Origin of the sequence: Enterobacter sp. CCUG 70166 (assembly GCF_020224095.1) — a bacterium.
GTDB lineage: Bacteria > Pseudomonadota > Gammaproteobacteria > Enterobacterales > Enterobacteriaceae > Enterobacter > Enterobacter intestinihominis.
Genome location: NZ_NRIQ01000011.1, coordinates 1 through 56409, shown reverse-complemented (window position 1 = coordinate 56409; position 56409 = coordinate 1). Strand labels below are relative to the sequence as shown.

Below are 56409 nucleotides of genomic sequence, written 5' to 3'. Positions count from 1 at the left end.
CCCGATCGCACTAGCGGCTTAATCATTGCGGGCACACATGGCGATGAAAACTCGTCCATCGTGACGCTTTCGTGCGCGCTACGTACGCTGGCCCCCGATTTACGACGACATCATGTGATTTTGACCGTCAACCCGGACGGATGCCAGCTTGGATTACGGGCGAACGCACGAGGCGTTGACCTTAACAGGAACTTTCCGGCAGCAAACTGGCGTGCCGGTGAAACGGTGTATCGCTGGAACAGTTCGGCGCAGGAACGAGATGTGGTCCTGCTTACGGGAGAAAAACCGGGTTCCGAGCCCGAAACCCAGGCGCTGTGTCAGCTTATTCATAAGATCCACCCGGCCTGGGTTGTCTCTTTCCACGATCCCCTCGCCTGTATTGAAGATCCTCGTCATACAGCGCTCGGGCAGTGGCTGGCGGATGCGTTTGCTCTACCTCTGGTAACCAGCGTCGGGTATGAAACGCCCGGGTCGTTTGGCAGCTGGTGCGCGGACCTCAGTCTTCACTGTATCACCGCAGAGTTTCCGCCTATTTCCTCGGATGAAGCGAGTGAAAAATACCTCAGAGCGATGACAGATCTTCTGCGCTGGCAGCCTCAAAGATGAAGTACGCCGGAGGTAAAACTCAGGGCGGGTGAAACGTCAACCGCCAGCCAGGTTGGGCCATCCAGATCGGCAAAACGCACGCTGTTCACCAGCGGGAGTGCAGCACCGATCGCTCTGGACGTGCACAACATACAGCCCAGCATCAGGGAAAAGCCTTGCGCCTGGGCATCTTGTGCCAGTGCCAGGGCCTCGGTTAACCCACCCGTTTTATCCAGCTTGATGTTCACCATCTCGTAGCGGCCCTTGAGGGCTGACAGGTTCTCACGGGTATGACAGCTTTCGTCTGCACAGACGGGAAGCGGATGAATAAAATTCGCCAGCGCGGCATCGTCTTCTGCCGGGAGAGGCTGCTCCAGCATGGCAACGCCCAGATCGGCAAGCAGCTGACAACGGGCTGCCAGCCCTTCGCTGTGCCATGATTCGTTCGCATCGACGATAAGGGTGGCATCAGGTACCGCCGCACGAATGGCGACCATGCGTTCGCTAATCAGACGATCGTCGAGCTTCACCTTTAATAAGGTTGCACCGGTTGCATATAGCGCCTGGGCGCTGGCCGCCATTTGCTCTGGTTCACCGATGACGACCGTTTGCGCGGTGACGATCGATTGCGGCAGCGTAACGTCCAGCAGCGAAGGTAGCGGTTTTTGTTGTTTCGCCGCTTCCAGACTCCAGAGTGCGCAGTCAATCGCGTTACGTGCCGCTCCGGCCGGCAACCTCTGCTGAAGAGCCTCACGCGTCAGGCCCGCCTGCAACTCGGGCACCACCGTCATAATTTGCGCCATGACTGACGCCAGGCTTTCTCCGTAGCGAGGATAAGGGGTACATTCCCCGACGCCTTTTACGCCGTCCTCTTCACATTCAACCACGACCACGCAGGCCTCATTACGGCTACCGCGCGAGATCACAAACGGGGTGTGCAATGGCCAGGCTTCTTCATAGACCTTAACGCTTCTCATCACTGACTCCTTGCAGGCCGGAAAGGCAGAAAATTGGTTTGCCGTGCTAACTGTGGATGACATACACTAGCCACGACGTTAACTATTTGTAAACAGGAAGATATCTATGTCACAACTCGTTCATTTCCAGGGCAACCCGGTTGCTGTTGCAGGTTCCATCCCACAGTCTGGCAGCAAAGCACAGCCTTTTACTCTGGTGGCTAAAGATCTGTCTGACGTCACGCTGAGCCAGTTTGCTGGCAAACGTAAAGTCCTGAACATTTTCCCAAGCATCGATACGGGCGTTTGTGCTGCATCAGTGCGTAAATTCAACCAGCTGGCGACCGAAATGGACAACACCGTGGTGCTGTGCATTTCTGCTGACCTGCCGTTTGCCCAGTCTCGTTTCTGCGGCGCTGAAGGCCTGAGCAACGTCATCACCCTTTCCACTCTGCGTAGCCCCGATTTCCTGGAAAAATACGGTGTTGCCATTTCCGAAGGCGCGCTGAAGGGTCTGGCTGCTCGTGCGGTGCTGGTGATCGATGAAAACGACAACGTTGTTTTCAGTGAGCTGGTTAACGAAATCACTACCGAACCGGATTACACCGCTGCACTTGAGGCACTTAAAGCCTAAACGTAAAAAAGCCTCTGCAAAGAGGCTTTTTTATTTATTCGTCACCCTTCTTCTGATTTAACCCATACTCGCGCAGCTTATTCGCAATCGCGGTATGTGACACCCCAAGACGTTTAGCCAGCTTGCGCGTGCTCGGATAGCTGCGATAAAGCTGCGTTAACACCGAACGCTCGAAACGGCTGGTGATGTCATCCAGCGAGCCTTCCATTGCCTCTTCGCCTACCGAGACCGTCCCGGCATCGTAATCCGGCAACAGAATATCCTGAGGACGCAGTTCATACCCTTCAAGCTGAGTTAATGCGCGATAGACCGCATTTTTTAGCTGACGAATATTGCCCGGCCAGCCGTAACGCGTCAGCACGGTACCCAGGTCGGCAGAGAGCTTCGGACGCGGCACGCCCTGCTCGTCGGCAAAACGGGCGACGAAGAGTTCCGTCAACGGCATGATGTCCTGCGGGCAATCGCGCAGCGGCGGAATATTGAGCGTAAGAACGTTGAGACGATAGTAGAGATCTTCGCGGAATACTCCTTTCTGCACCAGCTCCACCAGGTTTTTCTGGGTGGCGCAGATGACGCGTACATCCACGTGCACTTCATGATCTTCCCCCACGCGGCGGAACGTGCCGTCATTGAGAAAACGCAGCAGTTTCGCCTGCATGCGTGGCGACATTTCACCAATCTCGTCCAGCAACACCGAGCCGCCATTCGCCTGTTCAAAGAAGCCTTTTTTGCCTTCCGGCGCATGCCCGAACAGTTCACTTTCCACCGCATCTTCAGGAATAGACGCGCAGTTCAGCGCCAGATACGGTTTTGCCGCACGCGGGCTGGCCATGTGCACAGAATGCGCCAGCAGATCTTTCCCCGTACCGGTATCCCCGGTAATCAGCAGCGGTGCCGTAAGATTTGCCAGCTTGCGCGCCTGGTCGAGCACGTGACGCATCTTCGGGCTCACCGCAATAATCTGGCTGAATGCGCCGACGTCCTGGCTGGAAAGGTTCTGTAACTGGCGTCCCATGCGCACCGTGGAGCGCAGCATGATTACCGCGCCGGTGAGCACCCGCGCGGCATTTTCCCCTTTCAGGTAGACCGGCGTGATCTCCATCAGGAAATTCTGTCCATTGATGACGACGTGCTCGCTATGGGTATTTTGCGGGTTGCTGTCCAGCCAGCGCTGGAAATTAAAACCTGGGATCAATTGCGTGGCGTGATGACCGATAAGCTTTTCCTGAGTCTGCGCAAACAGCTGGCAACTGGCCTGGTTAACGCGCTCGACTTTGTTTTTCAGATCGAGAGAGAGAAACGGCTCCGGCATTGCTTCCAGCAGTGCGCTCAGCGCAAGGTGTTCCCGCTCGGATGGCATCCAGGGGATGGTGCGTACATCCGTAACGCCAGCGATACGGCGGATTTCGGCCATCAGGCTACTGAAGGTATTAAATTCAATTTCGGCAAAATTGAGGTAAATTCGCCCGACAGGGTCGATCTCTATGCCACGTAAATCAATGCTACGTAAAACAAGAAGATCGAGTAACTCGCGGGTCAGACCGAGACGGTCCTCACAAAAGACTTCCAGACGCATGGGAAATTCACCGTTTAAGCCAATAACAGTAAAATGATATGTCAGATCACGGTATTCGGGAAGGTGGCTGTCAACAAATATTGACAGCCCGCACGATTAGTAAACGAAACCTCACTGAGCAGGTTTTTTATTGAGCGTCTCTTTAAGCTGACCAATCAATTCGCGACGGAAATCCCCCAGCCGCGGCTTATCGCCATCGATCCAGGGGAGTGGACGACAAACCTCCATCGCTTTGATTCCTAAGCGTGCCGTCAGCAGACCGGCACCAATCCCCTGCGCCGCCCGGGCAGAGAGACGCGCCGCAAGATCCTGCGACATCCAGTCCATCCCGACCTCCCGCACCAGTTCGCTTGCCCCGGCGAAGGCGATATTCAGCAACACCAGTTTGAACAGGCGCAGTCGGCTGTAATAGCCAAGCTCAATGCCATACAGTCTGGCGATGCGGTTGATGAGGCGCAGGTTGCGCCAGGCGATAAAGGCCATGTCCACCATCGCCAGCGGACTGACGGCAATCATCAGGGTGGATTCCGCCGCCGAGCGGCTGATCTCACGACGAGCCTGCGCATCCAGTACCGGCTGAACAATGTGCGCATAGAGCGTGACCACTTCCTGGTCATTCTGGGTTTCGTGGATCGCCGCATACCAGCGCTGAAGCGCCGGGTGAGAGTGATCTATCCCGGCCTGAGCCGCAAGTTTTTCACAAAAAGCACGCCCTTTTCCGGTGCCGTGACTGTGCAGCAGATCCCGCGCTTCATCGCGTTCGTGCGCACGCTGACGCAGACGCCAGAGGCGACGCCACTCGGTCACGACCGAGCCGACGCCCGCACCAACGATCAACGCCCCAGCGGCGCATCCCCCCAGCGCTACCCAGTCCTGGGTTTGCCAGGCATTGACGCCCCACTGCACGCCCTGACCAATTACGCTCACACCAAAAAGGGCTAACCCGGCGGTCACCATCTTACGCCACAGGCTGCGTTTCGGGCGCAGTGCCGCATCAACGACCGCTTCCGCCTGCCCCTCTTCAACCAACGGCTCCTCTGCCAGCACGGGAGCAAAGTTGTCGGCCTGCGGACCGCTGAAGGTTTGCGCTGTTTTAAACGCCTCATGCGGGGACTGCTCAAGCTGGCCGGTAAAATCAATGCGGGGTTTTAACGGTTCCGTCATCGCAATTTATCTCCAATTAAAAACTCCAGCGCGGCATCCAGACGGATATGCGGCAATGGCTGGTCAACGTTCATGCTCTGCGGACGGAAGTCTTCGAACTGAAAACCCTGGCTTTGCCAGAAAGCCTGGCCCGGCAAACGCGGGGGAACTTCGCCCGGATAGACCGTGAGCGGCTCACCGTCGCTGAGTCGGTTGCCCCGCAGGGCCGGAATTTTCTCGCCATTCACGTCAATCAACCCACTCTGCGTAGCCTGTACGGACGCCAGACCCAGACAATCCATACTAATCCCTTCGAACGCCGCGTTCTGCCAGGCATCCTGCACCAGCTGTTGCAGCAGGGATACCATGTTGGCGTGCTGATCGACCGTCACATGATCAGCTTTTGTGGCGGCAAACAGCAGCTTGTCGATGACCGGCGAGAATAAACGGCGAAACAGCGTACGCTGGCCATAATGAAAACTTTGCATCAGCTGCGTCAGCGCCAGCCGCATATCATTGAACGCCTGCGGCCCGCTGTTGAGGGGTTGCAGGCAGTCCACCAGCACGATCTGGCGGTCAAAGCGTAAAAAATGATTTTTATAAAAACCCTTAACCACCTTCTCACAGTAATAATTGTATCGCTCGCGGAGCATACCGGCGTTAGTGGTCTTGTCTGCCTGTGCCAGCTTCGATTCGCCGATGCGGTCAACGTCCGGCCACGGGAAAAACTGTAGCGCGGGAGCACCGGCTAGATCTCCCGGCAGAACAAAACGGCCAGGCTGAATAAAATGCAGCCCTTCCTGCTTGCACTGATGCAGGTAATCCGTCCAGGCCTGGGCTATGACGGCCAGACGGTTTTCATCCGCCGGCGCCAGCGGATCCAGCCCTTCACAAAGCTGGCGCCATTTGGTCGACCACTCTGCCCGCTGCCCCTGCAACAGACCGGTCATCTGTCGGGACCAGCTCAGGTAATCCTGCGCCAGCATCGGTAAATCGAGCAGCCATTCTCCCGGATAATCCACAATTTCGAGATACAGCGTGGACGTTTCTTTGAAGTGACGCATCAGGGATTCATTCGAGCGAAAACGAAGCGCAAGGCGAATTTCGCTCACGCCACGCGTCGGGGTGGGCCAGGCGGGAGGCTCCCCGTATAACTGTGCCAGACCTTCATCATAGGTGAAACGGGGGATGCCAAAATCACGTTGCGGTACGCGTTTTACGCCTAACAATCGCTCCTCGCGCACCGCGCTAAGCAGTGGCAGGCGCGCCCCAGCATGCAGGTTCAACAGCTGATTGACCATCGCCGTAATGAATGCCGTCTTACCGCTGCGGCTCAGCCCGGTAACGGCAAGACGCAGATGGCGATCAACGCCACGGTTCACCAGAGAATTGAATTCGTTTTTAAGTCGCTTCATCGCCGTCCTTCATTGTCTGGAACCCTGAACAAAGTCACTTCAGAATACAGTAAATTGGGGCAGATCGTTGATTATCAATTCTTAATTATTGCTATTGCCGTTTTCTCTCCAGTAAGATGGACGCAATTGCTGTCCGTCTGGAGTGAGTAAGGTGTATGTCACCCACCATCTATGATATTGCCCGCGTTGCTGGCGTTTCGAAATCAACCGTGTCACGCGTTCTGAATAAACAAACGAATATTTCTCCTGAAGCGCGTGAAAAGGTGTTGAAGGCGATAGATGAGTTAAATTACCAACCTAATAAACTTGCCCGCGCACTCACCTCTTCTGGCTTCGACGCCATTATGGTTATTTCGACCCGCTCAACCAAGACCACTGCAGGAAATCCCTTTTTCTCAGATGTACTGCATGCCATTACGGCAAAAGCAGAAGAAGAAGGTTTTGATGTTATTTTACAAACGTCCAAAAGCAGTGAAGATGATCTGCAAAAATGCGTGGGTAAAATAAAGCAGAAGATGATCAAAGGCATCATCATGCTAAGCTCGCCGGCGAACGAGTCGTTTTTCTCGACGCTGGATGAATACGGTGTGCCCGTGGTCGTCATTGGTAAAGTGGAAGGAAATTACCAGAATATCTATTCTGTCGACACGGATAATTTCCGCGACAGCGCCATATTAACAGACTCGTTTATCACGCATGGCCGCACCAAAATTGCCTGCCTGCATGCCCCGCTCGATTATCACGTCTCTATCGATCGCCTGGCGGGTTATAAATTCAGCCTTGAGAAACACGGTATCGAAATTAACCCGACCTGGGTTATCGATGGCGGCTATACCCATGAAAGCGCGCTTCAGGCGGCCTGCCAGCTACTCTCCTCAGACAACCCGCCCGATGCGGTTTTTGCGACTGACAGCATGAAATTGCTGAGTCTTTATCGTGCCGCGGATGCGCTAAATCTGGCGATCCCGGAACAGGTCGCAATGGCAGGATACAGCGACCCGATGCTATCTCTCATTTTAACCCCTGCACCAGGCGGCTTTGATATCCCCACGAAAAAGCTGGGCGAAGAGAGCTGCGATTTGTTGTTCAGGTGCATTGCGGATAAACCTGCGCCGCATAAGGTATTGGTTGAAACACATTTTTCAGATGCAGCTTCGTTACGCTAAAAACCAGGGGCAAACGCCCCTGGTATAACGCCATCAGAACGCGTAATTGAAGCCGACACCCGCATAGTGGAAGCGGTCGCTCTCGCCTTCGTCATGATTTTCCCATTCGTAGGCATACTCGAGCGTCATGGAAAGGCCATTCGCAAAGTCATAAGCATAGAGCAGACCCAGTCGGTTGAAGTCATGCCCTTCACGAGTTGGATCGTCCTGCCAGTCCCAGTTTGACCAGCGATCGAGCCCCAGACGGGTGTAAGGTGTAAGCGTTGTCTGGCCTAATGAAACAGGCAGGTAGGCACGAATCTCCTGGGTGGAGAATTCACCGTTATTACGTGAACTGTCCATATTGAAGCCACGCTCTAAATAGTAGTTAACTTTTGCAGAGACGGTTTCGTTTATTGTCCAGGTAAATCCGGTTTCCGTTTCGACGCGGCTGTCAGAATAACCGGTTTTTCCCAGGTCATTCGCAAACTGGTACATGGCAAACCAACCGCCAAAACGCCAGTCATCTGTTAATTTCACATCCCAGTCAGGCTGAATTTTATAGCGCTGCATATTAGCACTACCGTCTTTCGCACCGTGCTCATCTTTAAAATGATATCCATAATTACGGAAACCGCCCGTAAGACCCAGCGTAAAATCCTCTGTGCCAATGAAGCGATACCGTAATTCAAATTCAGGACGATCGAAATAGGTGCCGCGCGTCATGCTGCTGTAATCAACCGGGCCTTCCTGATACATCGCCAGTGAAATTGTCCACGCATCATACGTGGCGTTAAACCACACGGAAGGTTCATATAATCCATCTTTATCGTCGCCCTGACCTTCGACGTTTTCAATTTCATACATGGCACCAATATTAAATTCCCACTGTTTGGTTGACTCTGTTGCTTGCGCGCAGCTTACCCCTGCGCACAGAACGAGCGCAGCACTTCTTAGTAGAGTACTCATTAAAATATTCCTTTATAATTAACATACAAAAAAACCGGAAACTTTCATTTCCGGCGAATACCTTTCTTATCTAATAGCTGCTTCAGTATCAGCATCGAAGAAATGGCACTTACTCATATCGAACTGGATGCCGATATTATCTCCTGCAACATAATCATCCGCCGCTCCCGCACGGACAACCAGTTCATGCCCGCCCACGTTGGCATAAAGCATAAATTCTGCCCCAGTCAGCTCAGCGACGCTGATCTTCGCCGCGATGTTTTCGCCGCTTCGCTGTGCGGTGAGAATATCTTCCGGACGGATCCCAAAGACGACCGCTTTGCGCTGGTAACCTTGCGCATTCAGTACGGCCAGCTTCTCCTCCGGGATCTCCAGACGCAGCGTTTCCGTCACGAAGTATCGGTCGTCGATCGCGCCACGAATGAAGTTCATCGCAGGTGAACCAATAAAGCCTGCAACGAACATATTCGCCGGCTCGTTGTAAACCTGCTTCGGCGCGCCCACCTGCTGAATGATGCCGTCTTTTAAAATCACAATACGCGTCGCCATCGTCATGGCTTCCGTCTGATCGTGCGTCACGTAAATCATGGTGGTGTTGAGCTTCTGGTGCAGCTTGCTGATTTCAGCGCGCATCTGTACACGAAGCTTGGCATCGAGGTTTGACAGCGGTTCATCCATCAGGAAGACCCCTGCTTCACGCACTATCGCCCTGCCTAACGCCACGCGCTGACGCTGACCACCTGACAATGCGCCAGGTTTACGCTGGAGATAGTCGCGTAAACCCAGGATCTGGGCCGCCCAGCTAACACGTTCTTCGATGATGGAAGGTGCTATTTTTTGCATCTTCAGGCCAAACGCCATGTTGTCGTAGACCGTCATATGCGGATAGAGCGCATAGTTCTGGAAGACCATTGCGATATCACGGGACTTGGCGGGAACTTCATTCATACAAACCCCGTCAATAATCAGTTCACCTGCGCTGATCTCCTCAAGGCCGGCAATCATTCGCAACGTCGTGGATTTCCCACAGCCCGATGGACCGACGAAGACGATAAATTCTTTATCTTCAATCTCGAGATTGAAATCCTTAACCACGTGGACCTGGTTATCATAGATTTTCTGAATGTGTTTCAGAGACAGTTGAGCCATTATTAATTCCTTATCAATACGCCCGGGATGCCCAGAACGCCGTCAGGCGTTCCCAGGTCAGTTCCTGCGTTGAATGAAGTTGTAATCCCGCATGGTTCAGGCCAGGCCCAATCCCGACCGACAGCATTCCTGCGGCGTTGATCGCATCTACCCCTGCGGCGGCATCTTCGATACCAATGGCCTCTTCTGGACGCACGTTCAGTCCTTTACAGGCTGCAAGGAAGATCTCCGGGTCCGGCTTTGAGCGGCAAATGCGCGAAGCATCGGCGCAAAAATCGAAAGCCTGATGAATACCCAACGCGTGCAAAATCCCAGGGGCATTAAGCGATACGGATGCCAGCCCAATTTTGACCTTCGCGGCGCGAATATCCGCCAGCACGTCGCGAATACCCGGGAGCAGCGAATCCTGCGTCAGTGATGCCAGCGACTGGACGTAAAGCGCGTTTTTTTTCGTTGCCAGCGCCAGGCGCTGCTCGTCACTAAACATCCCCTCTTTCCCGCCATGTTTCAGAATGCGCTGGAGGGAGTCCATACGGCTTATTCCCTTCAGCTGTTCGTTAAATACTTCATCGAAGGTAATACCAATCTCCTCCGCCACGGCGCGCCAGGCCAGAAAGTGAAGATGCGCGGTATCGGTGATCACCCCGTCCAGATCGAATACAACAGCGTTAAGCGTCATGGCGCCCCTCCGTGGTAGCGGTCCCATTAACAGGTGCAAGAAAGTCCTTATGCGCGCAGACTTTTCGCCCTGATACGTGCAGCGTTTTACCCCACAGCGTCAACGTGACAGGTGCGGTAGTCTCAATGGTTAACTGGTCATCTTCACAGGTAATGTACATTGTTGCGTCCCGCCACCGCAGCGGGAAGGCGAGTTTCTGCCAGTGAACAGGCAGTTTCGGTGAAAGATGCAGCTTCCCTTCGCTAATGTGCAGGCCAGCAAACCCCTGAATAGCGCCCAACCAGATCGCACCGGTGGCGGCGGCATGAATACCGTCATCACTGCTGTGTGGGTCGTCCCCCAGATCGATGGCGATACCGTCACGCCAGAAGGCATACGCCCCCTCGGTGTCACCGCAGCGTGCGAGCACAATGCCGTGAATGGCTTTACTCAGGGATGAATCATGAATCGTGCGTGGCTCGTAGAACGCCAGATTGGCGGCACATTGCTGCGGCGTAAACCGTTCCGGCAGCAGGTAGTTAAGCATCACCACATCGGCCTGCTTCAGGATCTGCATCTCGTTCACTTCCGCGCGAGAGTAATCAAGCAAAATGGTTTGCTTACCCGCTTTGGCTTTATAGCGGCTCAGATCGATGGCAGGTTTTGCCATGAAGGTATCATCCTGCGGGATCACACCGTCTGCGTCGGCCTCTGGCAGCCACAGGCGCGCCAGGAACTTCCCGGCATTCTCCATAAAACGCGCATCTTCACGGCCAAACATCGCCATAAACTGACGCGCGCAGGCAACGTTGTGCCAGGCCAGATAGTTGGTGTAGGCGTTGTTGTTGACATGCTCGGTGTATTCATCCGGTCCGATCACGTCATGGATCTCAAGACGACCATTGATTTCCGTCGCGCGTCCCATCCAGAACGAAGCGGTTTCCATCAGTAGCGTCAGCCCCTCATTCCGCATAAAGGCATCGTCGTGTGTTGCCTGCCAGTAAGCGACCACGGCCCAGGCGATATCAGCCACGATGTGATGTTCAGCGAGTGCGGAAGCCACCTTCTGGCGAACCCCGGTGCGGATGTTGATTGCCGCGAATTCTGGCGTCTCTTCCTGTCCGCTGGCCGCACTTTCCCACGGGAACAATGCACCCGGCCAACCGTTACGGCGCGCTTTTTCCCGTGCGCCTGCCAGATTAAGCCAACGATAGCGTAGCAGGCTGCGGGCAATCTGCGGGCGGGTAAACAGATGGAACGGCAGCAGGAAAATTTCGGTATCCCAGAAGACGTGCCCCTTGTACCCCTCACCCGTCAGCCCTTTCGCCGCAATACTGCTTCGCTCATCATGAGCAGGCGTCATTGTCGTCAGATGCCAGACGGCGTAATCCAGCGCCAGCTGATCCTGTTGCTCTGTGGAAGTCACTTCCACACGTGCGTCGCGCCAGACATCTTTCCAGGCATACGCTGAGCTTTCAAGCAACGCCTCATAGCCTCTTGCCGCACAGACTTTAAGATCGGCCAGCGCGTTGCGCGCGAATGACTCCTGCGACAGCGCTTTCTCGCTACGATGAGCCACCCAGACGATCTTCTCAAGCGTGACAGTGTCACCTCGAGCAATCGTCAGCGAATGATGCACGCTGAGACGGCGGTTTTTGGCGGTGAAACAGCTGTCGCTCTTCGTCGAGAGCTGGCAAAACGCCGAAACCACAACCTCAGATGCACGGTCCTGCGTTTCATACACGCCCTGCATGTAGTGCTGGTCAAAGATCCTGACCGAGATTTCATCCAGATGCTGTCTGCCGCTGTTCGTTTGTGTCGCATCTATGCCGGTTTTCAGCACGGCCTGAGCGTCGCCATCAAGCGGTGTGATCGAGAGCTGCATTGCCACTAAGGGCAACTGGTCCAGCGAAACAAAACGACGGCTCTCCAGCCGATAACGTTTCCCGTCGGGTGCACGCCAGACAACGTTGCGATGCAGTTCGCCGTTAGCAAAGGCCAGCTCGCGCTGCCATTCAAGAATTTCGCCTGACAGAAGCGTGAAATTGACGCCATCAAGCTCAACATCAATACCGGTGATATCCGGCAGATTGACCAGCTCAGTAGTCTCGTTGCGACCCGCGCAATGATAAAGCCCCGCGAGATACATGCCTCTGATCTGCTGGGTGTAATCTTCTTCATGCGTAGCGCGAATGCCCATGTAGCCATTCCCGCATGTCATGACAGAGGCATATTTGTTCAGGCTGTGAGGACAAAAGCCCGGATCGTTTAATACAGACACGTTCAGCATAATGTCACGCTTTCCCCTGTTTCTGCTGATTCATAAAGCGCGGCAACAAGCTGTTGTATAACCAGACCCTGTTCTGCGTCAGCGATCATAACGTGCTCTCCCAGCACATGACGCACGAAGGCATCCATACAGCGCAGATGGCGCTGATCGTCCGCCTCTTCACGATGGATAAGGGTTTCTAAAACACCGGCTTCGTCGTTATAGATATGCGCCGGGAACAGCGTTGCGCCTGCCTTATCACCGCAGAAAGAGACGTTCATGATGGACTGCTCGCGGATGTTAAGCGCAAAGGAGGTGTCCAGACGCAGAACGCCGCCGTTGCAGAATTCAATCGTGCCAAACAGGGCATCTTCCACGGTAAACTGCGTAGGATCCCATTCGCCAAACTGACCGTTGTGTTTCCGGTTCCCCAGTCTCTGGAAGCTGTGCGCGGTTACCCGCTTCACAGCCGGGAAACCCAGCACGTACATCGCAGCATCCAGCATATGAATGCCGATATCGATAAGCGGCCCGCCGCCCTGGAGCGATTTATTGGTGAAAACGCCCCACCCCGGCACACCGCAGCGACGCAGCGCCTGCGCGGAAGTGAAGTAAATTTCACCGAGTGTGCCGTTCATTACCGCATCGCGCAGGAGCTGGGTGTCCAGGGCAAAGCGATGATGAAAATCATACGCAAGGACTTTTCCTGCCTTGTGCGCCGCGATGCGCATCTGGTCGGCCTGTTCCGGCGTCATTGCCGGCGGCTTTTCACACATCACATGGCAACCCGCTTCGAGAGCCGTCATCACATGTTCAAAATGGAACCGGTTAGGCGAACAGACGCTCACCACATCCGGTTTTACTTTCTGCAACATCTCGTGAGCGTCCTGCCATGCCGATGGAATGGCATAACGTTCCGCGAACGCCTGTGCCTGCTCAAGGCGGCTGTCCATGACAGCCACCATTTGAACATCACTGCGCGTGGCGTAATACGAGGCATGCACTTTGTCTGCAACCTGCCCGGCGCCAATGATGGCGACGCGCAGAGGCAAAGGTGTAGAAGCACTCATCACGCTCGTCATCCTTAGCATTCACGCAGGTAATTGAGTGAGTCCTGATAGGCTTGAGCCGGATCGTCGGCACGAACCCGGCACTCGTACACCACATAACCCTGATAGTTATCAGCACGCAGCTGACCGAACAGGCTGGCGAAATCGAGGCTGCCGCTGCCCGGCTGATAGCGGTGGTTATCAGCAATGTGCACATGACCCAGCAGGTCGCGGTTGTGATGCAGCGCTTCCGTCAGTGAGTCTTCTTCAATGTTCATGTGGTAGAAATCACCGATGATCTGCACGTGCTTCAGGCCGTTCTCTTCGATATAACGACGCGCGTCGGCCAGGGTGTTGATCATATGATCCTGATAGCGGTTCAGCGGCTCCAGGTAGACGGTAGTACCGGTGCGCGCTGCTACCTCATCCAGCCAGCGCAGGGAAGCGCTGACCGCTTTGCGATCGCCATCCAGGCTACGTGGCGAAGTCATTGGCGGCAGACGGAAGGTAAACATCCCCCAGGCAGCCGGGACGATAATCCCTTTGCCGCCCACTTCTGCCAGCGCTTCCAGAATGCGTTCAATCTGCTGGAGACCGTTCAGGCGGCGTTCTTCGATGAAATCCCCGATCCAGCCATCGTATCCGCCACACGCCGTCGTAACCGGCAGACCGGTGGCTTTGATAGCGGCTTTCACTTCGTCGAGATGTTCAACCAGCAGCCGGCCATCTATTTCGTAGCCATCAAATCCCATCGCTTTGATGTATTTGAATTTTTCCATGATAGTGGTCGGGAAAAAGGCCTGGTTTTGTGTTGCGATTTTCATGATTTGCTGTCCTTAGCTTAAAAAGTAACGCCCATTTTGATACTGAGTTCCGGGTGCTGATCGACATACTTCATGTAGCTTTCCGGGCTGGTGGTGAAGGTGACGACCGGGTCGATCAGATCTTCACAATTGAGATAACCGTTCATCAGCAATTCCCAGCAGGTCTCTTCAATACGCTTGCGACTCCAGCGTGGGTAATCCGGGTTGGGTTCACTGCATGCGCGGGAGAAGACAATCTTCGCGTTGTTGAAGTGTGCTTCGCGGCCCAGGTTGAAGCCTGCCGCAAAAGGTTTGGCGAAAGCCACGTAAGAGATCGTGCCGCCGTAGGCGAGTCCGCGCAGCGCAGATTGCAGCGCATCTGCAAAGCCGCTGGTTTCGATGATCACATCCGCGCCCTGCTTGCCGGTCAGTTTCTTAATTTCAAGACCGACATCGGTACCGATTGGGTTCAGGCAGTGGTCTGCACCGTGACGGCGGGCAATCTCACAGCGATGTTCAATAGGATCGACACCAATAACCACTGACGCGCCAGCTTTTTTCGCCAGCTGAATCGCAATCTGGCCAATAGCGCCCAGCCCGACAACTACAACGAAATCCCCTACGCGGACGTTAGCATCACGCACGCCGCTCATGGCGAACTGAGCCGGATCGTAACAAACGGCGTTTTTCCAGGATGCGCCCTGCGGCATTTTGCGCAGCTTATAGTTGTTCACCGCGTTGACGATGACCGTTTCCTGCAATGGACCGTAGCAGCAAACGCTGTCGCCGATCTGGTATTCCGTTACGTCCGCACCACATTCGATGATGTCGCCGACGATCATGTTCCCCAGCTGGAATTTACCAAATTCGATACCGCGCGCTGCACCTTCTTCACGCGGGGTAAACATCTGCCACTCCGCGTTGAACTCTTCATCGATGAACGGGCTTGCCGCGCGGAAATCCACAACTTCGGTGCCGTGTTTCGGGGCGCCATAACGGGCACGAATCTTCACTTCATGTGCTGCAACAGGACGATCTTCGTATTCCACCAGCGCCGCTACACGAGGCACTGTCGCAACTAATTTTTTCATGACTCACTCCTTGTTAAAATCGGCCGCCTCAGCCCTTTACGCCGCCGGCGGTCAAACCACTTTTAATAAAACGTTCAGACAGGGCATACATAATGACAACGGGCAGTGCGGTCACCAGCGATGCCGCCATCATGCGACCCCAGATGTAATCTGGCGTACTGAAGAGCGTGTTCAGCCCCACCGGCAACGTGAAGTTGCTGGCGCTGGACAGGAAAATGGAGGCGAACAGGTAGTCATTCCACGCCACCATGAAGCAGTAAACGAAGACTGACACCAGACCCGAGATCGCCAGCGGCACGGTGATGCGGAAGATGATTTGCAGGCGGTTCAGGCCGTCCATCATCGCGGCTTCTTCGATTTCGTCCGGGATAGTGTCGAAATAGCTGCGCAGCATAAAGACCGCAGTCGGCAACGTCTGCGTCACCATGGTGATGATCAGCGCCAGCTCGGTGTCATAAATGCCGAGCGCGGTGATGATTTTGAACAGCGGCACTACCAGCAGGATCCCGGAGAACATATAGACGGTGTAGAAGCTCGCATTGATCGTCGTGCGCCCTTTAAAGCGCAGTTTGGATAATGCATAAGCGCCCAGCGTACCGAGAAACACCGCAATGACCGAGGAGGTCAGTGACACCACCATGCTGTTACGGAAGTAATCCACAAACGGGAAAATCAGCGGGTTAAAGATGTCGATGTAGTGCTGTAACGTCCACTCCTGCGGCAGGATAGTCGGATGCAGTGAGATAGCCTCTTTCGCGCTTTTGAACGATGTCATCAGCATCACAAAAAACGGAAACAGCGTGATAATCAGGAATACCGCCAGTCCCAGATAAAAACCGATACGGCCCAGAACGCGTTTATTTGTTGCCATTGAGGTTTACCCTTTTTCTGGTCAGCAGAATGACAGCGAAGATGATCACAAACAGCACAACGGAAATGGCGGCTGCTTTACCCAGGTCATTGAACGCAAAGGCGGTTTTGTAGAGATATACGCCCAGAATGTCGACCTTGGTGGTGAGCAGATAAACATCCGCAAACATGTAGAACATCCAGATGGTTCGCAGCGTGACCACCGTGGCCAGCACCGGCATGATGGCTGGCAACGTCACGATACGAAAACGCTGCCAGGCATTCGCCCCGTCCATCTCTGCCGCTTCGTACAAGGATTTATCAATGGTCTGTAGAATCGCGAGGAACGAGATAAAGGCATACGGGAAGTAACGCCAGATGGCGAACAGCACGACCAGGACAAAACTGCTGCCAGGGTTATCGAACCACAGCGGCGCCTGATCGTAGAGATGCAGCAGATCAACGCCAAGATAGTTCACAATTCCGTAGCCGTTGTTGAACATGTATTTCCAGGCAAATACCAGTGAAATATACGGCGTCACATAGGACAGTATCACCAGTGAACGTGCCGTTTTCCGCATGCGGAATTCACGGTTAAAGAAAATCGCTACGGCCAGCCCCAGTCCGGTGCTGCCGATCACCACCAGCGCCGTATACCAGAACGTCATCCACAGGGAGTGCCAGAACGCAGCATCGCCCAGGATGCGCATGTAGTTATCCAGACCGACGAACACCGCATCAATACGCGGATTCAGCGGTAAACGTAAAAAACTGATTTCAATGTTAGAAATCATTGGCCAGGCCACCAGGCCCCCCAGCAAAATCAGGCTGGGGGCCAACAGCAGCATGGCGAAAGGCATATCTGAACGACCAGAAAACAACGTCTTCATAATTCCCTTCGCAAAGCGCTCCTATCGTTGTGATATCAGGTCAGTTAGTTTCTTCTGGCTGTTGCTTAACGTCGCACTGAGATCTTTTTGTCCCACCGTCACGTTATGCACCATGGAACTGATAATGCCGGACCCGGTAACATCTCCCATGCGGGTAAAGTTCTTGTCGCCCACGGCACCAAACACCTGGACGTTCGGGAACTGCGCAATCAGCTCGTAAGGCAGTTGACCAAAGGCCTTGATAACGTCGTTGTTTTTCCAGGAATCAGTGCCCACCACGAGTTTATTGACCGGTAGCGCGGCGCCCGGAGACATCATGACCCAATCAGAGGCGTTCTGAGCCTGCTCCATCCAGGTGACAAATTTCTCGGCGGCCTGCGTTTCCTCTTCGGTCTGGCCGGTAGTGATCGTCAACGAAGTGATCATGCCGTACACGGCAGATGATTTTTCCGTCGGGACCACGAACCCCAGGTTGGCCGGATTGCCATCTTTGAAGACCGCGGGCAGGATATAGGTAGAGTAAACGGCCATAGGCGCAGAACCGTTCATGAAGGCGTCTTTGATCTCCATGACATCATTCGAGCCCGGCATGGTGTTCGCGGCCAGTGCCCTATAAAACTCCAGCGCTTTCGACATCTCAGGGGTATCGATTTTCACGCTGCCGTTTGCATCAAAGACGTTGGCCCCTCCTGACAAAGCAAATTGCGAGAAGGCCTGCTCCGTCATGACGCTTTCTGCGGTTGGAAGCGCGATGCCGTAATGTTTTTTCGCCGGATCGTTGAGCGCCTGACTGGCTTTCAGCAGTTGTTCCCAGTTGTGCGGTTCCTCGATCCCCGCTGCCGCGAGCGCATCTTTGTGATACCAGACGCCGGACAGCCAGGCGCTAACCGGCACCCCCGTCCATGCGCTGCCATCTTCCGTGCGAACAACGCGTAAAATACCGTCGTAAAATGTCTCCTCGCCCACCGCCTTGACGGCGCGGCCGATGGCGTCACGATCCAGCAACTGCTCTTTATCCATGACTTTGGCGTAGTCATGACTGATCTCTATCACCTCCGGTAGCGCACCGGTACGGGCCAGAGTAATAACCTTGGTGTTATAGGCATCTTCCTCAACGGGTACCTGTTTCACCGTTATAGTCGGGTTCTCTTTTTCGAATTTTTCAATCAATTTCGTGATAACGGCCTGACGCTCCTGTTCTACCGACGAGTGCATAAACTCAATGGTGACCTGAGATGCTTTATCGTCCTTACAGCCTGATAACAGGGCGCACGAAACCAGTGCTGATAACAGCACAATTTTTGGCATTTTCATTTTAGGGTCCTTTTTAGTTTTCTTTAATCCACATTACCTGCCATGGATTGAGGATCAGCTCCGTACCGCTAATATCCTGTCCTGATAATAATTCCTTACCAGAAAGCGTTTGTTCATAAACGGTCTGCATTTTATTGCTAAAATTAAATAATGCTGTAATTCGCTCGCCATTTTCAGCAACACGAATAATTTTAAGAATTTGTTTACCCACTGCGTCGAAAGCAGCCTGACTATCCGGATGGAACGCCCTCTCGCCGCGACGAATAGCGATAAACTCACTCAAACGAGAATAAATTTGATAACGAATACTCTTCTTATTATTCAGTTCGCTATCAAGCTGCCCCGCCGTGTATTTTTTCCGGTTAATCGCGCGGTTATATCCGAGGCGTTCGACGCCTTCATAATCGTTCCGCGAACCAAGAATGCTCTGAATATAAACAGCCGGGACGCCTGGGAAACTTAACAACAAAGCATGCGCGAGGAGGAACCTTGCAATACGTTCCTCATCTGAACTGTCTTGTAAACTTAACGCATCAAGATAGGTGACATTAATTTCATAAGGGCTTCGCGTTCCGTCAGGATTATTTTTCCAGTTGACCAGCGCGCCTTCCTGCTGAAGATTTTCGACCAACGAGAGGATCTCTGATTCCGGAAGAATGCCGCGTAGCGGATTCAAACCGATACCATCATGCGAGGCCAGGAAATTAAACCATGTAGTGTGTGAAGAAGGCAGTGCCAGCGACCCCGCCCATTGGCAAAGTGCTTTCACATCCTGACGATGAACGGCATGCAGCACCAGCGGAGGTAAGGAAAACTGATAGACCATCTGGGCTTCGTTTTCACCATCACCGAAGTAAGAGATGTTGTCTTTGTGCGGAACATTTGTCTCAGTAATGATCACCGTTCCAGGTGCCACGGCGTCCGTAATGGCGCGGAACAGCTGAATAAGGCAATGGGTTTGTTCCAGATGGATGCAGGTTGTTCCCGGGATTTTCCACATAAACCCGACCGCATCCAGACGGATATAACGCGCCCCTTCCATGAGGTAATGGAGCAGAACGTCAACCATTGCAATCAGCACCTGCGGCGAGGCGAAATTGAGATCGATCTGGTCATCGCTGAATGTAGTCCATAAATGACGAACGCTGCCATCATTAAGCGTAAACGGCGTCAACAGCGGTAAAGCGCGTGGGCGCGTCACCGCGGATAAATCGGTTTCCGGGTCGACAGAAATAAAGAAATCTTCATAACCAGGCTTCTGCTCCAGATAATTCGCAAACCATTCGCTTTTCGCTGACATATGATTGCAAACGAAATCAAACATTAAGCTGGCTGACTGTTTTAATTCCGCGACATCGCGCCAGTTTCCCGTTTCAGGTGCAACGGTATGATAATCAATAACGGAAAAACCATCATCTGATGACCACGGATAGAAAGGTAAAAGATGGACATGAGAAAAAGTACGAGAAAGCCACTCATTATAGAACCGGGTAAATACCGGCAATGCTTTCTCCCCTTTCGCGGAGATCTGATCGGCATAGGTAATCAGAACAACATCTTTTTCATCCCAGCCTGACTTACGCTTCTCCGTAATATTAACCGCCGCCTGTTGAAGCTTAGTTAATAACACGTCAAGGTGTGCATCTGAAAATGATTCACCGTAAATATGATTGATAAGGTATTTAATTTTTGCGTTCACATTATTTTCCATGGTAGCGGTCCCACGGAGTGGCAATCTACTCCCATGAAAAATATCTGTCAACGGACCTGGGGGCTGAAAAAGGCATTCTCAAAGCAGCGCAACGCAGTAATGTGAGCTGCCGCAAAGAAAGAGAAAAAGCAGAGGGGGAATTCATGCCCTCTCTCAGCGCGAGAAAGGGCTTATATGAGCGGGATTAGCGTGAAAAGTAGCGACGTGAAACGCGTTTTGCCAGTTTTTGTAACAGCGGCTCCAGGGCGACCGCCAGCAACATTCTGACCGGCTTACGGGCAACAGACTTGATCGCCCAGCCCGCCACACCAGCCGGACCATAACGTAACGCCGTCATCAGAACCAGTTTACCTGCGATTTTCAGGCCGGGTTTTACCTTCTGACCGGCCTGTTGCCAGTTTTGTTTCATGTAAGTTCTCTCTTAAAGCTGACGGAAACGACTTCTCAGCGTAAAGGTATCGGAGGTGACATAACGTTCCATCTCGCGCAATCGCTTCTCCCCTGCGCTCAGCTGTTCATCCACCGCGTTAAGAAGATCGCTGCTGGTTGGCGTGTTTTCCGCATCCAGCTCACCTTCCGGCATCGGATCAAGTACAAACGACAGAATGATGTAAGCCACCAGTGTAATAAAGGCCAGGCCAAAGAAAATCGACAATACGGTGACCACACGTACCAGTTTTACCGGGACATCCAGATAGTGTGCCAGCCCGGCGCAAACGCCCCGAACCATGCCCTGCTGCGGGATGCGCCACAGTTTTTTATTCAGATTTAGTCCAGCCATTAACGCTCCCTCCAGTTCGGGTGTTCCGCATCCAGGATGGCTTCCAGCGCCTGAATACGTTCGCGCATTTTGTTTGCCTCAGAAGAGAGCTGCGCCAGCCGCTGTTGCTCGCTTTGCGACAGCTCCCCGCGAGAAGAGCGGTTGCTGTAGTGCAGCCATAACCAGATGGGCAGAACAAACAGCACGAAAATTGTCAGGGGTATTGCCAGAAAAAGCGCGCTCATGTGTACTCCTTGTCTTGCGATGCGGCACGCTCAGGTGCCGCAGGATTTATTATTGGTGGTCTTGCTTCATTTTGGCTTTCAGCGCCGCCAGCTGCTCGCTAATTTCATCATCGGCTTTCAGGTCAGCAAACTGCTGATCCAGGGTTTTCTGCTTACCGATGCTGTGGCTTTCGGCTTCCGCTTCCATGTGGTCGATACGACGTTCGAACGATTCGAAACGCGCCATCGCTTCATCCAGTTTGCCGCTGTCCAGCTGGCGACGCACGTCGCGGGACGAACTTGCAGCCTGGTGGCGCAGCGCCAGCGCCTGTTGACGTGCACGGGTTTCGCTGAGTTTGTTTTCAAGCTCACCAATCTCTTTCTTCATACGCGTCAGAGTATCATCCACCAGCGTCACTTCATGTTCCAGCGTGGCAACCATATCGGTCAGCTTCTGCTTCTCAATCAGCGCAGCGCGGGCCAGATCTTCTTTATCTTTGCGCAGCGCCAGTTCAGCTTTTTCCTGCCACTCGTTAAGCTGGGCAGTCGCCTGCTCGATACGACGCGTTAACTGCTTCTTCTCTGCCAGCGCGCGGGCGGAGGTGGAGCGTACTTCAACCAGCGTGTCTTCCATCTCCTGAATCATCAGGCGCACCAGCTTCTGCGGATCTTCTGCTTTCTCCAGCAGCGAGTTGATGTTGGCGTTCACGATGTCGGCAAAACGAGAAAAAATACCCATAATTCAATCCTCATAGTTCTGTTATCGGGCGATGCCCTGCTGAGTAGTTAATACAAATCCCATGCCAACTTTTTATCTTATTGATTTTACTGGGTGTGATTGATATTTATCCATCCAGCGGCTATTCTCACCTGGTGAATATCACTAAGGAGTGGTTAATTTCATTATGGCTGAATATAAAGACAATTTGCTTGGCGAGGCAAACAGCTTCCTGGAAGTGCTTGAGCAGGTATCGCGCCTGGCGCCGCTGAATAAACCGGTGCTCATTATCGGTGAGCGCGGAACGGGTAAGGAACTTATCGCTAACCGTCTGCACTTTCTGTCTGGCCGCTGGGACGGGCCTTTTATTTCGCTTAACTGCGCGGCGCTGAATGAAAATCTGCTCGACACGGAGCTTTTCGGTCATGAAGCCGGCGCGTTTACTGGCGCACAAAAACGGCACCCCGGTCGTTTTGAACGTGCCGATGGCGGAACGCTCTTTCTCGACGAGCTGGCGACCGCGCCAATGCTGGTACAGGAAAAGCTGCTGCGCGTCATTGAGTATGGCGAACTGGAACGCGTTGGCGGAAGTCAGCCGCTTCAGGTTAACGTTCGCCTGGTGTGCGCCACTAACGCCGATCTGCCCGCGATGGTTGCAGAAGATAAATTCCGCGCCGACCTGCTGGACCGGCTGGCTTTCGATGTCGTCCAGTTGCCGCCGCTGCGTGAGCGACGCAGCGATATCATGCTGCTGGCCGATCAATTTGCCATTCAGATGTGCCGGGAACTGGGCCTGCCGCTCTTTCCGGGCTTCAGCGAACAGGCCACCGAGACCCTGCTCGGTTACCACTGGCCGGGGAATATCCGTGAACTGAAAAACGTGGTGGAACGGTCTGTTTACCGTCATGGCAGCAGCGAGACCGAACTGGACAACATTATTCTCGATCCGTTTCGGCGCGAGGTTAAACAGCCCCTTGCTCCGGCGGCGCGCCAGCATGATCCGGCGTTGCCGCTCGATTTACGCCAGTTCCAGCATCAGCAGGAGCAGCAACTGCTGGAACGGAGCCTGAAAGAGGCGAAATATAACCAGAAACGGGCAGCTGAACTGCTGGGTCTGACCTACCATCAGTTAAGGGCATTGCTCAAAAAACATCAAATGCGCTGACATTATCAGCACTTACCCCCAGACATTTTTACGAAGCAGGCGTAAGTGCGATACACTTTGCAGATCGAATCTAAAAACCTTAAAAACTATGCGCCTGGTTTTATCATCCCTGTTTGCACTCGGTCTGTTCAGCAATCTGGCCTTTGCTGCGCCCGATCGTACTGCGCCTCCTGATATTCGTGATAGTGGTTTCGTCTATTGCGTCAGCGGGCAAGTTGATACCTTTAACCCGCAAAAGGCGGGGAGCGGCGTGATTGTTGATACGCTGGCCGCACAGATTTACGATCGCCTGCTCGACGTCGATCCTTATACCTATCGGCTGGTTCCGGAGCTTGCTGAAAGTTGGGAAGTGCTTGATAACGGCGCCACGTACCGCTTCCGTCTACGCGATGATGTGGCTTTTCAGCACACCCCGTGGTTTACCCCAACCCGCAAGCTCAACGCGGATGACGTGGTTTTCACCTTCCAGCGCATCTTTAACCGCAACCATCCGTGGCATAACGTCAACGGCGGAAACTTCCCCTACTTCGACAGTCTGCAATTCGCGGACACGGTCAAAAGCGTTCGTAAGCTGGATAACCGCACGGTTGAGTTTCGCCTGACGCGCCCGGACGCCTCCTTCCTCTGGCACCTGGCGACGCACTACGCGTCCGTCATGTCAGCCGAATACGCGGATCAGCTGACGAAAAAGGATCGTCAGGAACGTCTCGATCGTGAGCCTGTGGGCACAGGACCCTTCCAGTTAGCTGAGTACCGCGCCGGACAATACATTCGCCTGCAACGACACGATCATTTCTGGCGCGGCAAACCGCTGATGCCGCAGGTTATTGTCGATCTGGGTTCAGGTGGAACAGGTCGCCTCTCCAAACTGCTGACCGGTGAGTGCGACGTTCTTGCGTGGCCTGCGGCCAGCCAGTTGACTATTTTGCGCGACGACCCCCGCCTGCGCCTGACCCTGCGCCCGGGAATGAACATCGCCTATCTGGCGTTTAACACCGATAAGCCACCGCTGAATAATCCGGCCGTGCGCCATGCGCTGGCGTTAGCGATCAACAATCAGCGTCTGATGCAGTCGATTTATTACGGCACCGCGGAAACCGCCGCCTCTATTCTGCCCCGCGCCTCCTGGGCCTATGACGGCGAGGCGAAGATCACGGAATATAATCCGGCGAAAGCGCGCGAACAGCTTAAAGCACTGGGGGCAGAAAACCTGACGCTTCAGCTGTGGGTACCCACCAGCTCTCAGGCGTGGAACCCTAGCCCGCTGAAAACCGCCGAACTGTTGCAGGCAGATATGGCCCAGGTGGGCGTGAAGGTGATCATCGTTCCTGTCGAAGGCCGTTTCCAGGAGGCGCGTCTGATGGACATGAATCACGACTTAACGCTGGCTGGCTGGTCTACCGACAGTAACGACCCGGACAGCTTCTTCCGTCCGCTGCTGAGCTGTGCGGCGATCAACTCCCAGACCAACTACGCGCACTGGTGTAACCGGGAATTTGATGCTGTGCTGCAAAAAGCCCTCTCATCTCAACAGCTTGCTTCACGCATTGAGGCCTACGATGAAGCGCAAAATATTCTGGCCAGAGAGCTTCCCGTGTTGCCGCTTGCCTCTTCCCTGCGCCTTCAGGCCTACCGTTACGATATAAAAGGGCTGGTACTGAGCCCGTTTGGTAACGCCTCCTTCGCGGGCGTGACTCGTGAGAAAGAACAAGAGGTGAAAAAACCATGATTATATTTACCTTGCGGCGGCTGCTATTACTGCTGGTCACCCTGTTCTTCCTGACCTTTGTCGGCTTTAGCCTTAGCTACTTTACGCCGCACGCCCCGCTTCAGGGCTCATCCCTCTGGGACGCCTGGCTGTTCTGGTTTAACGGCCTGTTGCACTGGGATTTTGGCGTGTCCAGCATCAACGGACAGCTCATCTCTGAGCAGCTGAAGATGGTTTTCCCGGCCACCATGGAGCTGTGTATACTCGCCTTTGGCTTTGCCCTCATGGTGGGGATCCCGGTGGGGATGCTGGCGGGAATTTATCGCAATAAATGGCAGGATAAATTCATCAGCGCGCTTGCCTTAATTGGCTTTTCCATCCCTGTTTTCTGGCTGGCGCTGCTGCTTACCCTCTTCTTCTCACTGACGTTAGGCTGGCTTCCGTTGTCTGGCCGTTTCGACCTGTTGTATAACGTGCAAACGGTGAGCGGCTTCGCCATCGTTGACGCCTGGCTTTCCGATTCAGTCTGGCGCGACGAAATGATCGTGAGCGCCCTGCGCCATATGGTGCTGCCAGTGCTCACGCTGGCCGTCGCACCGACGACCGAAGTGATCCGCCTGATGCGCATCAGCACTATCGAAGTCTTCGATCAAAACTATGTGAAAGCCGCCGCCACACGCGGACTGTCTCGCCTGACGATTCTACATCGCCATGTGCTGCACAATGCGTTGCCGCCGGTAATCCCACGGCTTGGGCTGCAATTCTCAACCATGCTGACGCTGGCGATGATCACCGAGATGGTTTTCAGCTGGCCGGGCCTTGGACGCTGGATGATCAACGCCATTCGCCAGCAGGATTACGCTGCGATCTCCGCCGGAGTGATGGTGATTGGCTCGCTGGTTATTATTGTTAACGTTGTTTCCGATATTTTGGGTGCCATGGCCAACCCGTTGAAGCATAAGGAATGGTATGCCTTACGATAACGTCTACAGCGAAAAGCGCACGCCTGGTGCGCTACGCACCGTGTGGCGTAATTTCTACGGCGACACCACGGCGATGATCGGCTTTTACGGCTGCATTGGCCTCGTGTTGCTGTGTGTTTTGGGTTCGTGGTTTGCCCCGTATGGCATCGATCAGCAGTTCCTTGGTTATCAGCTTTTACCGCCATCGTGGTCGCGTTACGGGGAGGTTTCGTTCTTCCTGGGGACTGATGATCTCGGACGCGACGTGCTAAGTCGTTTACTGAGCGGCGCCGCACCTACGGTAGGCGGCGCGTTCGTGGTCACCCTGGCCGCCGCGATATGCGGCCTTGCGCTGGGCATTTTTGCCGGCTCAACCCACGGGCTGCGGTCTGCCGTGCTTAATCATATTCTTGATACCTTGCTCTCGATTCCTTCGCTGTTGCTGGCGATTATCGTCGTGGCCTTCGCGGGGCCGCACCTCACACATGCGATGTTCGCCGTCTGGCTGGCCATTCTGCCCCGCATGGTGCGATCGGTTTACAGCCTGGTTCACGACGAACTGGAGAAAGAGTATGTCGTCGCCGCCCGTCTGGACGGTGCCACCACGTTTAATATTTTGTGGTTTGCCGTGCTGCCTAACATTGCCGCCGGGCTGGTGACGGAGATCACCCGCGCCCTGTCGATGGCGATTCTTGATATCGCAGCGCTGGGCTTCCTGGACCTGGGCGCGCAGCTCCCCTCCCCGGAATGGGGCGCAATGCTCGGCGATGCTCTGGAGCTGATTTACGTCGCGCCGTGGACGGTCATGCTGCCAGGCGCGGCCATCATGGTGAGCGTTCTGCTCGTTAACCTGCTTGGCGACGGGATCCGCCGCGCAATCAATGCGGGGGTGCAATAATGCCGTTACTTGATATCCGCAACCTCACGATCGAAATTAAAACGGGCGAAGGCTGGGTTAAAGCGGTGGATCGCATCAGTATTACGCTCGCAGAGGGCGAAATACGCGGGCTGGTGGGCGAATCGGGTTCCGGTAAGAGTCTAATCGCCAAAGCCATTTGCGGCGTGGCGAAGGACAACTGGCGGGTGACCGCCGACCGTATGCGTTTCGACGACATCGATCTGTTGCGTCTCTCCCCGCGCGAACGCCGTAAACTGGTGGGCCATAACGTCTCGATGATTTTTCAGGAGCCGCAATCCTGTCTCGATCCGTCCGAGCGCGTTGGGAAACAGCTGATGCAGAATATCCCCGGCTGGACCTATAAAGGCCGCTGGTGGCAGCGTTTCGGCTGGCGTAAACGCCGTGCCATTGAGCTATTGCACCGTGTGGGGATCAAAGACCATAAAGACGCGATGCGCAGTTTCCCCTACGAACTGACCGACGGTGAATGCCAGAAAGTGATGATTGCTATCGCCCTGGCCAATCAGCCGCGTCTGCTGATTGCGGACGAACCGACGAACGCGATGGAGCCAACGACTCAGGCGCAGATTTTCCGCCTGCTCACGCGTCTGAACCAGAATAACAACACCACCATTTTGCTGATCAACCATGACCTGCAAATGTTGAGCAAGTGGGCGGATAAAATTGACGTGATGTATTGCGGACAAACGGTAGAAACCGCGCCAAGTGAAGACCTGGTGACGACGCCGCATCATCCCTACACGCAGGCGCTGATCAGGGCGATCCCTGATTTCGGCAGCGCAATGCCACACAAGAGCCGTCTGAATACTCTGCCTGGCGCGATTCCGCTGCTGGAATCGCTGCCCATTGGCTGCCGTCTGGGTCCGCGTTGCCCGTATGCTCAGCGTAAATGCATTGAAACACCGCGCCTGACAGGGCCGAAAAATCATCTGTTTGCCTGTCATTTCCCGCTGAACATGGAGAGAGAGTGAAATGGTCGAAACCTTACTGGAAGTGCGTAACCTGAGTAAGACCTTTCGCTATCGCACCGGCCTGTTTCACCGTCAGACCGTCGAGGCGGTTAAACCGCTGAGTTTTACGCTGCGCGAAAAGCAGACGCTGGCGATTATCGGTGAAAACGGCTCGGGCAAATCGACCCTGGCAAAAATGCTCGCGGGTATGGTTGAGCCAAGCGGCGGTGAAATACTGATTGACGATCATCCTCTGGAATTTGGTGACTACTCTTTCCGCAGCCAGCGCATTCGGATGATTTTTCAGGATCCGTCAACGTCCCTCAACCCGCGCCAGCGTATTTCGCAGATCCTGGATTTCCCGCTGCGGTTGAATACCGACCTGGAGCCGGAAGCGCGTCGCAAACGGATTGTCGAAACCCTGCGTCTGGTAGGTCTCCTGCCCGACCATGTCAGCTATTACCCCCACATGCTGGCCCCTGGCCAAAAACAGCGTCTCGGACTGGCCCGCGCGCTGATCCTGCGCCCGAAGGTCATTATCGCCGACGAAGCGCTGGCGTCGCTGGACATGTCGATGCGTTCGCAACTCATCAACCTGATGCTGGAGCTACAGGAAAAGCAGGGGATATCGTATATCTACGTGACTCAGCACCTGGGCATGATGAAGCACATCAGCGATCAGGTGCTGGTGATGCACCAGGGTGAAGTCGTTGAGCGCGGCAGTACCGCTGACGTGCTGGCCTCCCCGCTCCACGACCTGACAAAACGCCTGATTGCCGGACACTTTGGTGAAGCATTGACGGCCGATGCGTGGCGGAAAGATCGTTAGCCGTTGCGTAACCCGCTTGCCAGCAGAGTAAACACCTCGATGGCATGCGGCAGCGTCTTCTGCGGCTCGTCACTCGCGGCAATCATCAAGGCAGCATTCAGCGCAACGCCGTTCAACAGATGGGCTGCGACTTTCGCATCCATTTTTTTAAGCACGTTGCGTTCGATTAATTTTTCGATGGTCTGGCGGGTCGACTCAAGACAGCTGTTCTGGCTGGGCCATTGCGCCGGATCGCCCAGAACGGCCGGACCGTCAAGAAGCACGATACGCTGAACTTCCGGAACGAGCGCCATGTTGATGTAGGCGATACCCTCCGCCAGCAGTCTTTCCCAATCATCGTCTGTGGCCGCGGCAACGGCTTTCGCGTTGCCCGCCATTTCGCTGTCTATCTACGCGACCACCGCCGCCAGTAACCCTTTCTTATCTCTGAAATTATGATACAGCGCACCGCGCGTTAACCCCACGCTTGCCGTCAGTTCATCCATCGACGCTGCAGCAAAGCCTTTCTCAGCAAACGCCTTTCGCGCCGCATGAATCAATTTTTCGCGATTTTCCTGAGCCGTTTCAGCACGACGTTTTGTAGCCATAGAACTTCCTATAAAAGCGATATTTTTAATTTGACATACGCGGCGTATGTGAATTACATTTTTTCACATACATTGCGTATGTTACTTCTCTTAAGTAACCACAACAACGCCTCTGACAGAAAAGGAAATGCCATGCATCCACGTAATCCTGTCTTCCCTGTCAATCGACATGCCCTTTATGAGGAACATGGCTATTCGGCTGCCATTCGCTCTGGCGATCTGTTATTTGTTTCCGGTCAGGTCGGCAGCCGCAGCGATGGCACGCCTGAGCCTGATTTCGCCGCTCAGGTGCAGTTGGCATTCGATAATTTACAGGCGACTTTGGCCGCCGCAGGATGCACTTTTGACGATCTGATTGATGTCACGACGTTTCATACCGATCCAGAAAACCAGTTCCCCGTCATCATGGAGGTGAAGAAACTGGTGTTTCCACAGCCACCTTACCCAAACTGGACGGCTATCGGCGTTAACTGGCTGGCCGGATTTGATTTTGAAATTAAGGTTATTGCCCGAATCCCCTCGCCAGCGAATTAATATCCGGCCGTCTTAGCGTGAAGCTTCTGGCCAACCTCTGGTTGGATGAGGCGAACCCAGCACCTGGTGATATACTGCTGGAATACACACGAAATAGCCTGATAAAGAGTCAGTTCAACGTCTTTCGTGCGCCCAGTCACGGCACGTGAGCGAGAAATATCGTGACACAAGGGGCTGTGAGTGGGCTATAATTTCGAGCTAATTTCGAATGATTTTGAAATACTGCCTGTAACGCTATGAATTACAAGGCAAAATAAGCAATGAATATAAGGATTAAAGCTATGGGTTTTCTTTCCGGTAAGCGCATTCTGGTAACTGGCGTTGCCAGCAAACTGTCCATCGCATATGGCATCGCACAAGCTATGCATCGCGAAGGCGCTGAGCTGGCGTTCACCTACCAGAACGACAAGCTGAAAGGCCGTGTTGAAGAATTTGCCGCGCAGCTGGGTTCCAGCATTGTTCTGGAATGTGACGTTGCACAAGACGAAAGCATTGATGGCATGTTTGCTGAACTGGCTAAAGCATGGCCGAAATTCGACGGTTTCGTTCACTCCATCGGCTTCGCTCCGGGCGACCAGCTGGACGGCGATTACGTGAACGCGGTTACCCGTGATGGCTTCAAAATCGCCCATGACATCAGCTCCTACAGCTTCGTTGCGATGGCAAAATCCTGCCGCGCGATGCTGAACCCGGGCGCCGCCCTGCTGACCCTGTCCTACCTGGGCGCAGAACGCGCTATTCCTAACTACAACGTTATGGGTCTGGCGAAAGCGTCTCTGGAAGCCAACGTGCGCTATATGGCGAACGCAATGGGTCCTGAAGGCGTGCGTGTTAACGCAATTTCTGCGGGTCCAATCCGTACTCTGGCCGCTTCCGGTATCAAAGATTTACGTAAAATGCTGGCACATTGCGAAGCGGTTACCCCGATTCGTCGTACCGTTACCATCGAAGATGTGGGTAACTCTGCGGCATTCCTGTGCTCTGACCTTTCCGCAGGTATCTCCGGCGAAGTGGTTCACGTGGACGGCGGCTTCAACATCGCTGCCATGAACGAGCTGGAAATCAAATAAGTCTGTTACTCTCTTCCCGCCTGGGAAGAGAGTTTTCTCCCCTCCCCGCACTTCGTTATTCCGTTCTGCTATTTGTTATCACCTAACAATATTTTTCCCCTCATCCGCCTTACGCCAGGATATTGATCGCCATTTTGAGATCAAGGAACGCCCATGGAACAACGCCGTTTTTCCGGCAAAGGCCACTGGTATCACGAAACCCAGTCGAATCATTCGCAGACGGACGTTCTGCCGCTGGTGCCTGAAGCCGCTAACGTCGACGATCGTTTTTTGCTCGATTTAGCCCTGCCTGACGACATTGCCGCAAGCTGTTGTGGGTGGCTTACGCCAGCCCGAACCTTGTGCCGCCTCTTATTCCCGCTCGATACTCCCGTAAACCGTCTGCACACGCTTAGCGCCTACGACAGACTGAGCACGGCGTTGACGGTTTCCCAGGTGTGTGGCGTCCAGCGGCTCTGTAACCACTACGCGGCGCTCCTCGCCCCCCTTCCGGGCCCCGACTCTTCCCGGGAAAGCAATCGACGCCTTGCAGAAATCACTCAGTATGCCCGCCAGCTGGCGAGCTCTCCGGACGTCATTGACGATAAAGCGCAAACTCAGCTTGATGAGGTGGGACTGACAACGTATGACATTGTGCTTATCAACCAGATCATCGGCTTTACTGGTTTTCAGGCGCGGGCGGTTGCAGTGTTTCAGGCGCTGCTTGGCCATCCGGTACGCTGGCTACCGGGACACCACATTCAGCCCCATACACTACCGCTGAGCTTTACCCGATGGACAGCCACCCAGCCCGTAGTCGAACTAAAATATGCCAGTGCGGTTCAACTTGAGGCGCTCTCACGCTGGCAGGCCGAACCTGCGCTTTCAGCGCTCACGCCGGTTCTCTGCCATGAGCCGATGCTGCTGAATCTGACGGGCGAGATACTGGTTAACCACCCACAAAGCGAAGCCCAGCCATCTGCATCGCTCTCAGCCGCCCATGCGCTGCTGCTTACGTCTCCCGATCGTTTTAGCGCCGCCCAGTTAACGCCTCTCACGGAGGCCGGTATCCCGCCGGGCAAGGCAATTAACCTGTTAACCCACGGCGCTTTTAATGGCTGGCTGGACCGTCTTCGCGTGGCGCTTGGCAAAGAGGAATAACCACACGCTTTACCTAAAGAGCGCTTGCTGTAGCAGTGAGAATCGCGTAAAACTGTCAGCCGCTCAATGGCTACGAAAATAGAACATTATGTTTCAGGACAACCCGCTGCTAGCGCAGCTTAAACAGCAACTACATTCCCAGACGCCCCGTGCAGAAGGGGTCGTAAAAGCCACGGAAAAGGGCTTTGGCTTTCTTGAAGTTGACGGACAGAAGAGCTACTTCATTCCGCCTCCTCAGATGAAGAAAGTGATGCATGGCGACCGCATTTCGGCCGTTATTCATACCGAAAAGGAACGAGAGTCTGCCGAGCCGGAAGCACTGATCGAACCTTTCCTGACCCGCTTTGTCGGGAAAGTGCATAAAAAAGATGATCGTCTTTCTATCGTACCGGATCATCCTCTCCTGAAAGATGCCATCCCTTGCCGCGCCGCGCGTGGCGTTGAGCATGACTTTGTCGAGGGTGACTGGGCGGTTGCCGAAATGCGCCGTCATCCTTTAAAAGGCGATCGCGGTTTCTACGCCGAGCTGACCCAGTTCATCACCTTTGGCGACGACCATTTCGTCCCATGGTGGGTGACGCTGGCGCGCCACAACCTCGAAAAAGAAGCGCCGGATGGCGTAGCGACCAAAATGCAGGACGAAGGTCTTGAGCGTCGCGATCTGACAGCGCTGGACTTTGTCACCATCGACAGCGCCAGCACCGAGGATATGGACGATGCGCTGTATGCCGAAGAGGCAGCGGATGGCAAAATGCATCTGACCGTTGCCATCGCCGACCCTACCGCATGGATTGTCGAAGGCAGCAAGCTGGACGAAATGGCCAAAGTGCGTTCGTTCACCAACTACCTGCCGGGCTTCAACATCCCGATGCTGCCGCGCGAGCTTTCCGACGATCTCTGCTCCCTGCGTCCCCATGAAGTGCGTCCGGTACTGGCCTGCCGCATGACCATCGCGGCTGACGGTACCATTGAAGAAGATATCGAATTCTTCGCCGCCACCATCGAATCCAAAGCCAAACTGGCTTATGACAACGTGTCCGACTGGCTGGAAAATACCGGCAGCTGGAAGCCTGAATCCGATAATATCGCTGCGCAAATTCGTCTGCTGCATCGCGTCTGCCAGAGCCGCAGTGAGTGGCGCCAGACCCACGCCCTGGTATTTAAGGACCGCCCGGACTACCGCTTTGTGCTGGGGGAAAAAGGCGAAGTGCTCAACATCGTCGCCGAGCCACGCCGTATTGCCAACCGTATCGTTGAAGAAGCGATGATCTCCGCCAACATTTGCGCCGCACGCGTGCTGCGCGACAAGTTAGGCTTTGGCATTTACAACGTGCACACCGGCTTTGACCCGGCTAACACCGAAGCGCTGGCCGCCCTGCTCAAAACCCATGACGTCCACGTCGATCCGGAAGAGGTGCTGACCCTGCCAGGCTTCTGCAAGCTGCGCCGCGAGCTGGACGCACAGCCGTCAGGTTTCCTTGACAGCCGCATTCGCCGCTTCCAGTCCTTTGCGGAAATCAGCACGGAGCCAGGCCCGCACTTCGGTCTCGGTCTTGAGGCTTACGCCACCTGGACCTCCCCGATCCGTAAGTACGGCGACATGGTTAACCATCGTCTGCTGAAAGCGATCATCAAAGGGGAATCTGTTGCCCGGCCACAGGATGAGACTACGTTGCAGATGGCAGAGCGTCGCCGTCTGAACCGTATGGCGGAGCGTGATGTAGGCGACTGGTTGTACGCGCGTTTCCTGAATGATAAGGCAGGGACTGACACCCGTTTCCCGGCTGAAATCATTGACATCAGCCGCGGCGGTATGCGCGTGCGTCTGGTGGATAATGGCGCCGTTGCCTTTATTCCTGCCCCGTTCCTGCATGCCGTTCGCGACGAACTGGTTTGTAGCCAGGAAAACGGGACCGTGCAAATTAAAGGCGAAACGGTTTACAAAGTCACTGACGTGATTGATGTAAACATCGCTGAAGTCCGCATGGAAACCCGCAGCATTATCGCGCGCCCTGTCGCCTGATAACCGCGTAGACTCCCGGCCGTTCCGTTCAGGGATGGCCGGGAGTTCTCCCCAGTATTATCTCTCGCAAAATCATCGTTTTTTCTCACACTTTTCTGTTTCCCACCGCCACATTTCGCCAGAATTATCTACAGTAAAAAGAGCCGTCATAGTCGACTGCAAATGAATAATTTGTGCGCTACTCAGCAGCCGCGGGAGAAAACGGGATGGACGATCTGGAGCAGAATTTGCTGTTTCGTTACATGGGTACGCATAGCCCCTGGTGGCGACTAACAGCAGACAGCAATGCTCTGCATCTTGCTGCCAGTGAAAGCGCTGAAATCGTTCAGGTGGTTGCGCTGGACGATGAGCAGGCCGCTCTGATTCGCCAGCTCACCGTTATCACGTCCAGCATTGCCATGACCCTTCCCTTGTATGGTGTGGACGTTCCCGTCCATCTTGTCGGTCGTAAAATTAACAAAAATGAGTGGGCGGGAACGGCATCAGCATGGAACGACACGCCTTCCGTGGCGCGCGATCTGGCGCAGGGACTCTCCTTCGCCGAACAGGTGGTGTCCGAAGCTAACTCCGTAATTGTCATCCTCGACCAGAACGGGAATATTCAGCGCTTCAACCGTTTAAGTGAAGAATATACGGGCCTGAAGGAACAGGAAGTCATCGGGCAAAACGTATTTAAACTGTTCATGAGCCGCAGCGAAGCCGCGGCCTCAAAACGCAACATCACCGGTTTTTTTCGTAACGGCAGCTCCTACGAAGTCGAACGCTGGATCAAGACCCGCAAGGGGCAACGCCTGTTTCTCTTCAGAAATAAATTCGTTCACAGCGGCAGCGGGAAAAATGAAATTTTCCTCATCTGTTCAGGTACCGACATCACGGAAGAGCGCCGGGCCCAGGAGCGCCTGCGCGTTCTCGCCAATACGGATACGATTACCGGTTTGCCTAACCGAAATGCCATCCATGAGCTGATCTCCGACGCCATCACCTCCCGGGGTGAAACGCAGGTGGGCGTGGTTTATCTCGATCTGGATAACTTTAAAAAAGTGAACGATGCCTATGGGCATATGTTTGGCGACCAGCTGCTACAGGCCGTTGCGCTGGCGATCCTGAGTTGCCTGGACGACGGACAAACCCTGGCGCGCCTGGGTGGGGATGAGTTTATCGTGATGGCCACCGATACCTCGCAGGGCGCGCTGGAAGCTATGGCGTCGCGCATTCTGACCCGACTGCGGCAGCCTTTCCGCATCGGGCTGATTGAGGTTTACACCGGCTGCTCGCTTGGTATCGCGCTTGCGCCCCAGCACGGTAACGATCGGGAAAGCGTCATTCGCAATGCCGACACCGCCATGTACACCGCCAAGGAAAATGGCCGGGGTAAATTCTGCGTTTTCTCGCCAGAGATGAACCAGCGCGTATTTGAATATCTGTGGCTGGATACCAACCTGCGTAAAGCGCTGGATAACGATCAGCTGTTAATTCACTACCAGCCAAAAATGACCTGGCGCGGCGAAGTCAGAAGTCTGGAGGCGCTGGTGCGCTGGCAGTCGCCGGAGCGTGGCCTGATCCCGCCGATGGAATTTATCTCCTATGCGGAAGAGTCAGGGCTGATAGTGCCCCTTGGCCGCTGGGTTATGCTCGATGTGGTGCGCCAGGTGGCAAAATGGCGCGACAAAGGGATCAACCTGCGCGTCGCGGTCAACGTTTCCGCCCGTCAGCTGGCGGACCAGACCATCTTCAGTGACCTGAAGCAGGCGCTGAAAGACCTGAATTTTGAATACTGCCCGATTGACGTGGAATTGACCGAAAGCTGTCTCATCGAAAATGAAGAGCTGGCCCTGTCAGTGATCCAGCAATTTAGCCGCCTGGGGGCGCAAATTCACCTTGATGACTTTGGTACGGGGTACTCTTCCCTGTCGCAGCTGGCGCGCTTCCCTATCGACGCCATCAAGCTTGACCAGTCCTTCGTCCGGGATATCCATAAGCAGTCCATTTCACAGTCGCTGGTGCGCGCGATAGTCGCCGTGGCACAGGCGTTGAATCTGCAGGTCATTGCTGAAGGGGTAGAGAGTGCAAAAGAAGACGCCTTTCTGACGAAGAATGGCGTCAACGAACGGCAGGGTTTTCTTTTTGCTAAGCCCATGCCCGCAGCCGCATTCGAGCGATGGCTAAAGCGCTATCAGGCCAGGAATGTCCGTTAGCTGGCTTTGCGTAAGCCCGTCGCCTGATGGCGATTTTGCAGCATAACCAGCCGCTCCATGTAGGCGATATCCTTCGGTTCAAGGCAGAAGGCGGCATCCACCCAATCCTCTGTAATGTCCATCAACTCGCTTCGCGGAAGTGGCAGAACACGCATACGCGCGCGCAGCATGGCCCTTACGCCGTTCAGCTTCGGCTGTAGCGTGTCGATAAACGTCCGTACCGAAACATAGCTCTGTAACGGCTCGAATAAGAGATCCACAAGACCGTGCTGTTCATACCATTCCGCCGTATGCGACTCACCTTTATAAATCAGCGCCTCTGCCATTTTCATGCCGGCACGACGCGCCACCAGTGAATAACCGCCCATGCCCGGGAACAGATTGAACGCGATTTCCGGAAAGCCTAATCGGGCATCGCGCTGGGCCAGAATGAAATGATGCGCGAGCGCGGCTTCAAACCCGCCCCCTAACGCGCTTCCTTCCACCATCGCCAGCGTGACAGCACCGGTATCGAACCCTCGTGAGGCGGCATGAACGCAGTCCACACAGGCCCGGGCATAGGCGCGTAACGCTTCGCGTCGGTTGTTTTTGATGCACTCAACGAAGAATTGTAAATCACCGCCGGTATTGTAGATGTCAGGGACCAGCGATCCGGTGACCCAAAAATCAACGACATATCCGGACTGGCGAACCAGCCAGGAGAGATTCATGATCTCCTCGATCAGCGCATGATTGAAGCAAGGCCGTGGCGTGGCACGTAACATCATCCACACCGTGCGCCGTTCGGCCTCATAATAAGCCGCCAGTTGAGTGAATCGTTCAGCATCAGTAAACAATGTGCAGGTTGTCTGGTTGATAACTGTCATAGTCGAATTCCTCTTATAAAAAAGCGCGTTGCGCGCAGTTTTAGACTAATCCACCCCTACAACCCGCAGCATACGGGGGTTAAATTTGTCACTTTCATTTATGAACTTTGGTTATTGCATTTTTTACCTTCTCTTTTGAATCAATTTTCTGCATCATTGATAATATTAACTTTTCGCTTCAGGGTGAGCTTATGTCTAACATTGATGCAACAGCCGTGGCACAGCGTATTGATACTGTGCTGGATATTCTTGTCGCGGGCGATTATCACTCTGCTATCCGTAATCTTGAGATCCTCAAGTCTGAACTGCTGGCTGAGAACGGCACTGATAACGCATCAGAATCCACTCAACCAAAAGCCCCGTGGGAAGTGTAACCACGTCGTTTTCGCCCTTGCCTTTTAAATGGATGCTATGAATTCCCGACAACAAATCATTTTGCAGATGGTGATCGATCAGGGACGCGTAAGCGTAGTCGATCTCGCTAAAGCTACCGGCGTTTCTGAAGTCACCATTCGTCAGGATCTGAATTTTCTGGAAAAACAGAGCTACCTGCGGCGTGCGCACGGATATGCCGTTCCACTGGACAGCGACGACGTTGAAACCCGCATGATGAACAATTTTGCGCTCAAGCGGGAACTGGCGGAGTTTGCTGCATCCTTAGTGAATAACGGTGAGACCGTCTTTATTGAAAATGGCAGCAGTAACGCCCTTCTGGCGCGCACGCTTGCCGATCAAAAAGACGTTACCATCATTACCGTAAGCAGCTATATCGCCCATCTGTTGAAGGAAACTCGCTGCGAGGTCATTCTGCTGGGCGGCATTTACCAGAAGAAAAGCGAAAGCATGGTGGGGCCATTAACGCGTCAATATGTTCAGCAGGTTCACTTCAGTAAGGCATTCATTGGCATTGACGGCTGGCAGCCCGACACCGGCTTTACCGGTCGCGACATGATGCGTTCAGACGTGGTGAACGCCGTACTCGCCAAAGAGTGTGAAGCGATTGTGCTGACCGATAGCTCTAAGTTTGGCGCAGTACACCCTTATACGATGGGTCCGGCTTCGCGCTTCAGCCGTGTGATCACGGATGAGCGTTTACGCGATGAATATCGCCAGCAATTAGAACAAGACGGCCTGACTGTCGATATTGTGAAAAAAACGGCCTGATTATCCTGCTGCGCCCGAATAATGGGCGCACTTAAACCTTTCTCTGAGAGTATTCCGACCCTTCCTTTAAGAGTTTTTACCTGTTGAAACTGTTCTAAACACGTAAAATTAATATTAGCGATATAACAGGAAGTGACTATCACCTGCGTGATGATGTAACGCCTGCGCGACCAGCTTTCACGGGAACAGAATTTAAGTATGGATATTGTCTATACTTAAAGTGCATTCCTTTCCGTGAATCGATAATTCAGGAGAAAGTATTATGACCTTTACCAGCAAAAAATTAGCCGCCGCTGTTCTGGCAATCACTGTAGCAATGTCTCTGAGCGCTTGCTCTAACTGGTCTAAACGTGACCGTAACACCGCGATTGGTGCCGGTGCTGGTGCGCTTGGTGGTGCAGTATTAACGGATGGTAGTACGCTGGGTACATTAGGTGGTGCTGCCGTAGGTGGTATTATCGGTCACCAGGTGGGCAAATAATCACCATAACGGCTCTCACCGGTATAATAATATATTTTGTATTTTCAGGTCTGACTTACGCACGTAAAAAAAAGAGCCACGGCAATGTCCGTGGCTCATTTATTTTAACCGCCCGCCAGTTTGACTTTCATACCTTTGGCTTCCAGGAGCGTTTTAATTAAATCCCGCTTATCGCCCTGAATCTCAATTATGCCGTCTTTTACTGCCCCACCGCATCCGCACTTCTTTTTAAGCTCAGCGGCGAGCTTTACCAGCTCTGCATCATCCAGATCAATGCCGGTGACAAGGCAAACGCCTTTCCCTTTTCTGCCACTGGTCTGGCGCTGAATCCGCACGATTCCATCGCCTTTCGGACGTTCAGCTTTCTCTTTTGGCTCTTCAATGCGCCCGGTATCTGTTGAATAGACCAGACGAGTGTTGGCATCACGCATTATGCCCCCTTTTTCAGTGATGCATTAATCGCTTTCAGAGTCTCTGCCGGATGAGCGGATTGCGTCACCGGGCGACCAATTACCATATAGTCTACCCCCGCGCTCAGCGCCTGCTCTGGCGTCATGATGCGTCGCTGATCCCCTGACTCGCTGCCTGCCGGACGGATACCTGGCGTCACCAGTTTAAATTCGCGGCCTAACTCAGATTTGAAGCGAACCGCCTCCTGAGCTGAACAGACCACGCCATCAAGCCCACATTGTTGCGTGAGGCGCGCCAGACGCTCCGCATGTTCGGCAGGTGACAACGTCACACCCAGGTCACGAAGGTCAGATTCATCCATACTGGTCAGCACGGTGACGGCGATAAGAAGCGGAGCGTCATTGCCAAACGGCACCAGCGCTTCGCGCGCAGCCGTCATCATACGTGCCCCACCGGAGGCATGAACGTTAACCATCCACACACCTAGTTCAGCCGCCGCAGCAACGGCGTGGGCAGTGGTATTCGGAATATCGTGGAATTTCAGGTCGAGGAAAACGTCGAAACCACGCTGGTGCAGATCGCGGACGATTTGCGGACCGAACAGCGTAAACATCTCTTTGCCTACTTTAAGACGGCAATCCCGGGGATCAATACCATCAACAAAGGCCAGTGCGGCGTCACGGTTATTGTAATCCAGAGCAACAACTACAGGAGAATCGGTAACTACGCGGGAAGTGGAGGAAGTAACAGACGTCATGACCAGCCCTTTTCGTCTATGGGCGCGCAGCGGCGCGGAACAGATAAACGGCGTGCATTCTACCTGCCCTCGGGGTAAATGAACAGAATCGAATGCTTTTCCTGCTGAACCACAGACCGCACGGTGCTGAAAGAAATAATGCACTCTTTAGTATGTTGTAACTAAAATGGAGTGTTTTAAAAAATCACTGCCCGTCCAGACCACGAATTGGCTTGATGGTGGACCAGGCCCGGCAGGAAGGGCAATGCCAGTAGAGCGAATAGGCGGTGAAGCCGCATTTCTGGCAGCGATAGCGCGGCTTGCTCCGCACCTGTTCACCGACCATGTCTCGCAGCACCATCAGGCTCTCTTTAGCGCGCCCTTCTTCTGCATCGTTAAGATGATAATCCATCAGCTTGTGGAAGACGCGCATCGTCGGATGGCGCTGCAACTGACGGGTAATGTATACCTGGGCGGTATCACTCCCTTCGTGCTCTTCGACGACATCCGACAGCATCAGCTCGGCTGTGGCACCGGTGTTTTCTTCAACACAGCGGCGCAGGAATGCAACCCACTCGTCCTGCTTACCTAACTGCTGATAGCAGGTTTGCAGCATTTCCAGCGTTTCGCTGACCAGCTCTTTGTCCTGATCGATAACGCGAAGCAGGCTTTCCACGGCTTTGGCGTAATCACCATTAGCCATAAAGACCCGCCCCATCATTATCGAGATGCGGGCGCTGTTGCGATCGGCCGCGGCGCCTTTTTTTAGCAATGCCATGGCCTTATCCATGTCATCGCTACCCATTTGCTGAAGGGCCAGCTCGCAGTAAAAATGGGCAATTTCGACGCGCTGTTTATCTTTGCCGAGTTTGACCAGCCGTTCGGCGGTATCAATCGCTTTTTGCCAGTCGCTGGTTGCCTGGTAGATTTGCAGAAGTTGCTGAAGCGCACCGATACGGAAATCGGTCTCATCCACCAGCTGAGAGAACATATCTTCTGCGCGATCGTACAGGCCCGCCGCCATGTAATCTCTGCCCAACTGCTGCACGGCCAGCAACCGTTGCTCATAGGTCAACGATGCGCTTTCCATCAGGGTCTGGTGGATACGGATGGCACGGTCAACCTCTCCGCGCGAGCGGAACAGGTTTCCCAGGGTGAGATGCGCCTCTACGGTGCCGGTATCCTCTTTGAGCATGTCGAGGAACAGATCGACCGCTTTATCCTGCTGATTGCTCAGCAGGAAGTTCACCCCCGCAACGTAGTCACGGGAGAGTCGGTTTGCTTCATCCTGTTTTGTTTGTTGCGCGCTTCTGCGGCCCATATACCAGCCATAGGCTGCGGCGACAGGCAAAAGCAGAAACAACAACTCCAGCATATTCGATTATTCCTTGACTACCGGCACACCAGAGCTCGCCGGAATGTCAGTCGCAGGCGTAAGTTGATGTTCAAGTCGTTTAATTTTACGTTCAGCGCGAACAAGGGAAACACGAACCTTAAGCCAGAACAGGCCACATACAAGCCAGCCGATGACAAAACCCGCTGCGAATAACACAGCCAGCAGGCTCGACACCCGGTACTCGCCCTGCGCCAGCAGATAGTTAAAACTTACCTGTTGATCGTTTTGCGCGCCCAATGTGACTGAAATGACAAAAATCGCCAACACCAGTAAGAAAATGAGTAAATATTTCACATGACTTCCCGTTATGTGGTTCGAGCGTATAAAGCGTGTTCAACTCACTGCAATCAGCCTTATAAGCTACCATTTTAGTGGCGAGCGCGAAACGGAAAAAGTAATGCGCCCTTCATGGATTTATGGTCAAAATGCGGAATATCAAGCTTCAGGTTCCGCCTGACTCCCTTTCGGCTATTTCTTCCTTCTCTTCCTGCGGTGGCGTCAGAGGCCCACAAAAACGTTGTGCAAGCCAGGTCGCCAACGTCACCAGTACCCACGAAATCAGCGTAGCCACCACCAAATCACGCGGCCAGTGCATCCCCAGCAGCATCCGGCTGCCCATTACGCCTGTCGCCCAGACCAGCAAAATCGCAATCGTGAGGGTACGTCGACGTGGCCAAAGCAGCCCCACGCCGAGTAGCGCCCAGCTGGCAGCAAACATCGTATGTCCGGAAGGAAACGCAAAGCCGGTCTCTTTTTGCCAGTGTTTGCGTAAAAATGTCGGGATATCCTGCTGTTCCGCAAGCTGTTCTTTCACCAACGCCCCGCGATCCTTACGCTTTAAAGTGTAGAACTCATCTACCGGAATATGGTGCGTTTTTTCCAGCCAGATAACAAAGGGACGGGGTTCCTGCACGCGATCTTTCACCCACGACTTCACCCCCTGCCCGACAAGAATGGCGCCTCCGAGAATGGCAAATAATACCAGCGCCGCGCGAAGACGAAAGCGCAGGCACCACAGGAACCAGGCACAGAGCAGCACGTGCGTAATAATCCCCCAGGGCTGGGTGACCGTCTCAGTTATCCAGTATAAGGCTTTCAGCCACGTCTCGTTTTGTCCGGGCTTCCACATCCAGCCGGAGAACCAAACGATCAGGGGTATAACAAGCAATACGGCGGCGCCTGCGGCCGTGCGTCTGGCAATTGAAAGCATGTCCTCTCCTTTTTCACTAAGCACCACAATCATAACTGAATTTCCACCTTCTGGTGGATATGTCGGATCGTGCGTTTAACGTCCGTATAGCGTGGTGGTGATTAGGTGAAGTAGCCGGGCTTGTGGCAAAATAGTCCAATACAGAAAGCAAAATGGGGCAAAGGCACGAAACGTGTCAGCCTGGTATGGAGAATCACATGCAGCTTAAACGTGTGGCAGAAGCCAAACTGCCAACCCCATGGGGCGATTTCCTGATGGTGGGTTTTGAAGAACTGGCAACCGGACAAGATCACGTCGCCCTGGTATACGGTGACATTTCGGGGCAGACGCCGGTACTGTCCCGCGTTCATTCTGAGTGTCTGACCGGTGACGCGCTCTTCAGCCTGCGCTGTGACTGCGGTTTCCAGCTCGAAGCCGCTCTTTCTCATATCGCAGAGGAAGGACGTGGCGTGCTGCTGTATCACCGCCAGGAAGGACGCAATATCGGTCTGCTGAATAAAATCCGCGCCTACGCGTTGCAGGATCAGGGCTATGATACCGTCGAAGCCAACCATCAGCTCGGCTTTGCTGCTGACGAGCGCGATTTCACCCTCTGCGCAGATATGTTCAAGCTGCTGGGCGTGGACGAAGTGCGTCTGTTGACCAATAACCCGAAAAAAGTGGAGATCCTCACTGAAGCGGGCATCAATATTGTGGAACGCGTACCGCTGATTGTTGGCCGCAATCCGAAAAACGCGCACTACCTCGATACCAAAGCTGCAAAGATGGGGCACCTGCTGAGCGAGTAAACGCAAAACGCCCGGCACTTCTGCCGGGCGAGTTTTATCAGTCCAGCATCTTTCGAATCACATAATGTAAAATGCCGTCGTTCTGGTAATAGGTTAGCTCTGTTGCCGTATCAATACGACACCGACAATCCAGTACTTCTGTTGTACCATCTGCCCGCGTTAACTTCACCGGAACGGTTTTACCCGGTTGCAGATTTTGCAGACCGCTGATATCAATCTGCTCTTCCCCGGTCAGACCCAGCGTTTTACGCGTTATGCCCTGCGGGAACTCCAGCGGCAGGATCCCCATCCCGATCAGGTTTGAGCGGTGGATACGTTCAAAGGATTCGGCAATCACCACGCGAACGCCGAGCAGACGTGGACCTTTAGCCGCCCAGTCGCGACTGGAGCCAGAGCCGTACTCTTTACCGGCAATAACGGCCAGCGGCGTACCCTCCTGCTGATACTTCATGGCTGCGTCATAAATTGAAATGACCTCTGTATCTGGCAGGTGGCGCGTCATGCCCCCTTCCACGCCCGGGACCATTTCATTACGAATGCGGATGTTGGCAAATGTCCCGCGCATCATCACTTCGTGGTTACCGCGGCGCGAACCGTAGGAGTTAAAATCGCGACGTTCCACGCCACGGCTTTGCAGATACCGACCTGCCGGACTGTCCGCTTTGATGCTCCCCGCTGGTGAGATATGGTCAGTGGTGACGGAATCGCCCAGCATCGCCAGAATGCGCGCGCCGTGTATATCTTTCAGCGGTGCAGGCTCCGCCAGCATCTCATCGAAGAAGGGCGACAGGCGAATATAGGTGGAATCATCCTGCCAGTCATAGGTATCGGAACCCACCACGTCGATCGCTTTCCATTCCGCTGTACCTTCGAACACTTCCGCATACTCTTTGCGGAACATCTCGGTGGAAACTTTCTCTACCGCGCGCGCAATTTCACGCGATGATGGCCAGATGTCTTTCAGATAGACAGGTTCATTTTTGCGATCGTGACCAATCGGATCGGTCGCCAGGTTAATGTTCATGTTTCCGGCCAGAGCATAGGCTACAACCAGCGGCGGCGAGGCCAGCCAGTTAGTTTTCACCAGCGGATGAATACGCCCCTCAAAGTTTCGGTTACCGGAAAGTACCGCGCCAACGGTCAAATCACCCTGCTTGATCGCCACTTCAATAGGCTCAGGCAGTGGACCAGAGTTACCGATGCAGGTCGTACAGCCGTAGCCCACCAGGTTAAAGCCCAACTCGTCGAGGTACGGCGTGAGTCTGGCCTGCGCCAGGTAATCGGAAACCACTTTCGAACCAGGCGCCAGGGACGCCTTAACCCACGGCTGTGGCTTGAGTCCCAGTTCTACCGCTTTTTTCGCCAGCAGCCCGGCAGCCATTAACACACTCGGGTTGGACGTGTTGGTACAGGAGGTGATAGCGGCGATCACCACGGCGCCGTCAGGGAGATGATACTGATGCCCGTTCAGAACATAGTCCACCGGACGGTGATCTTTTTGCGCGGCGTTAACCTCCAGCTCATTGCTGGCGGCAAAGGCTTTCGGAACGTTGCTCAGGGCAACGCGGTCCTGCGGTCGTTTCGGCCCTGCGAGGCTTGCCTCAACGGTGCCCATATCCAGTTCCAGCGTGCTGGTAAATACTGGCTCGTCACCCGGGTTACGCCACATGCCCTGCGCTTTGGTGTAGGCCTCTACGAGCGCCACCTGCTCCTCGCTGCGACCACTGAGGCGCATATACTCCAGCGTAACGCTATCAATCGGGAAAAAGCCGCAGGTCGCACCATATTCCGGCGCCATGTTGGCGATGGTGGCCCGGTCCGCCAGCGGCAGTGAATCCAGACCATCACCATAAAATTCAACGAATTTACCCACCACGCCATGCTTACGCAGCATCTGGGTGACCGTCAGAACCAGATCCGTGGCGGTAATGCCTTCGGACAATTTACCGGTCAGCTTAAAGCCCACCACATCGGGAATGAGCATCGATACCGGCTGGCCGAGCATGGCCGCTTCCGCTTCAATACCACCGACGCCCCAGCCCAGAACGCCAAGGCCGTTAATCATGGTCGTGTGTGAATCGGTGCCCACCAGCGTATCCGGGTAAGCCACCCACTCTTTATCCTGCAATTCACTCCAGACGGCTTTGCCGAGATATTCCAGGTTGACCTGGTGACAAATGCCGGTGCCTGGTGGAACAACGCTGAAGCGGCTGAACGCCTGCTGACCCCATTTGAGGAAGACATAGCGTTCATGGTTACGTTCCATCTCCAGACGGACGTTTTCACCGAAAGCATCGTCGTCACCAAAGTGATCGACGGTGACGGAGTGGTCGATGACGAGGTCTACCGGTGAGAGCGGGTTCACCTTAGCCGTATCGCCCCCGAGACGCTTAACAGCTTCACGCATGGCGGCCAAGTCCACAACCGCCGGCACGCCGGTGAAATCCTGCATCAATACCCTGGCCGGGCGGTAGGCAATTTCTTTGTCTGCGTGAGCATTTTTCAGCCACCCTGCCAGAGCCTGGATATCCTCCTCGGTAACCGAGTCGCCATCTTGCCAGCGCAAGAGGTTTTCCAGTAGTACTTTCAACGACTTGGGTAACCGCGAAATGTCCCCAAGCGTTCTGGCAGCCAGCGGTAAGCTGTAGTAGCGCCAGGTTTTATTTTCCGCCTGTAATGTGTCCTTACTGGCTTCGCGTAGGGTTAACGACATAAGCTCCTCCTTAAAAACAGGGATGTCCTGACAATCATCAGGGCTGTAATTAAAGATAACACAAAGATGTCGTAACGTTTTGATAACAACCCAAATTGATAAATTTAGGAATGGTCCAACGCGAGGGATTAAACAAAAAACCCCGCCGTGGCGAGGTTTTACGATTTAGTGTAAGGCCAGCCAGAGGAGCTGACACCAGAAGAGGATCGACGCTGAGAATACGCCGAGCCATGACCAGTATTTTACGGTTGTCATGTTATTCATCATAGGGACACCAGACTTTAATTATTTAAGGATGCGAGGTCTGCCCTCGTTCTATATTGCTGATGTGTATTTATTAAGGAGTACAAAAGTGCACAGTCTTTATTCAGACTATTTGCATCATTACGCAAAAATCAAAATTATTGTTTTTTGGGTTCGTCTTCTGCGAACACATCAATAAAGGCCTGCTGCTGTGGCGTCAGTTGCCAGGAGGCTGGCACGCTGGTTGCTGGCGCCTTACGCGCTTTGTGAGCATTGTCACGAAGCTGACACATCTCTTTTCTCGCGTCAGTACGCACCGTCATGACCATATTCAACCCCAATATTTCCAGACGAGAAGAGCAACAACCACCCAGAACAGGGCAGAGCCGAGAAAGACCGCCAGCCAGGCTTTACGCTTAAGCGCGGGATCCCTTTGCGGTTCTTCACTTCCTGACGGCATTGCTAACCTCATACAATCGATATCGCTTATCATTTAGAGACCAAACAATTGGCACAAGTAATCATCTGATGAGATAAATCCTAAAGAAACTTTAGCCGAAAAGCCAGTGAATTTACGAATCTGAGCCTGGGAAAATTCAATCTTTTGACCAGAAATAAATAATTGAAAAGAATAATTTGCACACCTGTAAATTAGTTTCTACTTTTGTCGCAAATTTGCGACAGTAAAACCCTATTCATCAAATGGGTTATGACGATATATGACAGTAGGCGCAGATGAGGTTAATTCTAATTTAGATTTAAAGGGGGAAACCGGTATCTTTCCAGAAGAGAAAGATACCGGGTGTAATTATTTGGCAGGAAGTTTGATGTCTTTAAACATCTCTTCGATGTCTTCATTGGAGCGTAACGCCACGGCCGTGTCGACCACGTCACGCGTTAAATGCGGTGCGAAGCGCTGAATAAAATCATACATATAGCTGCGAAGGAACGTGCTGCGACGAAAACCTATCTTGGTGGTGCTGTGGCTGAAGATATCATGCGCGTCCAGGCGCACAAGATCCGGGTCTGATACAGGATCCACCGCCATGCTGGCAATAACGCCTACGCCCAGACCCAGACGCACGTACGTTTTAATGACGTCCGCATCCGTTGCAGTGAAGACGATCCGTGGCGTTAATCCGGCGCGGTTAAAGGCGGTGTCTAGCTCAGACCGGCCCGTAAAGCCGAACGTATAGGTAACCAGCGGGTATTGCGCCAGCTCTTCGATTGTCACTTCGCCCTTCCCCGCCAGCGGATGATCGGGGGTCACGACAATAGAGCGGTTCCAGTGGTAGCACGGGAGCATGACCAGATCATCGTACAGATGAAGAGCTTCCGTCGCGATGGCAAAATCGGCATTGCCTTTAGACACGGCCTCTGCGATTTGCGTCGGTGAGCCCTGATGCATATGCAGGGAAACGCGGGGATAGCGTTCGATGAAACCTTTGATCACCCCGGGAAGCGCATAACGCGCCTGTGTGTGCGTGGTGGCAATATAAAGGGAGCCTTTATCCGGCCAGGTATGTTCCCCGGCGACGGATTTAATGGCGTCGACTTTGGAAAGCACTTCTCGTGCGATGCGAATGATTTCCTGCCCTGCCGGGGTGACCTGAGTCAGGTGCTTACCGCTGCGGGCAAATATCTGAATACCTAATTCATCCTCCAGCATACGCACCTGCTTACTGATGCCAGGCTGCGAGGTATAAAGACCTTCTGCGGTGGAAGAGACATTGAGGTTATGATTGACGACCTCAACGATATAGCGAAGCTGCTGTAATTTCATGCCAGACCATCCGATTTAGCGCATGCGTCAATCGCTTAATACGATTTGATAATAAGAAACGGGTTAACTATAACCACTATATCATTTATAGCCAGGCTGTATAGTACGGAACAAAAAATAATAACAACGTAATAAAAAAGGGCCGGAAGTCCGGCCCTTTCAAAGGTAAGTTACGGTAAGTGAAGATTATTTTTTACCTTCAACCCATTTCCCGTCGACAAAGAAGGCTGACCAACCGGTCGCTTTACCCTCTTTCTCTGCCGCCACGTACTGCTGCTTCGTTTTACGGCTAAAGCGCACCACGGTTTTGTTGCCTTCCGGATCCTGCTGTGGCGCATCGGCCAGGTAACGCAGTTTCTCCGGCAGACGGTCGCGGAAGCGGTACAGCTCTTCTACCAGCGGCGCACGGGTTTCGCGCGATTTCGGGAAGGTGTTGGCCGCCAGGAATACCCCGGCAGCGCCGTCACGCAACACGAAATACGCATCTGACTTCTCGCACGGCAGCTCAGGAAGCGGAACCGGATCTTCCTTCGGCGGCGCAACTTCACCGTTACGCAGGATCTTACGCGTGTTTTTACAGTCGTCGTTGGTACATGCCATGTACTTACCGAAGCGTCCCATTTTCAGGTGCATTTCGGAACCACATTTCTCACACTCAACGATCGGACCGTCATAGCCCTTAATGCGGAACTCACCTTCTTCGATCTCATAACCGTCGCAGGTTGGGTTATTACCGCAAACGTGCAGTTTACGTTTTGGATCGATCAGGTAGCTGTCCATCGCCGTGCCGCATTTCTTACAGCGGCGCTTGGCGCGCAGTGCGTTGGTCTCCGCATCGTCACCTTCCAGCACGTTGAGAACTTCGTTCTCCGGCACGAGGTTGATAGTGGTTTTGCAACGCTCTTTCGGCGAAAGCGCATAACCAGAACAGCCGAGGAACACGCCCGTGGTTGCGGTACGGATCCCCATTTTACGGCCACAGGTTGGGCAGTCGATGCTGGTCAGTACCATCTGGTTAGGCAGCATGCCGCCTTCTTCAGGATCTTTCTCAGCTTTCTCAAGCTGGTTGGTAAAATCGCTGAAGAAGCTGTCGAGAACTTTCTTCCACTCGGCCTTATGGCTGGCAACCTCATCGAGACTGTCCTCCATCTGCGCGGTGAAGTCATAGTTCATCAACTCACGGAAGTTAGCTTCCAGACGGTCGGTAACAATCTCACCCATTTTTTCAGCATAGAAACGACGGTTCTCAACGCGAACGTATCCACGATCCTGAATGGTCGAAATGATTGACGCATAGGTAGACGGGCGACCGATGCCGCGTTTTTCCAGCTCTTTTACCAGCGACGCTTCGCTGAAACGCGCAGGCGGCTTGGTGAAGTGCTGGGCCGGTACCAGATCAACCAGCGACAGCTCGTCGCCTTTGTTGACGGAAGGCAGCGTTCTGTCTTCATCACCTTTACGCAGCGCAGGCATCACTTTTGTCCAGCCGTCGAAACGCAGAATGCGGCCGCGCGCTTTCAGGCGGAAATCACCCGCGCCAACGGTCAGCGTAGTGGAGTCGTATTTCGCTGGCGTCATTTGGCAGGCCACGAACTGGCGCCAGATCAGCTGATACAGCTTCTGGGCGTCCGCTTCCATATCTTTAAGAGATTCCGCCAGAACGGAAACGTCAGAAGGACGGATCGCTTCGTGCGCTTCCTGAGAATTCTCTTTGCTGGCGTACTGATTAGGACTGTCCGGCAGGTATTTCTTACCGAAGTTGTCCTCGATATAGCCACGCACCATGCTGACAGCGTCCTGGCTCAGGTTGGTGGAGTCAGTACGCATGTAGGTGATGTAACCCGCTTCATACAAACGCTGGGCCATCATCATGGTTTTCTTCACGCCGTAACCCAGACGCGTACTTGCCGCCTGCTGAAGCGTTGACGTGATAAACGGTGCGCCAGGCTTGCTGCTGGTCGGTTTGTCTTCACGATCCAGAACCTGATAACGCGCTTTTTCCAGCAGCGCTACGGCGGCCATGGTCTGATCGCGATTTTCAGGACGGAACGGTTTGTCGTTGTGGTGGCTCACCTGCAACGGCAGCGCATCGCCGCCCGGCGTGGTGACATTCGCATCCACTTCCCAGAACTCTTCCGGGACAAACGCTTTGATCTCGCGTTCACGTTCGACAACAAGACGAACAGCCACAGACTGCACACGCCCCGCAGACAGGCCGCGAGCGACTTTTTTCCATAGCAACGGCGAAACCATGTAGCCTACAACGCGGTCCATAAAGCGACGCGCCTGCTGAGCGTTAACACGGTCGATATTCAGTTCACCCGGCTTTTCAAACGCCTGACGAATCGCATTCTTTGTAATTTCGTTAAACACTACACGGCTGTAGCGTTTGTCATCACCCCCAATCACTTCCCGCAGGTGCCATGCGATGGCCTCCCCTTCGCGGTCAAGGTCGGTTGCGAGATAAATGTGGTCTGCTTTTTCAGCAAGCTGTTTCAGCTCGTTAACGACTTTTTCTTTGCCTGGCAGCACTTCGTACTGTGCATCCCAGTTGTGCCATGGGTTAACACCCATGCGGTTGACAAGCGCGCTACGTTCATCCTTTTTAGGCTTTTTAGCCCCTTTGGTGGAGGTAGAGTCTGCGCTCTTTTTGCTGGCTGAGCCACTTGTCGGCAAATCGCGAATGTGACCAACGCTGGACTTAACCACGTAGTCATTGCCCAGATATTTATTGATCGTTTTGGCTTTTGCCGGGGACTCAACGATGACGAGAGCTTTACCCATATTCACCTTTACCTAATTTAATTCTTCCAGGAATACGCCGCACGTTGATTTCCCTTCCGCTGACGACGAGCCATTGATATTGCGACGTCGTCAGGGGATATCAACCCCTTTGTCTTACCGAACGTCGGTATGGCGACATCCAGGTCATTGAGTTTTCGGGTATTTTTCTCACATCAAAGTTCATTCGTGACGAATTCCCGGTCGAATGTCAAGCAATTCTGTTGCCAGAATGACGAAAGCGCACACTGTACCTGATAAAATTCGTTACGCAACTTTATTAGCATGCAAAAGCAAATCCCGCCAGCCAGCCCCTGTTCCTTATACCCGCGAATAGCAGGGAAAATTTGCCCCCGAAGCGACCCAGGCGTAGACTATTGTCACTGTTTAAGGAGTGGAATATGCAGAATACGACCCAACCCATTGACCGAGCTTCACTGCTTATCGAAGCAAACAAACTCATTCGCGACCATGAAGACACCCTGGCGGGGATTGAAGCGACTGGCGTGGAACAACGTAATGGCGTGCTGGTGTTCAGCGGTGAATACTTCCTTGATGAACAAGGGTTACCAACCCCGAAAAGCACCGCCGTGTTTAACATGTTTAAATACCTGGCGCATACCCTCTCAGAGAAGTACCACCTGGTCGATTAAAACGAAAACGCGAGGCATCTGCCTCGCGTTTTTCTTTACAGCAGCGGCTTTTGTCCGCGCTGCAACCAGCGTATCAGCAGGCGATCCGCGCTTTCTGCCGCACTATTGGTTAAACGGTCGAGCAGGCGCTTACGTCGGGTGAAGCGCACCCCCACCAGCTCACGACCTTCCATCAGGTTGAGCAGGAGGTCGTCGCTGGTACCCACTTCATCCACCAGCCCTTTCTCCTGCGCCTGCGTGCCGTACCAGTGTTCGCCCGTAGCCACCTGCTCAATGTCCAGCGTTGGGCGCATGCGGTGCACGAAATCCTTGAACAGATGGTGGGTTTCGTTCAGATCTTCCCGGAACTTCTGCCGTCCCTCTTCGGTATTTTCGCCGAGCAGCGTTAGCGTACGTTTGTACTGACCCGCCGTATGCAATTCGATGTCGATCTCTTTATTTTTCAGGAAACGATTGAAGTTAGGGATCTGCGCAACCACCCCAATCGAGCCGATAATGGAGAACGGTGCTGCGACGATTTTATCCGCCACGCACGCCATCATATAGCCGCCACTCGCCGCGACCTTATCTACCGCCACGGTGAGCGGGATCTGTTTATCCCGCAGACGTTGTAACTGCGAAGCCGCCAGTCCATACCCATGCACTACGCCGCCCGGGCTTTCAAGGCGTACCACCACCTGATCCTGGGCTGTCGCCACGGCCAGCACCGCGGTCACTTCCTCACGCAGAGAGGAGACTTCATGCGCATCCATGCTACCTTTAAAATCGAGCACATAGACGCGCGGTTTTGCGTCAGCCTGTGGCGTGGCGAGCTTAGCTTTCGCCTTCGCGGCTTTGGCGTCCTGCTTATGTTTTTTCTTCTGGGCTTTTAGCCACAGCTTCTGTTGATGATCGTCAAGCAGCGCCAGAGACATCTCTTCCCGCATCTCTTTATACTGCTCGCTCAGGCGGGTAATGCGTAACTCACCACGCTGACGCTTACGCTGCGTCAGGTTGACAATCAGGACGGCAATCACCGCGACAGCAATAACCACCGTCGCGATTTTGGCCAAAAACAACCCATACTGAGAAAGTAATTCCACGCGTTCCACCTTGATTTAACCACGAATCTTTCACGCCAGTGTACAACAGCCCTGCGCAGGCGTCTCGCTCTGGACATTAGCTCTGCGAGGCGGCTTCAGGAATCCCCCGTTTCTGGTTTAAATCTTTGCAAATTGTTAATTTCCCAGCGTTCTGTCCTGTAGACTGATTGAATTCTGACGCGGTTTCGGGCATAAAGCCGAAAAGTCATAAATAAAGGTGCAAGTCACGCCCAATGCGCCTGAGGAGCCACCGTGCATTATCAGCCACAAAAAAACCTTCTACAGAACCGCATCATTCTGGTTACCGGTGCCAGCGACGGGATTGGTCGCGAAGCGGCGCTGACTTATTCTGAATACGGTGCGAGCCTTATTCTGCTGGGACGTAATGAAGAAAAGCTCAAAGCCGTTGCCCGTGAAATCGAAAACGCAGGCGGTACCCCCACGCCCTGGTATACGCTCGATCTGCTGACCTGTACGTCAGCGTCATGTCAGGCCCTTGCCCAGCGCATTAGTACGCATTATTCGCGTCTGGACGGCGTACTACACAACGCGGGGTTACTGGGCGAAGTGCGCCCGATGGATGAACAGGATCCGGAGATTTGGCAGCAGGTGATGCAGGTTAACGTCAATGGGACGTTTTTCCTGACCCAGGCCTTGCTTCCTTTATTACTTAACTCAGATTCCGGTTCGCTGGTGTTTACCTCCTCCAGCGTGGGGCGTCAGGGTCGTGCGAACTGGGGGGCTTACGCCGCCTCAAAATTTGCCACCGAAGGAATGATGCAGGTGCTGGCCGAAGAGTATCAAAACCGCCATCTGCGGGTTAACTGTATTAACCCTGGCGGTACGCGCACTAAAATGCGTGCCAGCGCGTTCCCGACAGAAGATCCGCAAAAGCTTAAAACCCCGGCCGATATTATGCCTCTTTACCTGTGGCTAATGGGTGACGACAGCCGTCGTAAAACCGGAATGACATTCGATGCTCAGCCAGGCCGCAAACCGGGGATATCGCAATGAGTGAAGACCGTCATCAGCAGCGCCAGCAGCGTCTCAAAGAACAGGTTGATGCACGCGTGGCGGCCGCTCAGGACGAGCGCGGGATCCTCATCGTGTTCACCGGCAACGGCAAAGGCAAAACCACCGCCGCATTTGGGACCGCCACCCGCGCAGTCGGGCACGGTCAGAAAGTGGGCGTGATCCAGTTTATCAAGGGTGAATGGCCCAACGGCGAGCGTAATCTGCTCGAACCGCATGGCGTTGAGTTTCAGGTGATGGCGACCGGTTTTACCTGGGATACCCAGAACCGGGAAACAGATACCGCAGCCTGCCTCGCCGTCTGGGAGCATGCCAAAAGAATGCTCTCTGACCCGTCGCTGAACATGGTGTTGCTGGATGAGATCACGTATATGGTGGCCTATGACTACCTGCCGCTGGAAGCCGTGCTGGAGGCCCTCAGGAACCGCCCTGCACACCAGACGGCGATCGTCACGGGGCGCGGGTGTCATCGGGACATTCTGGAGCTGGCCGATACCATCAGCGAGCTGCGTCCGGTTAAGCATGCGTTCGATGCGGGTATCAAAGCGCAAATAGGGATTGATTACTGAAGAAAAAAGCCCGGTATATTCACCGGGCTTTTAGATTAACCGTTGTTATTACGACTGCCAGAGCGGCGATTGCTGCTAACCTGGCTGTGACGTTTAACCGCACGGCGGATCTGATTCGCCTTCATACGACGACGATCTTTCTCTACCGCCACTTTCGATGTGGTTTCTGGCGTCAGGCCAACCAGATCGCGCAAGTAGTTGGTTTGCGTCAGATCCAGCTCGGTATAGCCGCCACGTGGCAGGCCTTTCGGCAGCAGGATGTCGCCATAGCGGACACGAATCAAACGGCTTACCTGGACACCGACCGCTTCCCACAGACGACGCACCTCGCGGTTACGTCCCTCTGTCAGGGTAACGTTGTACCACTGGTTAATGCCTTCACCACCGGTAAACTTGATGGTTTTGAACGCCGCTGGGCCGTCTTCCAGCTGAACGCCACGCGACAGATCGCGCAGTTTGTTCTCATCAACCTGACCGAAGACGCGCACGGCGTATTCACGTTCCACTTCACGACTTGGGTGCATCAGGCGGTTTGCCAGTTCACCATCGGTGGTGAACAGCAGCAGGCCACAGGTATTCACGTCCAGACGCCCTACGGCAATCCAGCGGGCGCCACGCAGTTTTGGCAGACGGTCGAACACCGTCGGGCGGCCTTCCGGATCGTTGCGGGTACACAGTTCGCCTTCCGGCTTGTAGTAAGCCAGCACGCGGCAGATCTGTTCAGCGGACTCTTTCACGGAGATAAGATGGCCGTCAATGCGGATCTTCAGCCCCGGTACGATTTCAACGCGGTCACCGAGTGTGGCGATTTTACCGTCCACACTCACGCGGCCTGCTTCAATAATGGCTTCGATTTCACGGCGCGAACCGTGGCCGGCACGCGCCAGCACTTTCTGTAACTTCTCGCTCATTGAGCTTCCTCAGGTGTCGCCTTCACAGGCGTCTGGTATACTTTCTAAAACAACGAGTTAGCCAATAAATCGACTTAACTCACTGATCTGTAACTCTTTCATGGTACACAGCATGGCAAACAACGTGTCACACAAGCTGTCACACACAATGATTCGTGGGCGCACATACTACACTAACTTTAGACTAAATGATTCAACAAGTTTTGTGCGTCTGAGTCTCGGTACTGATAGCCGAAAGCAAGCAGAAGTGATCATGAATCAGATCCGCCCTTTCATTCCCCTTGTGCAGAATGGAACGATGAGCCTCGAAGAGTTCAAACGCAAAATGCAAGGCTACCGAGCTGCCACTAAGCAGGACTTTGACAACTATCTTCTACATGCACTCGAAAGAGATATTGCAGAGGTGGAGCGTCTGCCGGAGTTAGGACAGTGGCACAGAAACATACATCCTAATTGTCTATTATCTGCTTCAGATACGGTAGAAGCCGCACAAGGCTATTCGGAAGCTCACTTCCAACGCGTGGTTAATGGTAGCGATCAGACAGCAAACGAAGTGCTTGCAAGTCTTCACATGAAGAAACTTGAACTTTCCAAGGGAGATTTGCCCTTTGCGAATCAAGTAGGTGCTGCACTTGATATGAGCCGCGCGACCGTCGCGCAAGCCTATGAAGCATTCTATTCGAAAGATTTGCTACGATATCGCCAACTCATTGCAACACTGCAAAATCAGTTAGAAGAGCAGAAACTAAAATCTTCACCCCAAAGTAGGGTTGAAACAAACCAGGCTTTTTCAACGGAAGTTAAAGATACCGCAAGCCAAGCAATCAAACTTTCCGAAGCATGGACGCAGTGTGTTGAAGAAAAAGGTCAAAAATGGCGAGCAAGCATCGCTAACGAGAACCAGCGTTTCTTTGATGTGCTGATTTACGTTATTGGTGATAAACCGATTGATCGGGTTACTAAGCAAGATATTCGTGAAGCGCTGAAAGTGACCGAAAACTTACCTACTCGTACTAAGCTGCCATACAAGCGCCTATCTTTGCCTGAATGCATTGATTATGACGTACCAGAGGAAGATCTGATCAGTAGTCAGCATGTTGAAAAACATCTCAAGATCTGGCGCTCGCTTTTTAAAACTTACCTCGTCGAAACCAAAGACCAGTTAGAGAAATCCCCAACCGATGGAATCACATATGAGGTGAAGCCTAATCGGAGAGGTCATTTCAGCAACACTGAGTTGAGTAAGCTTAAAACCAAGCTGTTCTCACTGGAAAATAACGATTGGCGCAAATGGTACTTCCTCACCCTCATTTATACTGGTGCTCGACGTGGCGAGATTGCCTTGACCTGCTCCCCGTTGATTAGTACACCCCGATGTTAGTAATGTCTTCATAAGCCACATGAGGACATCCCCATGAAGAAGCGTTTTTCCGACGAACAGATCATCAGTATTCTCCGCGAAGCCGAAGCTGGGGTACCCGCCCGTGAACTCTGCCGCAAGCATGCCATTTCCGATGCCACGTTTTACACCTGGCGTAAGAAGTATGGCGGTATGGAGGTGCCTGAAGTTAAGCGCCTGAAGTCGCTTGAGGAAGAGAAC

At 53.7% G+C, this 56409-nt stretch carries 56 protein-coding genes and 1 pseudogene (1 of these 57 only partly in view); 23 read left to right on the top strand and 34 right to left on the bottom strand.

What is annotated here, in order from left to right:
• Positions 1–606, top strand: the 3' portion of a protein-coding gene (gene mpaA, locus CKK19_RS05355) for a murein tripeptide amidase MpaA (protein ID WP_022648287.1). Its footprint begins 108 nt before the window's first position; 606 of the gene's 714 nt are visible here — the last part of the coding sequence; its start codon lies beyond the left edge, outside the window; the stop codon is at positions 604–606.
• On the opposite strand, the gene ycjG is transcribed toward mpaA, so the two are convergent.
• A complete protein-coding gene (gene ycjG, locus CKK19_RS05350) occupies positions 597–1562 on the bottom strand; it encodes an L-Ala-D/L-Glu epimerase (protein WP_023300238.1) in 966 nt (321 codons plus the stop codon). The two genes, mpaA and ycjG, sit on opposite strands and share 10 nt — an antisense overlap.
• Before the next feature lie 106 nt (positions 1563–1668).
• On the opposite strand from ycjG, the gene tpx reads away from it, so the two are divergent.
• Positions 1669–2175, top strand: a complete 507-nt coding sequence (tpx, locus tag CKK19_RS05345) for a thiol peroxidase (RefSeq protein ID WP_003856889.1) — start codon at positions 1669–1671, stop codon at positions 2173–2175.
• 34 nt (positions 2176–2209) lie between these two features.
• Here tpx and tyrR read toward each other — a convergent pair whose 3' ends face one another.
• The 3 genes from tyrR to CKK19_RS05330 all read right to left on the bottom strand — a co-directional run bounded on the left by tyrR (position 2210) and on the right by CKK19_RS05330 (position 6309).
• Positions 2210–3751 carry a transcriptional regulator TyrR gene (gene tyrR / locus CKK19_RS05340; RefSeq protein ID WP_063853438.1) on the bottom strand — a complete coding sequence of 514 codons (1542 nt, stop codon included), beginning with the start codon at positions 3749–3751 and terminating at the stop codon, positions 2210–2212.
• Positions 3752–3862: 111 nt separating this feature from the next.
• Positions 3863–4915, bottom strand: a complete 1053-nt coding sequence (locus tag CKK19_RS05335) for a YcjF family protein (protein ID WP_023306373.1) — start codon at positions 4913–4915, stop codon at positions 3863–3865.
• Positions 4912–6309: a YcjX family protein gene (locus CKK19_RS05330; RefSeq protein ID WP_022648291.1), complete on the bottom strand. Its 1398-nt coding sequence runs from the start codon at positions 6307–6309 to the stop codon at positions 4912–4914. The genes CKK19_RS05335 and CKK19_RS05330 overlap by 4 nt, the downstream gene beginning before the upstream one ends.
• A 155-nt stretch (positions 6310–6464) precedes the next feature.
• Between CKK19_RS05330 and CKK19_RS05325 the strand changes: the two genes are divergently transcribed.
• Positions 6465–7475 carry a LacI family DNA-binding transcriptional regulator gene (locus CKK19_RS05325; protein WP_022648292.1) on the top strand — a complete coding sequence of 337 codons (1011 nt, stop codon included), beginning with the start codon at positions 6465–6467 and terminating at the stop codon, positions 7473–7475.
• Between the two features lie 33 nt (positions 7476–7508).
• Here CKK19_RS05325 and CKK19_RS05320 read toward each other — a convergent pair whose 3' ends face one another.
• The 15 genes from CKK19_RS05320 to pspA all read right to left on the bottom strand — a co-directional run bounded on the left by CKK19_RS05320 (position 7509) and on the right by pspA (position 21929).
• On the bottom strand, positions 7509–8423 hold the full coding sequence (locus CKK19_RS05320) for an OmpG family monomeric porin (RefSeq protein WP_063853437.1): 915 nt from the start codon (positions 8421–8423) through the stop codon (positions 7509–7511).
• A gap of 66 nt (positions 8424–8489) precedes the next feature.
• Positions 8490–9572: an ABC transporter ATP-binding protein gene (locus CKK19_RS05315; protein WP_063853436.1), complete on the bottom strand. Its 1083-nt coding sequence runs from the start codon at positions 9570–9572 to the stop codon at positions 8490–8492.
• 13 nt (positions 9573–9585) lie between these two features.
• A complete protein-coding gene (pgmB, locus tag CKK19_RS05310) occupies positions 9586–10251 on the bottom strand; it encodes a beta-phosphoglucomutase (RefSeq protein ID WP_022648295.1) in 666 nt (221 codons plus the stop codon).
• Positions 10241–12520: a glycoside hydrolase family 65 protein gene (locus tag CKK19_RS05305; RefSeq protein ID WP_063853435.1), complete on the bottom strand. Its 2280-nt coding sequence runs from the start codon at positions 12518–12520 to the stop codon at positions 10241–10243. Before CKK19_RS05305 ends, pgmB begins: the two co-directional genes overlap by 11 nt.
• Positions 12514–13572, bottom strand: coding sequence for a Gfo/Idh/MocA family protein (locus CKK19_RS05300; RefSeq protein ID WP_154819153.1), 1059 nt, complete (start codon positions 13570–13572; stop codon positions 12514–12516). Before CKK19_RS05300 ends, CKK19_RS05305 begins: the two co-directional genes overlap by 7 nt.
• Positions 13573–13583: 11 nt before the next feature.
• Positions 13584–14372, bottom strand: coding sequence for a sugar phosphate isomerase/epimerase family protein (locus tag CKK19_RS05295; protein ID WP_023300245.1), 789 nt, complete (start codon positions 14370–14372; stop codon positions 13584–13586).
• Positions 14373–14389: 17 nt separating this feature from the next.
• Complete coding sequence (locus CKK19_RS05290; RefSeq protein WP_063853434.1) at positions 14390–15442, bottom strand: zinc-dependent alcohol dehydrogenase; 1053 nt, start codon at positions 15440–15442, stop codon at positions 14390–14392.
• 28 nt (positions 15443–15470) lie between these two features.
• On the bottom strand, positions 15471–16313 hold the full coding sequence (locus tag CKK19_RS05285; RefSeq protein ID WP_003856865.1) for a carbohydrate ABC transporter permease: 843 nt from the start codon (positions 16311–16313) through the stop codon (positions 15471–15473).
• A complete protein-coding gene (locus CKK19_RS05280; protein WP_063853433.1) occupies positions 16300–17181 on the bottom strand; it encodes a carbohydrate ABC transporter permease in 882 nt (293 codons plus the stop codon). Before CKK19_RS05280 ends, CKK19_RS05285 begins: the two co-directional genes overlap by 14 nt.
• Before the next feature lie 21 nt (positions 17182–17202).
• On the bottom strand, positions 17203–18495 hold the full coding sequence (locus CKK19_RS05275) for an ABC transporter substrate-binding protein (RefSeq protein WP_022648301.1): 1293 nt from the start codon (positions 18493–18495) through the stop codon (positions 17203–17205).
• A gap of 13 nt (positions 18496–18508) precedes the next feature.
• Complete coding sequence (locus CKK19_RS05270) at positions 18509–20206, bottom strand: sugar phosphorylase (protein ID WP_225455046.1); 1698 nt, start codon at positions 20204–20206, stop codon at positions 18509–18511.
• Between the two features lie 184 nt (positions 20207–20390).
• Complete coding sequence (gene pspD, locus CKK19_RS05265) at positions 20391–20615, bottom strand: phage shock protein PspD (protein ID WP_006810818.1); 225 nt, start codon at positions 20613–20615, stop codon at positions 20391–20393.
• A 12-nt stretch (positions 20616–20627) separates the two neighbouring features.
• The gene (gene pspC / locus CKK19_RS05260) at positions 20628–20987 is read right to left on the bottom strand and encodes an envelope stress response membrane protein PspC (RefSeq protein ID WP_006810819.1); all 360 of its coding nucleotides are present in this window, start codon (positions 20985–20987) and stop codon (positions 20628–20630) included.
• Positions 20987–21211 (bottom strand): envelope stress response membrane protein PspB, encoded by a 225-nt coding sequence (pspB, locus tag CKK19_RS05255; protein ID WP_022648304.1) that lies wholly within the window; start codon positions 21209–21211, stop codon positions 20987–20989. Before pspB ends, pspC begins: the two co-directional genes overlap by 1 nt.
• A gap of 49 nt (positions 21212–21260) precedes the next feature.
• Positions 21261–21929, bottom strand: a complete 669-nt coding sequence (pspA, locus tag CKK19_RS05250) for a phage shock protein PspA (protein ID WP_022648305.1) — start codon at positions 21927–21929, stop codon at positions 21261–21263.
• Positions 21930–22080: 151 nt separating this feature from the next.
• Between pspA and pspF the strand changes: the two genes are divergently transcribed.
• The 6 genes from pspF (at position 22081) to sapF (ending at position 28441) form a co-directional block, all read left to right on the top strand.
• Positions 22081–23073, top strand: a complete 993-nt coding sequence (gene pspF, locus CKK19_RS05245; RefSeq protein ID WP_162882544.1) for a phage shock protein operon transcriptional activator — start codon at positions 22081–22083, stop codon at positions 23071–23073.
• A gap of 88 nt (positions 23074–23161) precedes the next feature.
• On the top strand, positions 23162–24802 hold the full coding sequence (gene sapA / locus CKK19_RS05240; RefSeq protein ID WP_022648307.1) for an ABC transporter substrate-binding protein SapA: 1641 nt from the start codon (positions 23162–23164) through the stop codon (positions 24800–24802).
• A complete protein-coding gene (sapB, locus tag CKK19_RS05235) occupies positions 24799–25764 on the top strand; it encodes a putrescine export ABC transporter permease SapB (protein WP_063853431.1) in 966 nt (321 codons plus the stop codon). The genes sapA and sapB overlap by 4 nt, the downstream gene beginning before the upstream one ends.
• Entirely contained in the window at positions 25751–26641 is an 891-nt protein-coding gene (gene sapC, locus CKK19_RS05230) for a putrescine export ABC transporter permease SapC (protein WP_003856843.1), read from the top strand. The genes sapB and sapC overlap by 14 nt, the downstream gene beginning before the upstream one ends.
• Complete coding sequence (gene sapD, locus CKK19_RS05225) at positions 26641–27633, top strand: putrescine export ABC transporter ATP-binding protein SapD (protein WP_063853430.1); 993 nt, start codon at positions 26641–26643, stop codon at positions 27631–27633. The genes sapC and sapD overlap by 1 nt, the downstream gene beginning before the upstream one ends.
• A gap of 1 nt (position 27634) precedes the next feature.
• Positions 27635–28441 carry a putrescine export ABC transporter ATP-binding protein SapF gene (gene sapF, locus CKK19_RS05220; protein WP_003856838.1) on the top strand — a complete coding sequence of 269 codons (807 nt, stop codon included), beginning with the start codon at positions 27635–27637 and terminating at the stop codon, positions 28439–28441.
• On the opposite strand, the pseudogene CKK19_RS05215 reads toward sapF, so the two are convergent.
• Positions 28438–29028, bottom strand: a pseudogene (locus CKK19_RS05215) (TetR/AcrR family transcriptional regulator). The gene sapF and the pseudogene CKK19_RS05215 overlap by 4 nt on opposite strands.
• 132 nt (positions 29029–29160) lie before the next feature.
• Here CKK19_RS05215 and CKK19_RS05210 point away from each other — a divergent pair.
• From CKK19_RS05210 to pdeR, 5 genes are all read left to right on the top strand, one after another.
• Positions 29161–29562 (top strand): RidA family protein, encoded by a 402-nt coding sequence (locus CKK19_RS05210; protein WP_022648310.1) that lies wholly within the window; start codon positions 29161–29163, stop codon positions 29560–29562.
• 281 nt (positions 29563–29843) lie between these two features.
• Positions 29844–30632 carry an enoyl-ACP reductase FabI gene (gene fabI, locus CKK19_RS05205; RefSeq protein ID WP_045329961.1) on the top strand — a complete coding sequence of 263 codons (789 nt, stop codon included), beginning with the start codon at positions 29844–29846 and terminating at the stop codon, positions 30630–30632.
• A 153-nt stretch (positions 30633–30785) separates the two neighbouring features.
• Positions 30786–31772 (top strand): CMD domain-containing protein, encoded by a 987-nt coding sequence (locus tag CKK19_RS05200; protein ID WP_038416156.1) that lies wholly within the window; start codon positions 30786–30788, stop codon positions 31770–31772.
• Between the two features lie 88 nt (positions 31773–31860).
• Positions 31861–33795 (top strand): exoribonuclease II, encoded by a 1935-nt coding sequence (locus CKK19_RS05195; protein WP_023300251.1) that lies wholly within the window; start codon positions 31861–31863, stop codon positions 33793–33795.
• 206 nt (positions 33796–34001) lie between these two features.
• A complete protein-coding gene (pdeR, locus tag CKK19_RS05190; protein WP_038416158.1) occupies positions 34002–35990 on the top strand; it encodes a cyclic di-GMP phosphodiesterase in 1989 nt (662 codons plus the stop codon).
• On the opposite strand, the gene CKK19_RS05185 is transcribed toward pdeR, so the two are convergent.
• Positions 35987–36856, bottom strand: a complete 870-nt coding sequence (locus tag CKK19_RS05185; RefSeq protein WP_063853429.1) for a crotonase/enoyl-CoA hydratase family protein — start codon at positions 36854–36856, stop codon at positions 35987–35989. The two genes, pdeR and CKK19_RS05185, sit on opposite strands and share 4 nt — an antisense overlap.
• Before the next feature lie 191 nt (positions 36857–37047).
• Here CKK19_RS05185 and CKK19_RS05180 point away from each other — a divergent pair, with 191 nt between their 5' ends.
• The 3 genes from CKK19_RS05180 (at position 37048) to osmB (ending at position 38501) form a co-directional block, all read left to right on the top strand.
• Positions 37048–37230, top strand: a complete 183-nt coding sequence (locus tag CKK19_RS05180; RefSeq protein ID WP_022648315.1) for a hypothetical protein — start codon at positions 37048–37050, stop codon at positions 37228–37230.
• Between the two features lie 37 nt (positions 37231–37267).
• Positions 37268–38020 carry a DNA-binding transcriptional regulator YciT gene (locus tag CKK19_RS05175; RefSeq protein ID WP_063149432.1) on the top strand — a complete coding sequence of 251 codons (753 nt, stop codon included), beginning with the start codon at positions 37268–37270 and terminating at the stop codon, positions 38018–38020.
• A gap of 262 nt (positions 38021–38282) precedes the next feature.
• Positions 38283–38501 carry an osmotically-inducible lipoprotein OsmB gene (osmB, locus tag CKK19_RS05170; protein WP_003856823.1) on the top strand — a complete coding sequence of 73 codons (219 nt, stop codon included), beginning with the start codon at positions 38283–38285 and terminating at the stop codon, positions 38499–38501.
• Between the two features lie 104 nt (positions 38502–38605).
• On the opposite strand, the gene yciH is transcribed toward osmB, so the two are convergent.
• From yciH to pgpB, 5 genes are all read right to left on the bottom strand, one after another.
• A complete protein-coding gene (yciH, locus tag CKK19_RS05165; protein ID WP_022648317.1) occupies positions 38606–38932 on the bottom strand; it encodes a stress response translation initiation inhibitor YciH in 327 nt (108 codons plus the stop codon).
• A complete protein-coding gene (gene pyrF / locus CKK19_RS05160; protein WP_022648318.1) occupies positions 38932–39669 on the bottom strand; it encodes an orotidine-5'-phosphate decarboxylase in 738 nt (245 codons plus the stop codon). The genes yciH and pyrF overlap by 1 nt, the downstream gene beginning before the upstream one ends.
• A 184-nt stretch (positions 39670–39853) precedes the next feature.
• Positions 39854–41023, bottom strand: coding sequence for a lipopolysaccharide assembly protein LapB (gene lapB, locus CKK19_RS05155; protein ID WP_003856819.1), 1170 nt, complete (start codon positions 41021–41023; stop codon positions 39854–39856).
• 6 nt (positions 41024–41029) lie between these two features.
• Complete coding sequence (locus CKK19_RS05150) at positions 41030–41338, bottom strand: LapA family protein (RefSeq protein WP_006810839.1); 309 nt, start codon at positions 41336–41338, stop codon at positions 41030–41032.
• A 148-nt stretch (positions 41339–41486) separates the two neighbouring features.
• Complete coding sequence (gene pgpB / locus CKK19_RS05145) at positions 41487–42254, bottom strand: phosphatidylglycerophosphatase B (protein ID WP_032622464.1); 768 nt, start codon at positions 42252–42254, stop codon at positions 41487–41489.
• A 197-nt stretch (positions 42255–42451) separates the two neighbouring features.
• On the opposite strand from pgpB, the gene ribA reads away from it, so the two are divergent.
• Positions 42452–43042 (top strand): GTP cyclohydrolase II, encoded by a 591-nt coding sequence (gene ribA / locus CKK19_RS05140; protein WP_013096372.1) that lies wholly within the window; start codon positions 42452–42454, stop codon positions 43040–43042.
• Between the two features lie 37 nt (positions 43043–43079).
• On the opposite strand, the gene acnA is transcribed toward ribA, so the two are convergent.
• From acnA to topA, 6 genes are all read right to left on the bottom strand, one after another.
• A complete protein-coding gene (gene acnA / locus CKK19_RS05135) occupies positions 43080–45755 on the bottom strand; it encodes an aconitate hydratase AcnA (RefSeq protein WP_063853428.1) in 2676 nt (891 codons plus the stop codon).
• Positions 45756–45920: 165 nt separating this feature from the next.
• Positions 45921–46019: a small membrane protein YmiC gene (gene ymiC / locus CKK19_RS05130; protein WP_032103392.1), complete on the bottom strand. Its 99-nt coding sequence runs from the start codon at positions 46017–46019 to the stop codon at positions 45921–45923.
• 137 nt (positions 46020–46156) lie between these two features.
• Positions 46157–46321, bottom strand: coding sequence for a hypothetical protein (locus tag CKK19_RS05125; RefSeq protein WP_162181317.1), 165 nt, complete (start codon positions 46319–46321; stop codon positions 46157–46159).
• An 8-nt stretch (positions 46322–46329) separates the two neighbouring features.
• The gene (locus tag CKK19_RS05120; RefSeq protein ID WP_096168876.1) at positions 46330–46470 is read right to left on the bottom strand and encodes a YmiA family putative membrane protein; all 141 of its coding nucleotides are present in this window, start codon (positions 46468–46470) and stop codon (positions 46330–46332) included.
• 336 nt (positions 46471–46806) lie between these two features.
• Positions 46807–47781 carry an HTH-type transcriptional regulator CysB gene (gene cysB, locus CKK19_RS05115; protein ID WP_006810844.1) on the bottom strand — a complete coding sequence of 325 codons (975 nt, stop codon included), beginning with the start codon at positions 47779–47781 and terminating at the stop codon, positions 46807–46809.
• A gap of 186 nt (positions 47782–47967) precedes the next feature.
• Complete coding sequence (topA, locus tag CKK19_RS05110; RefSeq protein WP_022648322.1) at positions 47968–50565, bottom strand: type I DNA topoisomerase; 2598 nt, start codon at positions 50563–50565, stop codon at positions 47968–47970.
• 398 nt (positions 50566–50963) lie between these two features.
• On the opposite strand from topA, the gene CKK19_RS05105 reads away from it, so the two are divergent.
• Positions 50964–51215, top strand: a complete 252-nt coding sequence (locus CKK19_RS05105; RefSeq protein ID WP_003856804.1) for a YciN family protein — start codon at positions 50964–50966, stop codon at positions 51213–51215.
• 35 nt (positions 51216–51250) lie between these two features.
• On the opposite strand, the gene sohB is transcribed toward CKK19_RS05105, so the two are convergent.
• Positions 51251–52297 (bottom strand): protease SohB, encoded by a 1047-nt coding sequence (sohB, locus tag CKK19_RS05100; protein WP_045621558.1) that lies wholly within the window; start codon positions 52295–52297, stop codon positions 51251–51253.
• 252 nt (positions 52298–52549) lie between these two features.
• Here sohB and CKK19_RS05095 point away from each other — a divergent pair, with 252 nt between their 5' ends.
• Entirely contained in the window at positions 52550–53311 is a 762-nt protein-coding gene (locus tag CKK19_RS05095; protein ID WP_022648324.1) for a YciK family oxidoreductase, read from the top strand.
• Positions 53308–53898 carry a cob(I)yrinic acid a,c-diamide adenosyltransferase gene (gene cobO, locus CKK19_RS05090; RefSeq protein ID WP_023300262.1) on the top strand — a complete coding sequence of 197 codons (591 nt, stop codon included), beginning with the start codon at positions 53308–53310 and terminating at the stop codon, positions 53896–53898. Before CKK19_RS05095 ends, cobO begins: the two co-directional genes overlap by 4 nt.
• A 35-nt stretch (positions 53899–53933) precedes the next feature.
• Here the strand turns inward: cobO and rluB are convergent, their stop codons facing one another.
• A complete protein-coding gene (gene rluB / locus CKK19_RS05085; RefSeq protein ID WP_003856794.1) occupies positions 53934–54809 on the bottom strand; it encodes a 23S rRNA pseudouridine(2605) synthase RluB in 876 nt (291 codons plus the stop codon).
• 253 nt (positions 54810–55062) lie between these two features.
• Between rluB and CKK19_RS05080 the strand changes: the two genes are divergently transcribed.
• Both CKK19_RS05080 and CKK19_RS05075 read left to right on the top strand, forming a co-directional pair.
• Positions 55063–56190 carry a recombinase XerC gene (locus CKK19_RS05080; RefSeq protein ID WP_225455045.1) on the top strand — a complete coding sequence of 376 codons (1128 nt, stop codon included), beginning with the start codon at positions 55063–55065 and terminating at the stop codon, positions 56188–56190.
• 33 nt (positions 56191–56223) lie between these two features.
• The coding region (locus tag CKK19_RS05075) for an IS3 family transposase (protein WP_003838598.1) at positions 56224–56409 on the top strand (186 nt) is incomplete at its 3' end.

Excerpts from the sequence above, each read along its gene's own strand:
- yciH (WP_022648317.1), bottom strand. The coding sequence starts at position 38,932 with ATGCGTGATGCCAACACTCGTCTGGTCTATTCAACAGATACCGGGCGC.
- lapB (WP_003856819.1), bottom strand. The coding sequence starts at position 41,023 with ATGCTGGAGTTGTTGTTTCTGCTTTTGCCTGTCGCCGCAGCCTATGGC.
- CKK19_RS05335 (WP_023306373.1), bottom strand. The coding sequence starts at position 4,915 with ATGACGGAACCGTTAAAACCCCGCATTGATTTTACCGGCCAGCTTGAG.
- topA (WP_022648322.1), bottom strand. The coding sequence starts at position 50,565 with ATGGGTAAAGCTCTCGTCATCGTTGAGTCCCCGGCAAAAGCCAAAACG.
- CKK19_RS05275 (WP_022648301.1), bottom strand. The coding sequence starts at position 18,495 with ATGAAAATGCCAAAAATTGTGCTGTTATCAGCACTGGTTTCGTGCGCC.
- ycjG (WP_023300238.1), bottom strand. The coding sequence starts at position 1,562 with ATGAGAAGCGTTAAGGTCTATGAAGAAGCCTGGCCATTGCACACCCCG.
- cobO (WP_023300262.1), top strand. The coding sequence starts at position 53,308 with ATGAGTGAAGACCGTCATCAGCAGCGCCAGCAGCGTCTCAAAGAACAG.
- CKK19_RS05175 (WP_063149432.1), top strand. The coding sequence starts at position 37,268 with ATGAATTCCCGACAACAAATCATTTTGCAGATGGTGATCGATCAGGGA.
- sapD (WP_063853430.1), top strand. The coding sequence starts at position 26,641 with ATGCCGTTACTTGATATCCGCAACCTCACGATCGAAATTAAAACGGGC.
- tyrR (WP_063853438.1), bottom strand. The coding sequence starts at position 3,751 with ATGCGTCTGGAAGTCTTTTGTGAGGACCGTCTCGGTCTGACCCGCGAG.
- CKK19_RS05270 (WP_225455046.1), bottom strand. The coding sequence starts at position 20,206 with ATGGAAAATAATGTGAACGCAAAAATTAAATACCTTATCAATCATATT.
- CKK19_RS05295 (WP_023300245.1), bottom strand. The coding sequence starts at position 14,372 with ATGAAAATCGCAACACAAAACCAGGCCTTTTTCCCGACCACTATCATG.
- pyrF (WP_022648318.1), bottom strand. The coding sequence starts at position 39,669 with ATGACGTCTGTTACTTCCTCCACTTCCCGCGTAGTTACCGATTCTCCT.
- sapB (WP_063853431.1), top strand. The coding sequence starts at position 24,799 with ATGATTATATTTACCTTGCGGCGGCTGCTATTACTGCTGGTCACCCTG.
- fabI (WP_045329961.1), top strand. The coding sequence starts at position 29,844 with ATGGGTTTTCTTTCCGGTAAGCGCATTCTGGTAACTGGCGTTGCCAGC.
- CKK19_RS05280 (WP_063853433.1), bottom strand. The coding sequence starts at position 17,181 with ATGAAGACGTTGTTTTCTGGTCGTTCAGATATGCCTTTCGCCATGCTG.
- acnA (WP_063853428.1), bottom strand. The coding sequence starts at position 45,755 with ATGTCGTTAACCCTACGCGAAGCCAGTAAGGACACATTACAGGCGGAA.
- pspA (WP_022648305.1), bottom strand. The coding sequence starts at position 21,929 with ATGGGTATTTTTTCTCGTTTTGCCGACATCGTGAACGCCAACATCAAC.
- CKK19_RS05195 (WP_023300251.1), top strand. The coding sequence starts at position 31,861 with ATGTTTCAGGACAACCCGCTGCTAGCGCAGCTTAAACAGCAACTACAT.
- osmB (WP_003856823.1), top strand. The coding sequence starts at position 38,283 with ATGACCTTTACCAGCAAAAAATTAGCCGCCGCTGTTCTGGCAATCACT.
- pspB (WP_022648304.1), bottom strand. The coding sequence starts at position 21,211 with ATGAGCGCGCTTTTTCTGGCAATACCCCTGACAATTTTCGTGCTGTTT.
- ymiC (WP_032103392.1), bottom strand. The coding sequence starts at position 46,019 with ATGAATAACATGACAACCGTAAAATACTGGTCATGGCTCGGCGTATTC.
- pspD (WP_006810818.1), bottom strand. The coding sequence starts at position 20,615 with ATGAAACAAAACTGGCAACAGGCCGGTCAGAAGGTAAAACCCGGCCTG.
- cysB (WP_006810844.1), bottom strand. The coding sequence starts at position 47,781 with ATGAAATTACAGCAGCTTCGCTATATCGTTGAGGTCGTCAATCATAAC.
- CKK19_RS05315 (WP_063853436.1), bottom strand. The coding sequence starts at position 9,572 with ATGGCTCAACTGTCTCTGAAACACATTCAGAAAATCTATGATAACCAG.
- sapC (WP_003856843.1), top strand. The coding sequence starts at position 25,751 with ATGCCTTACGATAACGTCTACAGCGAAAAGCGCACGCCTGGTGCGCTA.
- CKK19_RS05305 (WP_063853435.1), bottom strand. The coding sequence starts at position 12,520 with ATGCTGAACGTGTCTGTATTAAACGATCCGGGCTTTTGTCCTCACAGC.
- CKK19_RS05290 (WP_063853434.1), bottom strand. The coding sequence starts at position 15,442 with ATGAAAAAATTAGTTGCGACAGTGCCTCGTGTAGCGGCGCTGGTGGAA.
- CKK19_RS05320 (WP_063853437.1), bottom strand. The coding sequence starts at position 8,423 with ATGAGTACTCTACTAAGAAGTGCTGCGCTCGTTCTGTGCGCAGGGGTA.
- CKK19_RS05080 (WP_225455045.1), top strand. The coding sequence starts at position 55,063 with ATGAATCAGATCCGCCCTTTCATTCCCCTTGTGCAGAATGGAACGATG.
- CKK19_RS05125 (WP_162181317.1), bottom strand. The coding sequence starts at position 46,321 with ATGACGGTGCGTACTGACGCGAGAAAAGAGATGTGTCAGCTTCGTGAC.
- pspC (WP_006810819.1), bottom strand. The coding sequence starts at position 20,987 with ATGGCTGGACTAAATCTGAATAAAAAACTGTGGCGCATCCCGCAGCAG.
- CKK19_RS05325 (WP_022648292.1), top strand. The coding sequence starts at position 6,465 with ATGTCACCCACCATCTATGATATTGCCCGCGTTGCTGGCGTTTCGAAA.
- rluB (WP_003856794.1), bottom strand. The coding sequence starts at position 54,809 with ATGAGCGAGAAGTTACAGAAAGTGCTGGCGCGTGCCGGCCACGGTTCG.
- CKK19_RS05185 (WP_063853429.1), bottom strand. The coding sequence starts at position 36,856 with ATGACAGTTATCAACCAGACAACCTGCACATTGTTTACTGATGCTGAA.
- pgpB (WP_032622464.1), bottom strand. The coding sequence starts at position 42,254 with ATGCTTTCAATTGCCAGACGCACGGCCGCAGGCGCCGCCGTATTGCTT.
- CKK19_RS05120 (WP_096168876.1), bottom strand. The coding sequence starts at position 46,470 with ATGAGGTTAGCAATGCCGTCAGGAAGTGAAGAACCGCAAAGGGATCCC.
- pgmB (WP_022648295.1), bottom strand. The coding sequence starts at position 10,251 with ATGACGCTTAACGCTGTTGTATTCGATCTGGACGGGGTGATCACCGAT.
- CKK19_RS05285 (WP_003856865.1), bottom strand. The coding sequence starts at position 16,313 with ATGGCAACAAATAAACGCGTTCTGGGCCGTATCGGTTTTTATCTGGGA.
- pdeR (WP_038416158.1), top strand. The coding sequence starts at position 34,002 with ATGGACGATCTGGAGCAGAATTTGCTGTTTCGTTACATGGGTACGCAT.
- ribA (WP_013096372.1), top strand. The coding sequence starts at position 42,452 with ATGCAGCTTAAACGTGTGGCAGAAGCCAAACTGCCAACCCCATGGGGC.
- CKK19_RS05105 (WP_003856804.1), top strand. The coding sequence starts at position 50,964 with ATGCAGAATACGACCCAACCCATTGACCGAGCTTCACTGCTTATCGAA.
- CKK19_RS05180 (WP_022648315.1), top strand. The coding sequence starts at position 37,048 with ATGTCTAACATTGATGCAACAGCCGTGGCACAGCGTATTGATACTGTG.
- tpx (WP_003856889.1), top strand. The coding sequence starts at position 1,669 with ATGTCACAACTCGTTCATTTCCAGGGCAACCCGGTTGCTGTTGCAGGT.
- CKK19_RS05200 (WP_038416156.1), top strand. The coding sequence starts at position 30,786 with ATGGAACAACGCCGTTTTTCCGGCAAAGGCCACTGGTATCACGAAACC.
- CKK19_RS05330 (WP_022648291.1), bottom strand. The coding sequence starts at position 6,309 with ATGAAGCGACTTAAAAACGAATTCAATTCTCTGGTGAACCGTGGCGTT.
- sapF (WP_003856838.1), top strand. The coding sequence starts at position 27,635 with ATGGTCGAAACCTTACTGGAAGTGCGTAACCTGAGTAAGACCTTTCGC.
- CKK19_RS05210 (WP_022648310.1), top strand. The coding sequence starts at position 29,161 with ATGCATCCACGTAATCCTGTCTTCCCTGTCAATCGACATGCCCTTTAT.
- sapA (WP_022648307.1), top strand. The coding sequence starts at position 23,162 with ATGCGCCTGGTTTTATCATCCCTGTTTGCACTCGGTCTGTTCAGCAAT.